The 57,671-nt window shown below is 55.4% G+C and carries 42 protein-coding genes and 16 pseudogenes (1 of these 58 running past the window's edge); 41 read left to right on the top strand and 17 right to left on the bottom strand.

The window, feature by feature from the left end:
• The 3 genes in view from JCM13996_RS11940 to JCM13996_RS11930 are tightly spaced (at most 7 nt apart) and all read right to left on the bottom strand, a layout consistent with a single transcriptional unit that may run on beyond the window.
• Positions 1–172 carry the 5' portion of an MFS transporter gene (locus tag JCM13996_RS11940; protein WP_263848901.1) on the bottom strand. 209 nt of this gene lie to the left of the window's left edge, so only the first 172 of its 381 coding nucleotides appear in the window; the start codon lies at positions 170–172; its stop codon lies off the left edge, out of view.
• Positions 173–179: 7 nt separating this feature from the next.
• The gene (locus tag JCM13996_RS11935) at positions 180–506 is read right to left on the bottom strand and encodes an MFS transporter (protein ID WP_225353549.1); all 327 of its coding nucleotides are present in this window, start codon (positions 504–506) and stop codon (positions 180–182) included.
• Positions 497–967: an MFS transporter gene (locus JCM13996_RS11930; RefSeq protein ID WP_225353548.1), complete on the bottom strand. Its 471-nt coding sequence runs from the start codon at positions 965–967 to the stop codon at positions 497–499. The genes JCM13996_RS11935 and JCM13996_RS11930 overlap by 10 nt, the downstream gene beginning before the upstream one ends.
• A 572-nt stretch (positions 968–1,539) precedes the next feature.
• On the opposite strand from JCM13996_RS11930, the gene JCM13996_RS08275 reads away from it, so the two are divergent.
• The 9 genes and pseudogenes from JCM13996_RS08275 (at position 1,540) to JCM13996_RS08235 (ending at position 10,512) form a co-directional block, all read left to right on the top strand.
• A complete protein-coding gene (locus JCM13996_RS08275) occupies positions 1,540–2,205 on the top strand; it encodes a hypothetical protein (protein WP_054750771.1) in 666 nt (221 codons plus the stop codon).
• Positions 2,198–3,256 (top strand): hypothetical protein, encoded by a 1,059-nt coding sequence (locus JCM13996_RS08270; protein ID WP_054750770.1) that lies wholly within the window; start codon positions 2,198–2,200, stop codon positions 3,254–3,256. The genes JCM13996_RS08275 and JCM13996_RS08270 overlap by 8 nt, the downstream gene beginning before the upstream one ends.
• A gap of 283 nt (positions 3,257–3,539) precedes the next feature.
• Positions 3,540–4,352: a bifunctional hydroxymethylpyrimidine kinase/phosphomethylpyrimidine kinase gene (gene thiD / locus JCM13996_RS08265; RefSeq protein WP_054750769.1), complete on the top strand. Its 813-nt coding sequence runs from the start codon at positions 3,540–3,542 to the stop codon at positions 4,350–4,352.
• Between the two features lie 209 nt (positions 4,353–4,561).
• Positions 4,562–4,702, top strand: a pseudogene (locus JCM13996_RS11925) (LacI family DNA-binding transcriptional regulator); the annotation flags it as partial.
• Between the two features lie 422 nt (positions 4,703–5,124).
• A complete protein-coding gene (locus tag JCM13996_RS11920) occupies positions 5,125–5,553 on the top strand; it encodes a substrate-binding domain-containing protein (protein ID WP_054750768.1) in 429 nt (142 codons plus the stop codon).
• A 27-nt stretch (positions 5,554–5,580) separates the two neighbouring features.
• Positions 5,581–6,752 (top strand): annotated as a pseudogene (locus tag JCM13996_RS08255) (galactokinase).
• Between the two features lie 87 nt (positions 6,753–6,839).
• Entirely contained in the window at positions 6,840–8,306 is a 1,467-nt protein-coding gene (locus JCM13996_RS08250; protein WP_054750767.1) for a UDP-glucose--hexose-1-phosphate uridylyltransferase, read from the top strand.
• A 1,338-nt stretch (positions 8,307–9,644) separates the two neighbouring features.
• Entirely contained in the window at positions 9,645–10,004 is a 360-nt protein-coding gene (locus tag JCM13996_RS08245; RefSeq protein WP_054750766.1) for an iron-sulfur cluster biosynthesis family protein, read from the top strand.
• A gap of 271 nt (positions 10,005–10,275) precedes the next feature.
• Positions 10,276–10,512, top strand: a complete 237-nt coding sequence (locus JCM13996_RS08235; RefSeq protein WP_162205203.1) for a hypothetical protein — start codon at positions 10,276–10,278, stop codon at positions 10,510–10,512.
• A 66-nt stretch (positions 10,513–10,578) separates the two neighbouring features.
• On the opposite strand, the pseudogene JCM13996_RS08230 reads toward JCM13996_RS08235, so the two are convergent.
• Positions 10,579–11,609, bottom strand: a pseudogene (locus JCM13996_RS08230) (zinc-binding alcohol dehydrogenase family protein).
• 300 nt (positions 11,610–11,909) lie between these two features.
• Here JCM13996_RS08230 and JCM13996_RS08225 point away from each other — a divergent pair.
• Positions 11,910–12,320, top strand: coding sequence for a hypothetical protein (locus JCM13996_RS08225; RefSeq protein ID WP_054750763.1), 411 nt, complete (start codon positions 11,910–11,912; stop codon positions 12,318–12,320).
• Positions 12,321–12,359: 39 nt separating this feature from the next.
• Here JCM13996_RS08225 and JCM13996_RS08220 read toward each other — a convergent pair whose 3' ends face one another.
• Positions 12,360–14,897, bottom strand: a complete 2,538-nt coding sequence (locus JCM13996_RS08220) for an excinuclease ABC subunit UvrA (protein ID WP_054750762.1) — start codon at positions 14,895–14,897, stop codon at positions 12,360–12,362.
• A gap of 38 nt (positions 14,898–14,935) precedes the next feature.
• On the opposite strand from JCM13996_RS08220, the gene JCM13996_RS10545 reads away from it, so the two are divergent.
• From JCM13996_RS10545 to JCM13996_RS08175, 10 genes and pseudogenes are all read left to right on the top strand, one after another.
• The gene (locus tag JCM13996_RS10545) at positions 14,936–15,835 is read left to right on the top strand and encodes a nitroreductase family protein (protein WP_082383897.1); all 900 of its coding nucleotides are present in this window, start codon (positions 14,936–14,938) and stop codon (positions 15,833–15,835) included.
• A gap of 18 nt (positions 15,836–15,853) precedes the next feature.
• Positions 15,854–16,543, top strand: coding sequence for a response regulator transcription factor (locus JCM13996_RS08210; protein WP_082383896.1), 690 nt, complete (start codon positions 15,854–15,856; stop codon positions 16,541–16,543).
• Entirely contained in the window at positions 16,540–17,940 is a 1,401-nt protein-coding gene (locus JCM13996_RS08205) for a sensor histidine kinase (RefSeq protein WP_054750760.1), read from the top strand. Before JCM13996_RS08210 ends, JCM13996_RS08205 begins: the two co-directional genes overlap by 4 nt.
• Before the next feature lie 331 nt (positions 17,941–18,271).
• Positions 18,272–18,343: a teichoic acid D-Ala incorporation-associated protein DltX gene (locus JCM13996_RS13220; protein WP_082383900.1), complete on the top strand. Its 72-nt coding sequence runs from the start codon at positions 18,272–18,274 to the stop codon at positions 18,341–18,343.
• A gap of 49 nt (positions 18,344–18,392) precedes the next feature.
• Positions 18,393–19,906, top strand: a pseudogene (gene dltA / locus JCM13996_RS08200) (D-alanine--poly(phosphoribitol) ligase subunit DltA).
• Positions 19,903–21,129, top strand: a pseudogene (gene dltB / locus JCM13996_RS08195) (D-alanyl-lipoteichoic acid biosynthesis protein DltB). The pseudogenes dltA and dltB overlap by 4 nt, the downstream one beginning before the upstream one ends.
• A 6-nt stretch (positions 21,130–21,135) precedes the next feature.
• Positions 21,136–21,372: a D-alanine--poly(phosphoribitol) ligase subunit DltC gene (dltC, locus tag JCM13996_RS08190; RefSeq protein ID WP_054750759.1), complete on the top strand. Its 237-nt coding sequence runs from the start codon at positions 21,136–21,138 to the stop codon at positions 21,370–21,372.
• Positions 21,369–22,648, top strand: a pseudogene (gene dltD, locus JCM13996_RS13215) (D-alanyl-lipoteichoic acid biosynthesis protein DltD). Before dltC ends, dltD begins: the two are co-directional and overlap by 4 nt.
• Entirely contained in the window at positions 22,635–23,033 is a 399-nt protein-coding gene (locus tag JCM13996_RS08180; protein WP_054750758.1) for a hypothetical protein, read from the top strand. The pseudogene dltD and the gene JCM13996_RS08180 overlap by 14 nt, the downstream one beginning before the upstream one ends.
• Positions 22,960–23,799 (top strand): serine hydrolase domain-containing protein, encoded by an 840-nt coding sequence (locus JCM13996_RS08175; RefSeq protein ID WP_162205201.1) that lies wholly within the window; start codon positions 22,960–22,962, stop codon positions 23,797–23,799. Before JCM13996_RS08180 ends, JCM13996_RS08175 begins: the two co-directional genes overlap by 74 nt.
• Before the next feature lie 126 nt (positions 23,800–23,925).
• Here the strand turns inward: JCM13996_RS08175 and JCM13996_RS08170 are convergent, their stop codons facing one another.
• The 5 genes and pseudogenes from JCM13996_RS08170 to lexA all read right to left on the bottom strand — a co-directional run bounded on the left by JCM13996_RS08170 (position 23,926) and on the right by lexA (position 29,046).
• Positions 23,926–24,735, bottom strand: a complete 810-nt coding sequence (locus tag JCM13996_RS08170) for an ABC transporter ATP-binding protein (protein ID WP_054750756.1) — start codon at positions 24,733–24,735, stop codon at positions 23,926–23,928.
• 1 nt (position 24,736) lies between these two features.
• Positions 24,737–25,641: pseudogene (locus JCM13996_RS08165) on the bottom strand (ABC transporter permease).
• A gap of 46 nt (positions 25,642–25,687) precedes the next feature.
• A pseudogene (locus JCM13996_RS08160) lies at positions 25,688–26,651 on the bottom strand (ABC transporter substrate binding protein).
• A gap of 381 nt (positions 26,652–27,032) precedes the next feature.
• Positions 27,033–28,001 carry an ABC transporter substrate-binding protein gene (locus JCM13996_RS08155; protein WP_054750755.1) on the bottom strand — a complete coding sequence of 323 codons (969 nt, stop codon included), beginning with the start codon at positions 27,999–28,001 and terminating at the stop codon, positions 27,033–27,035.
• A 418-nt stretch (positions 28,002–28,419) separates the two neighbouring features.
• Complete coding sequence (gene lexA, locus JCM13996_RS08150) at positions 28,420–29,046, bottom strand: transcriptional repressor LexA (protein WP_054750754.1); 627 nt, start codon at positions 29,044–29,046, stop codon at positions 28,420–28,422.
• 286 nt (positions 29,047–29,332) lie between these two features.
• Here lexA and JCM13996_RS08145 point away from each other — a divergent pair, with 286 nt between their 5' ends.
• On the top strand, positions 29,333–29,803 hold the full coding sequence (locus JCM13996_RS08145; RefSeq protein WP_054750753.1) for a hypothetical protein: 471 nt from the start codon (positions 29,333–29,335) through the stop codon (positions 29,801–29,803).
• Positions 29,804–29,857: 54 nt separating this feature from the next.
• On the opposite strand, the gene JCM13996_RS08140 is transcribed toward JCM13996_RS08145, so the two are convergent.
• The 5 genes from JCM13996_RS08140 to JCM13996_RS12965 form a co-directional block, all read right to left on the bottom strand.
• Positions 29,858–30,799, bottom strand: a complete 942-nt coding sequence (locus tag JCM13996_RS08140; protein WP_054750752.1) for an AEC family transporter — start codon at positions 30,797–30,799, stop codon at positions 29,858–29,860.
• Positions 30,800–30,817: 18 nt separating this feature from the next.
• Positions 30,818–31,372, bottom strand: a complete 555-nt coding sequence (locus JCM13996_RS08135; protein ID WP_082383895.1) for a 5-formyltetrahydrofolate cyclo-ligase — start codon at positions 31,370–31,372, stop codon at positions 30,818–30,820.
• Positions 31,369–31,737 (bottom strand): DUF488 domain-containing protein, encoded by a 369-nt coding sequence (locus tag JCM13996_RS08130; protein ID WP_054750751.1) that lies wholly within the window; start codon positions 31,735–31,737, stop codon positions 31,369–31,371. Before JCM13996_RS08130 ends, JCM13996_RS08135 begins: the two co-directional genes overlap by 4 nt.
• Positions 31,738–31,957: 220 nt before the next feature.
• Positions 31,958–32,476: a LysR substrate-binding domain-containing protein gene (locus JCM13996_RS08125; RefSeq protein WP_082383894.1), complete on the bottom strand. Its 519-nt coding sequence runs from the start codon at positions 32,474–32,476 to the stop codon at positions 31,958–31,960.
• On the bottom strand, positions 32,362–32,757 hold the full coding sequence (locus JCM13996_RS12965; protein ID WP_082383893.1) for a LysR family transcriptional regulator: 396 nt from the start codon (positions 32,755–32,757) through the stop codon (positions 32,362–32,364). Before JCM13996_RS12965 ends, JCM13996_RS08125 begins: the two co-directional genes overlap by 115 nt.
• 239 nt (positions 32,758–32,996) lie before the next feature.
• Here JCM13996_RS12965 and JCM13996_RS08120 point away from each other — a divergent pair.
• The 7 genes and pseudogenes from JCM13996_RS08120 to cbpA all read left to right on the top strand — a co-directional run bounded on the left by JCM13996_RS08120 (position 32,997) and on the right by cbpA (position 39,018).
• Positions 32,997–34,639: pseudogene (locus tag JCM13996_RS08120) on the top strand (malolactic enzyme).
• Positions 34,640–34,733: 94 nt separating this feature from the next.
• Positions 34,734–35,716 (top strand): annotated as a pseudogene (locus JCM13996_RS08115) (AEC family transporter).
• 156 nt (positions 35,717–35,872) lie between these two features.
• A pseudogene (gene acpS / locus JCM13996_RS08110) lies at positions 35,873–36,225 on the top strand (holo-ACP synthase).
• A pseudogene (gene alr / locus JCM13996_RS08105) lies at positions 36,225–37,349 on the top strand (alanine racemase). Before acpS ends, alr begins: the two co-directional pseudogenes overlap by 1 nt.
• A 203-nt stretch (positions 37,350–37,552) precedes the next feature.
• Positions 37,553–37,714, top strand: coding sequence for a hypothetical protein (locus tag JCM13996_RS08100; RefSeq protein ID WP_225353546.1), 162 nt, complete (start codon positions 37,553–37,555; stop codon positions 37,712–37,714).
• A gap of 15 nt (positions 37,715–37,729) precedes the next feature.
• Positions 37,730–38,137 carry a type II toxin-antitoxin system PemK/MazF family toxin gene (locus tag JCM13996_RS08095; protein WP_054750749.1) on the top strand — a complete coding sequence of 136 codons (408 nt, stop codon included), beginning with the start codon at positions 37,730–37,732 and terminating at the stop codon, positions 38,135–38,137.
• Positions 38,138–38,352: 215 nt separating this feature from the next.
• Positions 38,353–39,018, top strand: coding sequence for a cyclic di-AMP binding protein CbpA (gene cbpA / locus JCM13996_RS08090; protein ID WP_054750748.1), 666 nt, complete (start codon positions 38,353–38,355; stop codon positions 39,016–39,018).
• Positions 39,019–39,189: 171 nt separating this feature from the next.
• On the opposite strand, the gene JCM13996_RS08085 is transcribed toward cbpA, so the two are convergent.
• Positions 39,190–40,569 carry a L,D-transpeptidase family protein gene (locus tag JCM13996_RS08085; protein ID WP_054750747.1) on the bottom strand — a complete coding sequence of 460 codons (1,380 nt, stop codon included), beginning with the start codon at positions 40,567–40,569 and terminating at the stop codon, positions 39,190–39,192.
• 327 nt (positions 40,570–40,896) lie between these two features.
• Positions 40,897–41,870: pseudogene (locus tag JCM13996_RS08080) on the bottom strand (L-lactate dehydrogenase).
• 525 nt (positions 41,871–42,395) lie between these two features.
• Here JCM13996_RS08080 and pth point away from each other — a divergent pair.
• The 13 genes and pseudogenes from pth (at position 42,396) to lysS (ending at position 57,312) form a co-directional block, all read left to right on the top strand.
• A pseudogene (gene pth / locus JCM13996_RS08075) lies at positions 42,396–42,951 on the top strand (aminoacyl-tRNA hydrolase).
• 70 nt (positions 42,952–43,021) lie between these two features.
• Positions 43,022–46,550 (top strand): annotated as a pseudogene (gene mfd / locus JCM13996_RS08070) (transcription-repair coupling factor).
• Entirely contained in the window at positions 46,547–47,470 is a 924-nt protein-coding gene (locus tag JCM13996_RS08065; RefSeq protein WP_054750746.1) for an oligosaccharide flippase family protein, read from the top strand. The pseudogene mfd and the gene JCM13996_RS08065 overlap by 4 nt, the downstream one beginning before the upstream one ends.
• A 110-nt stretch (positions 47,471–47,580) precedes the next feature.
• Positions 47,581–48,141, top strand: coding sequence for an MATE family efflux transporter (locus JCM13996_RS08060; protein WP_054750745.1), 561 nt, complete (start codon positions 47,581–47,583; stop codon positions 48,139–48,141).
• 1 nt (position 48,142) lies between these two features.
• Positions 48,143–48,403, top strand: a complete 261-nt coding sequence (locus JCM13996_RS08055) for an RNA-binding S4 domain-containing protein (protein ID WP_054750744.1) — start codon at positions 48,143–48,145, stop codon at positions 48,401–48,403.
• Between the two features lie 93 nt (positions 48,404–48,496).
• Positions 48,497–48,892, top strand: coding sequence for an FtsB family cell division protein (locus JCM13996_RS08050; RefSeq protein WP_054750743.1), 396 nt, complete (start codon positions 48,497–48,499; stop codon positions 48,890–48,892).
• Positions 48,893–48,925: 33 nt separating this feature from the next.
• On the top strand, positions 48,926–49,459 hold the full coding sequence (locus JCM13996_RS08045; protein WP_054750742.1) for a S1 domain-containing RNA-binding protein: 534 nt from the start codon (positions 48,926–48,928) through the stop codon (positions 49,457–49,459).
• Positions 49,460–49,544: 85 nt separating this feature from the next.
• Complete coding sequence (tilS, locus tag JCM13996_RS08040) at positions 49,545–50,909, top strand: tRNA lysidine(34) synthetase TilS (RefSeq protein ID WP_056969752.1); 1,365 nt, start codon at positions 49,545–49,547, stop codon at positions 50,907–50,909.
• On the top strand, positions 50,899–51,435 hold the full coding sequence (gene hpt / locus JCM13996_RS08035; RefSeq protein ID WP_054750740.1) for a hypoxanthine phosphoribosyltransferase: 537 nt from the start codon (positions 50,899–50,901) through the stop codon (positions 51,433–51,435). The genes tilS and hpt overlap by 11 nt, the downstream gene beginning before the upstream one ends.
• 86 nt (positions 51,436–51,521) lie before the next feature.
• Positions 51,522–53,633 (top strand): ATP-dependent zinc metalloprotease FtsH, encoded by a 2,112-nt coding sequence (gene ftsH, locus JCM13996_RS08030; protein WP_054750739.1) that lies wholly within the window; start codon positions 51,522–51,524, stop codon positions 53,631–53,633.
• A gap of 127 nt (positions 53,634–53,760) precedes the next feature.
• Positions 53,761–54,636 carry an Hsp33 family molecular chaperone HslO gene (gene hslO / locus JCM13996_RS08025; RefSeq protein WP_054750738.1) on the top strand — a complete coding sequence of 292 codons (876 nt, stop codon included), beginning with the start codon at positions 53,761–53,763 and terminating at the stop codon, positions 54,634–54,636.
• A 132-nt stretch (positions 54,637–54,768) separates the two neighbouring features.
• Positions 54,769–55,708: pseudogene (dusB, locus tag JCM13996_RS08020) on the top strand (tRNA dihydrouridine synthase DusB).
• Positions 55,709–55,845: 137 nt separating this feature from the next.
• Positions 55,846–57,312, top strand: a complete 1,467-nt coding sequence (gene lysS, locus JCM13996_RS08015; protein ID WP_054750778.1) for a lysine--tRNA ligase — start codon at positions 55,846–55,848, stop codon at positions 57,310–57,312.
• Positions 57,313–57,671 lie beyond the last annotated feature (359 nt).

Below are 57,671 nucleotides of genomic sequence, written 5' to 3'. Positions count from 1 at the left end.
CAAAGCGGTCCACGTAGGTCGAGATGGCTGGTAGCGCCGTAATCTCCCCCAAAGTGAGGATGGTCATCGACGCGACGAACATGCCGTAGTGGTGCGCAACGATCAGCAGCGGGAAGCTGACCGCCAGTAGGGCGATGCCGCTGTAGATGCGACCGTTAAGGTGCCGTGACAACCAATCGTCAAAAAAAGGTGAGGACAGGCTGAAAGGTCACGATCAGGACGGCATTAATGGTCCACAGGAAGCTATAGTCACGCACCTTGAGGCCCATGCCCAACATGTACGCCGAGATGTTACTGTTCCACTGCTCGTAGAAGAGCCACACGATGACCAGCGTCGTCAGGACGGTGATCACTGGCAGGGCCAGGTGGACGCGCGCCTTGGCACTGGCGCCAGGAACGGCGTGCCGTGGCTGCGCGAGCCCACGATACTCGCTGAACCAAATGACGAACAGTAGCAGGTACATGGCGAATGCGAGGGCAAAAACGATGGTGATTCCTAGTGGCAATACGAAACCGACCGCAGGGTGCCAAACACCAGGCCCAGATTACTGGTGAAGTACAGAACGTTAAAGACGTAGCTGGACGTATGGTTTTGAATGCGGGTGGCAAAGCCGTTGATAGCCGTCATCACGATGCCACTGCCAAACCCACTGATGACGAGGAAAATCGGGTAGGCTGGCCAGGCGTGAAACGGGACGAGGAGCCCCGTAGCGGTGGTGACCAGAATTACCCCAATCAGCATGGTGCGGTCTTCCCGCCAGCGGTCGAACATGCGGCCACCGATGATGTTGCCCACCACTTGGGCCATGGAGTTAAAGAAGAGGACGATACCGGCAGTGGTGAGCGTTTCGCCTAAGTATTGGTGCATATAGATAGTAGTTAATGGCCAAATAAAGCTGGCCCCCGTGTTGGTGATCAAGTAACCCAGAAATAACCACTTTAGTTTAAGTTCGCGTTGAGTTGACACTACCGCCACTTCCCTTCTACATAACCATTCCGTAGGCTAGTATATATGTCCGTTTAGCGATTTGGCTACCCGGATGAGCAAATGATGGGCAACCCATGGGCAGTTTACTCATTTCGTCCTGCCGTTTAGGTGGGTGGCGGTTCTTGCTCCGTGTCCAGGCGGAATTAAATGACAACCCTCCTGGTGGTCGGTGACGTGACCGTGATTCAACATTGGGTGAGCGGGGGCAAGTCCGCGTCGTTACGGGCAGTTTGTGCTTGTCATCACGTGGAGTTGCGGTAAAATGGTGTTATTAGAACAATAAGAATAATGGGGTATAAAAACATGTCAGTAGAAACGAGCCTCAAATACCAACAAGATTTTTTTCGAGCACTTTGCCGCTGCGTGGGCGGACCAGTCCACGTACCGTATTTATCAGGGTATTGATAACACGGCCGCGAATCTGCGACTAGACCCACACGACGTTCCCGGATACATATTGGCGTACGACAAGCAGGCTGAGCAGGAGTTGATGACGTTCCTGCAACAACACCTAGTTAGCTGGTTACGGGACCACATCCCATTTTTTTGATGTGACCGACGACGGCCGCGTCTTCTTTGGTGACTGGTATCACCGGCGTCAATTTGGGCGGTTGGACGTCATTAACCGCACGATTTTGCACCAAACGGATGACCAGCGCGCCATCATGCCACAGTTGTACGACTTTGCTGACCACCAGGCGACCTACCTGGATGACCAGCTAGAAGATATGCGCCGTAACGTGTACCAGCAGGCCACGGATCTGCATAACCAGCTGGAAACACTGGAAGCCGATCAGGCCGGCGACAGTGAAGCCAGCACGGGCGGCCGGGTCGCCAGCAACGCCGCTAGCAGTAGTGCTAATAATGGTAGCGGGTTGCGAGGACTACTGCGCAACTTTATCGATCCCGATGAACCGGATGGGGATGCCCCGGAGGAACAACCGGTCCGTCCCGCGCGTCAGCCACAACGGCGCGGCAATGGGCTCGACATTAACCGTATCCGTCGGCAGTTTGACCAGGCCAAAGCGGCAGCGGACAAGGCGTTCGATTCCCAGAAGCGGCAGTTACAGGTGGCCGCGGCTGTGACCAACTATGAATACCAAGCAGTGACGAAGGAGTACGACACGGTGGCCGACTTTGCCAACGTCCTAACCAGCATGGCGGATGACTACATGCAGGCACTGAAAGCTGATGAAGGGGGCCAGCACAATGCTTAACCTGAACGATAAGGAAACCATTGAGATCATCACTACGCAGATGGAGGCAGCACAGGCTCGGACCCGAATCACTTTGAAGTACGAGGAACGCGTCAATGATTTCTCCAATAGCGACGTGTGGTCGGCCAACGTGACGGCGCAGACTAACCTGCTCCACGAGTTCACTGAGTTACTGGCAAACAAGCTGGTACAGTCGTTTAACGCAACGGAGGGACTCCACGAAACCGAGTTCATGGATCGGTTCTGGCTTAAAACTAGTGCCGACGATGCGGAACACTCAACTATCACCGCCTTTTTGGCGAACAAGGGCGACAACCACGAGTTGCTCAGCATCGTGAACCCGCTGAGTACGGACGGTTACCTCCAGGCGACGGATCTACCAACGTTGTTGCAGATCACAGCACAGGATGGCCCCAAAGTTGATTACACTGAGGCCGAACTGAAGGCGCTCAGTGCGTTGACGAAAGCCTTGTACGCCACGGGGTACCGGTTCCGTGGCGTGGATGAGACGGTTTTGCAGCCGGTGGCGGGCCTCACCTTTGGCACCAAGTTCGACAATGCCGCCCCGCTGACCAACAGCGCGACGATCACGGAGCCGGGCAACGTGCGGCTGTTTGTGGAAACCGATGACCCGGTTGCCAGTTTCCACGTGTACGACGACGAGGGCCATGACTGGATGGACCTGGGTGCGGCCTCTGAGCCAGGCAACGGCTTGGCCTGGGAATCCACGACGATTCCCGACGAGCTGGTGGGCAGTAACTTGACCCTGTCGGTTAACGTCCACAGTGATCAGAACGTGCCAGCACTGGACGAACTGTTCGTCACGGCCGCGAACAACGCGGTCTTGATGCGCGAAACCGACCGGGAAGGCCAGTACGTCTTAGCCCTTCCCGACCACAACGATTTGACGGTGACGGTCGATGCTGAGCAGGGCAACATCTCGCTGGGCTACCCGGACGCCACGGTGCAGGTGCTAGAGTTAGTACACAACTACCCGTTCTTGGGCACCTGGTTGCGGGGTGTGCTCCCCAAGCGGCCCGCGTTTAACTAAGCACGGTTGTTAACGCCAGGATGAGCGGATTTCATCCTGTTTCAGCAGAACATGACTATCTTTTCACGGCAGGGCGGCGTATTATCGACGTAAGTCCTGCCGTTTTTGTTTGAGGGGAAGCGGCCAGGTGAGCAGACCAAGCCGACATTGACGCAGCGTCTTACTCGTTTGGCACCCGCAATGTGGAGGACGCGACGGTCTACCCGCTGGACGTTGGCGGTAAGTAATAATCACCAACCAAGTAACGAGATATCTTGATTAATGTCTAGGAGGTTTGTGCACAATGGCAAATGAGTATCCTCAGGTAATGGTAATTGGTGGATCCGACAGTGATGGTTCCGCGGGAATCGAGGCGGACCTGCACAGTTTCTTCATGCGTGGCGTATACGGTACGGTGGTCTTGACCGCCGCGGTGGCTGGTAATTCGTACGGGATCCACGATAGTGTCACGATGCCACTTAAATTTATTAGTAACGAATTCAAGGATCTGGCGGATGATTTACACGTGCGCGCAGCTAAGACCGGGATGTTAGCAGATGCTGACTTGATCAACACCGTTGCGGATAACTGGGAAAAGTATGACTTTGGCAAGCTAGTGTTGGATCCGGTCATTGTGACCAAGCACGGCAACTTGCTGCTAGAAGCGGATGCCTTGGCGACGTTAAAGTCCCGGCTGATTCCGCTAGCTGACGTGATGACGCCGAACTTTTACGAGGCGGAGCACCTGGTCGGCCGTAAGCTGACGAGCAAAGCTGACATCGAACAGGCGGCGCATGAGCTGCAGCAAATGGGGGCCAAGAACATCTTGCTCAAGGGTGAACGTGTCGGTGGTGACCAAACTACGGTTGATGACTTTGTGCTGCTGGAAGACGGCAAGACCTTCTGGTTGCCCGCCCAGTTCTTCGATACGGATCGGCGTAACGGGACCGGCGATACGGTCAGTGCGGTGATTGCCGCGGAACTGGCTAAGGGTACGGACGTGGAGAGTGCGATTCGTATCGCCCGTGCGTTCGTGACGAACGCAATTGGCCACGAAATTGCGGTGGGTCATAAGTTTGGGCCCATCAACCACTGGGCGAACGATCCGGCCTTCTAGTTTCATTGCAATGGACACGATAGATAATAGTAGAAAGTCTGCGCCAGTGTTGGTGCAGGCTTTTTTTGGTCCCGTTATCTAGGTCCACAGTGCTGTTGAGGATGAACCAGTGGAAGGGGACGACACATGTAGTAAAAATTTACCATTTTTAGTAAAGAAAGGGTTTACATTTTACCTGTAACCAGTTACATTGAACTTGTCAGCAGGAGGTGAGGGTCATCGCAACGTTGAAGGATATTGCGACCCGGGCGGACGTGTCGGTTGCGACCGTGTCCCGGGTACTGAGTGGAGATACTACCCTGTCAGTGGGTGCGGACACCCGGCAGCGCATCTTTGCCGCCGCTGAAGCGCTGAACTACACCAAACACCAGCGGCACCAAGGTGTCCATCGCGGTACGGTGGCCGAAATGCTGTGGTATACGGAAGCCCAGGAGGATGGTGACTTGTACTACCGATCGATCCGTTGGGGCGTGGAGAGCCAGCTCGCCCAACTAGGGTACCAACTGTTACGGGTGTTTCCCGGTGACGCGCTGCCTCATGGGCGTGCCCTAGTGGGGATGGTGGCTGTCGGTAAGTATAGCGACGACCAGTTGACGACATTTCGGGCGCTGGGGCTACCGTTAGTGGTGGTTGATCAAGACGTGTTGACGCGGGAAATTGCTTGCGTGGTGCCCGACTTTGCGGGCCCCATTACCGCGCTGGCACAACGCTTGGTGGCGGTGGGGCACACACGTATCGGCATGCTTGCGGGTCAAGAATATACTACCGACATGTGGCCCTGCACGACCCGCGGCCGCAACTATTTACCAGCAACGTGGTGGCCGCCGGCGGCACCGAGCCGCTGGTCGCGGTCGGTGAGTTTACGACCGAAAGCGGGTACGCCACGATGCGGCAGTTGGTGCAGACCACCCCGCGCGCCCAGCTGCCCAGTGCTTTCTTTGTGGCTAACGACACCATGGCGATTGGGGCTATCAAAGCCTTACAGGAGGCGGGCCTCCGGGTTCCCCAAGACGTGACCATCGTGGGCTTTGACGATCTCGCCATTGGTCGTTACCTCACGCCGGCGTTGAGTACGGTGCACGTCGCCACGCAGGAGCTGGGACAGGTGGGTGTGCAGCAATTGCACGCGCTGATTACCGGGCAGGTGCGCACCCCCACGCGCACCACGTTGGCCAGTACGTTGGTTGAACGACAAAGTTGATGACGAACATTTATGGAGGATGACATCATGGATACAGCAACACTTACGAGTGGCTTCACACAGCAATTTGGTCATGCCGCGGACGCCATGTTCTTCGCGCCGGGCCGTATTAACCTAATTGGTGAATATACCGACTTCAATGGCGGGCACGTCTTTCCTTGTGCCATTAGTTTGGGTACGTACGCTGCGGTTGGTACTAACGACCAGCAGGCGCTGCGGTTATACTCCGCTAACTTTGCGGACCAGGGCGTACTGACGGTGCCACTAGCTCAGCTGGACACACCCAAAGACGGGCGGTGGACCGACTACGCCAAGGGTATGGCCCGCGAGCTGGTAGCCCACGGGGCCAAGTTTGACCACGGGTTGGATATTTACATATACGGTAACTTGCCAAACGCGGCGGGGTTGTCGTCATCCGCTTCGTTGGAGATGTTGATGGGGACGATTTTGCAGGATACCTTTGACTTGCACTTCTCCCGCGTCGAGCTGGTGAAGATGGGTCAGCTAGTGGAAAATAACTATATCGGCGTTAACTCGGGCATCATGGACCAGTTTGCCGTGGAAATGGGTGAGGCCAACCACGCGGTGTTCCTGGACACCAACACGTTACAATACGCGTCGGTGCCGTTGGACCTGCAGGATAACGTGATCTTGATCATGAACACCAACAAGCGGCGGGAGCTGACGGACTCCAAGTACAACGAGCGGCGCAGTGAGTGCGAGGAGGCTTGGCACGGTTGCAAAAGCAACTGGACATTAAGACGTTGGGCGACCTTGATGGTGACACCTTCGATGAATACAGTTACTTGATTTATGATGACACCCTGATTCGGCGGGCGCGCCACGCGGTGGTGGAAAACCAGCGGACTTTGCGTGCCACGAAGGCCCTACAGGCCGGAGATTTGGCTACGTTTAGTCGCTTGGTCTCCGCTTCCGGGGTCAGTCTGGCGTACGACTTTGAAGTGACCGGCCTCGAGCTGGATACCTTGGTCACTACCGCGCTCCAGCAACCTGGTGTGCTCGGTGCCCGGATGACGGGGGCCGGTTTTGGGGGTTGCGCTATTGCCATCGTGGCCAAAGATGCAGTGGCTGCCGTGCAGGCCGCGGTTGGGCAGCGTTACCGTGAGGTGGTCGGTTATGATGCCGACTTTTACGTCGCCGAAGTGGCTGACGGGGCCCACAAACTCGCGGATAAGTGAGCCAGAGTGCGTGACGAGTAAGAACGGACGCGGCGCATTGCCGGTGGCGACTTTGCGCGCCTGGAGCAATACGACGGGGAGGATACAATGACGACTGCAGTTGACCGACACATTGATTACGTTTTAGCAACGAACACGCAGTATACGCCCATGGACCGGGTATATTTGACCAACCGGATCCTGGCGTTGGTGGGTGATGCCGCGGCGGACGTAGCGGGGGCAGATGCCCCGCTCACCAACCTTGACCGGCTGGTGGCTGCGGGGGTCACCAATCAGGTAGTGACGGATACGCAGTCGGCCCGCGCCATCGTGGCAGCCCAATTAATGGACTTGGCTACGCCCACACCGAGTGCAACTAACGCGCGGTTTTGGGCGGAATACCAGCACTCACCCCAGGCGGCGACGGACTGGTTCTACCGGCTATCCCGTGCTAACAATTACATCCAGACCCGAGCGATTGCGCGCAACGTGGCCTTCAAAACTCCGACCGAGTTTGGCGACCTCGAAATTACCATTAACCTGTCGAAGCCGGAGAAGGATCCCAAGGACATCGCGGCGGCGGCGCACCAGCAACGTAATGGCTATCCGGCCTGCCAGTTATGCCTGGAAAACGAGGGTTACGCGGGTCGGGCTGATTTTCCGGCGCGGGCTAACCATCGGGTGGTTCGGTTCAACCTGGGTGGTCACACCTGGGGGTTCCAGTACTCGCCGTACGCATACTTTAACGAGCACGCTATTTTTCTGGATGCTGTGCACGAACCCATGCATATTGGCGCCCAAACATTTACCAACTTGTTGGACATCGTGACGTGGTTACCGCACTACTTTGCCGGGTCCAACGCCGACCTGCCCATTGTGGGGGGATCAATGCTGGCACACGAGCACTATCAGGGCGGCCGGCACACGATGCCGATGGCGGTCGCGACCACCGACCAACCGTTTACGCTAGGGGCTTTTCCGGACGTCCAGGCGGCGGTCGTTAAGTGGCCGATGAGTGTTATCCGGTTGACGTCCAGTGAGCGGACCCAGTTGGCGGCTGCGGCCGAGCATATCCGCGCGGCGTGGGCAGACTACACCGATGACGCGGTAGATGTACGGGCCGTCGGTGCAGACGGTACACGCCACCACACCGTGACGCCGATTGCACGGCGTGTCGGGGATGATTACCAGTTAGATATCGTGTTGCGGGATAACCAAACCTCAGCACAGTATCCGGATGGCATCTTTCACCCACATCAGGACGTTCAGCACATTAAGAAGGAAAACATCGGCCTCATTGAGGTGATGGGGCTGGCCATCCTGCCGGCACGGTTATTACCAGAACTGGCGGAAGTCCGTAAGTACCTGCTGGGCCAGCCTAACCAGATGGCCGCGATGCATAAGCCATGGGCTGATCAGTTGCGGACGCAGTTTACTTGGACTGCGGCCAACGCGCAGACGCAGTTACAGCAAGCTGTAGGTCACGTCTTTGCCCGGGTTCTGGCCGATGCCGGTGTATTCAAGCGTGATGCGGCGGGACACGCCGCGTTTGGGCGCTTTATTGCGACGCTGTGAAGTGAATGATGACGTGTTTGTCGCCGGTAGATTGAAAGACGGACTAGCAACCGTTGTTCCCTTTGGGGATGGTTGCTAGTCCGTCTTTTGGCTTTGATAGGGTCAGCAAAGGGGTCGTGGTCATGGGTGCTTGGATCGGCGGGTGCTGAGGCTGGGAGTGGCAGGGAGTGAGTGTTATAGCTGGCTAGTTATAATTGTTTCTATGTTCGTTCGACAATCGATATGTATCGGGTTACGGTCTCTCGGCTGAGCTGGCGCGCAGCCTCCGAGTGGCAGAGAGTAAGTGCTAAAGCAAGCTAGTTGTAATTTGTTAGTATGTTCGTTCTGACTGCGGACAGCTATCGGGCTGCAGTCTCTCGGCTGAGCTCCGCGCAGCCTCCGAGTGGCGACGAGTACGCCCTAAAGGGCTACTCGTTGCTCAAAAAAAATAAGCCCCGTCGCGAAGGCGGGGCCTCAAATGAGGGAGGTGTGGGATCTGGGAATCCCACAGTTATGAAGAAGAGGTAGTAGATGAGGTTCTGGGTTCCTCATCTCTACAAAAAAAATATAATAGTCGGTAAATGTGAAGATTTTGCGTTAGTTTCATTGCTAATTTGGGATAAAGGGCGTAGGGTGCAAAGAATGATGACGACACAGGAGGCTAGTGGAAGGCAGTTGCAATTCGTCATGTTGTGTTTTTACACGTGACTGACCCACTAACGATCTCGTTCTGGCTGCTAATCAGTATCGGACCACAGTCTCTCGGCTGAGCTGACGCGCAGCCTCCGAGTGGCAGCGAGTACGCCCTAAAGGGTAGTTAGTTTTGCACTGTTACGGTACTCGTTCTGACTGCCGATCGGTATCGGGCTACTGTCTCGTGGCTGAGCTGACGCGCAGCCTCCGAGTAGCAGCGAGTACACCCTAAAGAGTAGTTAGTTTTGCACTGTCACGGTACTCGTTCTGACTGCCGATTGGTATCGGGCCACAGTCTCTCGGCTGAGCTGGCGCGCAGCCTCCGAGTGGCAGGCTCTAAGCGCGGAGCGCTAAGAGCCTGCGCAAAAAAAAGACTGCCGGGGGTTGAGCCGACAGTCCATGGAGTAAGGGTCTGTTGGCCGGCGGGTAAACCGACCAACTATTTTACTTTGGAGGAGTAAAATGAAAAAAAAGTTGGGTTGGGTATCGGGATGGGTTTTGCCTCATCTCGATGTTTTTATACTAAAGTCTAATTGTGAAGAAATTGTGACCAAACTCTTACTTACAATTTAAAAGAAAGTAAAGACGCGCAACTTCTTCTGTGGGTTGACTATAAGTGTTGCTTTTGCAATCGCTTTCCGTTATTCTGTGCGTGAGGTGATAATGATGGACATGCGTTTTGATGAAGCAACGAGTAAGTTTATCCAGTCACGGTTGGGCGATAACCACTTGCTCCTCACCTTTGAGGATGGGGTCGGGCCGTATTCCCAGCACGCGATGATGCACATGCAGACCCAGTTTACCGTCAACATTGTGCCGCCTGACGCAGACCTGAGTGATTACGATACCACCGTGGACAGCAACCTCGGTCCTGTATTGGTGAAGGGGTATTCGACCGATTACCTTGACCCGCACCTGTCGCTACACAGTAATAGTAGCGACGGTAGCTGGTCCCTGCATGGAGACGTGGGTGTGCTCGACGATGATGTCCACTTTATCGACTTTGTGACCAATGAACGTAAATGATTTTTTTCTAATGAAAATATTAATTAGGGTGGACTTTGTGTGCTTGTGCGGTAGAATCATGACGACTAATAATTTCGGAGGCCGTTTTGATGGTTGAGTATATGTTTGAACGTGGGTTGAATATCCATGAAATTAAGGCACTTTATGGTGGCGCCGGCTGGCAAGCAGAGGCTGACAATGCGGCCAATCTTGCTGAGGGTCTGGCCAATTCCACGGTTATGACTGCGCGGGATGACGGCCGCCTGGTGGGATGGTGCGTGGCGTATCTGACATGCACACAGTGCTACTGTTGGACCAACTGGTAGTGCTACCCGAATACCAGGAAGACGGCGTTGACGCCCACTTACTGGAAGAAATGATTGATTACTTCCGCCAGGTTGAAAATATCGTGGCAGTAGGCCACGATGCCCACCTGAACCGGTTACTCAAAGAGCAGGGGTTCCATGCTGGCAGTGCGGACACCCCGTGCTTGATCCGGCCTAAGCAGTTGGTAGAAACTGAATTTTAAGGTCCATAAAAAAAGGAGCTGTTGGAATGCACGCGTGGTGCGTTTCAGCAGCTCCTTTTGTGTAGCCTAATTCTCGGGTGGAAAGCCACCACTGACCACGGCTTTGCCCGCCATGTGTCCGGTTTCGACCGCCGCGGTGGCTTGCCGCAAGTTGTCTACGGTAATGGGACTGAGGCTCAGCGCCACGTCACTGGTGATGTTGCCTGCTGCTAATAGCGCAACCAAACGCGACAAAATCGCTCCCTGCGTGGTGAGGGCAACCTGGTGGTCCGTTTTGGTAAACATGTACTCAAAGTCGAGGCTGGCCGCTTTGGGTTTGAGCAACGTTACGTCCAGTGGTGCGGTGGGGGTAACCAGGGCGCCCACGTGGCCGAGCGGTGCAACTAACTTGCTAGCAGCGACAATGTAGGGCTCGGTTTGGTGCAGGATTGCCACACCGTTGACCTGGGAGTAACCCGCCTGCTGTACGCTCGCGATGAGGTTATCGTGGTAGTCGATCGGTACGTCAACGTGGTGTTGTGCTAACCACTCAAAGTGGCTGGGACTCGCCGTCGCGATGACCGTTAGACCCGACCAGTGGGCCAGCTGGGACATAATGGAGCCCACGCCGCCGGCCCCGTTAATGATGAGCAAAGTTTGCCCGGCGTTGGCTCCAGCGGCTGGGGTAAAGCCCATCCGTTCAAAGAGGAGTTCCCAGGCCGTCAAACCCACGAGGGGCAAAGCGGCGAGCTCGGCGTCCGTTGGTCCCGCCGGTGCTGGGGCCACGATGCGACTATCTACAGCCTGGAGGTGTTGGTTGGCCCCGGGCCGAGTGGTGGTACCAGCGTACAGGACGCGGTCGCCCGGCTGAAAGTTGGTGACCTGACCACCCACGGCGGTAACGACCCCGGTGGCGTCATATCCTTGAATGGTGGGGGTGTCGGACTCAGAGACGGTGGGGCGTAATTTGGTGTCAATTGGGTTGACGCTAACCGCGTGCACTTCAACAATGAGGTCTTGCAGCCCCGGGGTCGGGGTCGGTAGGGACACTTGCTGCAGTGCGTCTGGGTCGCTCAGTGGTAGCCGGCGTAAAAGCCGATGCCGTAGTTGTTAGTCATGATGGAATCCTCCTTGAGATGAATTGGTGAGCTGCGCGGGCCATTAGGTCAAAGCACCTTATGCTAACGCTTTTACCCGCGAGGTTTCGCGCTGCTCGTCGAGCTACACAAGGCAAAAAGTTCCGCGTAGCCCACTTCGGCACCGAAGCCAAGCCTGGCCCGCACTGTCGAAGTAAGTTACGCTCCACTTTTTATGCGCCTGGCTCCGCCCCAAAATTATTTAGAACATGTTACAACTCCCGTCTGACTAGTGCGGCGGGGGGCAATCTTTGGTACACTTTGCCTTAGCGAGGTGAAATTATGAGTAAACACGCAGCACATGTAGCCAAAAGTCGGAAAAAGAGTGGGTGGGGCATCGTCATCGCCATGGTGATTGTTGCCGCCATCGTTATCGTTGGTTGCTGGTACGCCACCACCCCCACGTCGTTCATGGAACGGTGGAGCACCATCAGCTTTGGGATTGTCTTCACCTTTAGCATCATGATTCTCACCGTTTTGGATGGTCGCGCCCGTACCCGTGGTGTTCGCTTCTTTGTTGATTGGATCGGCGGCACTGTCCTCCTCGTGTTGGCTCATGTTTACATGATCGGTATCACCTGGGAATGGAAGTTCCTGGGCTACGGCACGTTGGTCATTGCTATCTTGGCTTTGTTCGCCGCCTGGAGCCTCAAGCCGGTTGCAACTAAGAGTGAATTTGAAGAAATTAAGTAAATGCTTTTCCTAACTGGGGCGTCCTGTACGGGACGCCTTTTATTGTACGCCGAAATGCTGGCGGTGGGCGGCCAGGTAGTGGCTGGTATGGCCTTTGTGACTCGCGGCTACTTGGGCAGGCGTCCCGCTAGCGACGATGTGTCCGCCCTCGCTGCCGCCACCTGGCCCTAAGTCGAGGATGTAGTCCGCGTTGGCCAGGACGTCGAGGTCGTGTTCGATGGCCAGCACGGTGCCACCCTGGTCGAGTAGCCGTTGGAAGACGCCCAGCAGGACCTGGACGTCCAGTGGGTGGAGGCCGACTGACGGTTCATCAAAGACGAAGAGGGTACCCTTTTGGCTCCGGCCCATATGTGCGGTCAGTTTGAGCCGCTGGGCTTCACCACCAGACAGGGTTGGGGTACTTTCACCAAGGTGGAGGTAGCCCAGGCCCATATCGTGCAGTGTTTGGAGCGTCTTGGCAATCGCGGGAATGTCAGCCAGCGTCGTCATGGCGTCGTCCACGGACAAGTCGAGCAGGTCGGCAATCGTGTTGCCCTGCCACCGAACCGTGAGCACATCCGGGTTGAACCGCCGGCCGCCACAGGTCGGGCAAGTCTGTTGCATGTCTGGCAGGTACTGGATATCAAGGCTGATGACCCCCGTCCCGCCACAGGTCGGGCAAGCACCAGCTTTGACGTTATATGAAAAGTTGCTGGCGGTGTACCCGCGACGTTGCGCCTCAGGCTGGGAAGCAAAGAGCGCGCGCAGGTTATCGAGAACGTTGGTGTAGGTAGCAACCGTGGAGCGAATGTTTTTGCCCACGGGCGTAGCGTCAATGGCCACCACCCGCCGGAGACCACCGCGTTGCAGGTCCCGCACGAAGCTGGGAGCTGGGTGGTGCTTCGTGGCCGTCAAGGCGGGCACGAGGGCGTCAAACACCAGCGTGGATTTGCCGGCGCCCGAAAAGCCGCTGACGACCGAGAATTGGTTGACCGGGAAATCTGCGTGGACGTTGTGGAGGTTGAACCGGTCCGTCACCGTGAGGCCGAACCGCTTGGTCGCCGGCTGGGTGGTAGCGGTCGCTGTGGGCCGAACCACCAGCTGGGCGGTGCCGTTCAAAAACGGTCCGATCAGTGAGGATGATGCCGCCGCGACGGTTGCTGGCGTGCCCTGGTTGATCAGGTGACCACCACTAGCACCGGCCCCGGGACCAATTTCGAGGACGGTATCGGCAGCTTCGATAATTGCCGTGTCGTGGTCAACAACAACCACCGAGTTGCCCTGCGTAACCAGACTGCGCATGACGTCAATCAGGCCTTGGACGTTCGCAGGATGCAACCCAATGGACGGTTCATCCAGGACGTAGAGGACACCGGTGGTCTTGGTACGTAACGTGCGTGATAACTGAATGCGTTGCAGCTCACCCGTCGATAGGGAGGCGCCGGCACGGGCCAACGTCAGGTAGCCCAGCCCGAGTTCGTCGAGCGACCGCATGATTTGGTCGAGTTCACTAATGATGTCGTGGGCCAGATCCTGCATGTCCGCGGGCAACCAAGTGTAGACCTGGGGGATAAAGTCGTGGAGTTCGGTGAGCGTCAGGTCACTAACTTCCGCGATGTTTTTACCGGCAAGTTGCTGGGTTAACAGTGCCGGCTTAAACCGCGTGCCGTGGCAGGTAGGGCAGGTGCCAAATTCATAGAAGCGGTTCAGGCGGGCAATGGCGCGTTCGTTGGTCGTGGTAGCCATGCTGTCCTCCACGGCGTTAAACGCGTTTTCAAACTGCGCGTTATCCATGTGAAAAATTTTACCCGTCTTGCTGGGGATGTTGATGGCGTACTTTTTCCGTGGCCCGTGCCACACCATGTTCTGTTGTTCTGGGGGCAGGTCCTGGAACGGCGTGTCAATATTGATGCCAATTTGCTCGGCCACGATGTGCATGAAGTTCCGGCCTGGTAACCGCCAGGAAGCCACGGCGCCTTCACGAATGGTTTTAGTGGGGTCCGGAATGAGGCGGTTGGTCGCCAACGTTTTTGCTTGGCCGGTCCCGCCACAGGTTGGGCACGCGCCCGCGGAGTTAAAGGCAAAGTCTTCCGCGGAGTAGGCCTGGAAGTGCACACCACATTCTGGACAAATGATCTCGCCCATGTGGCTTTCACCATCATTGGGCCGGTCCATACTGTGCGCAATGTCGAGCGTCGGCGGGATTTGGTGACCATTGGGGCAGCGTGGTGAGCCTAAGCGGGAGAACATCAACCGAATGACGTTCAGCGCTTCGGTGGTGGTGCCGACGGTCGAGCGGATGCCGGGCACTACGGGTCGCTGTCGCAACGCAATGGCACTGGGAATATGTTCAATAGTATCTACTGCGGCCCGGCTGGTTTGGCCCAACCGGCGCCGGGTATAAGTGGAGAGGGCGCTCACGTACCGACGCATCCCCTCCGCATAAAGTACCCCCATCGCCAACGACGACTTGCCGGAGCCACTGCGACCAGTAACGGCTACCAGTTGGTGGAGGGGAATATCAACGTCGATGTGCTTGAGGTTATTCACGTGCGCCCCCCGCACCATAATGTTTTGTGGAATCGTGTTATGATGCATACATAAACCTTCTTCTATAGAAAGAGAGTGAGTTAATCATGCTAAAAATCGATGATGCCGCTTTGCAACACCGCTCCATTCGGCAGTTTGCGGACGTGGCCCTGACTGAGGAGCAATTGCAGACTCTGGAGGCGGTGGCCCAAGCCACGGCGACCAGCAAGTTCATGCAACAATTCAGCTTGATCCGGGTGACCGACCCGCAACTGCAGCACGCAATCGCGCAGGTCACAACCTACCAGTACGTGGAGGGCCCGGGCCAACTCTACATCTTTGTGTTGGACCAAGCCCGGAACGTGCGCTTGGTGCAAAGCGCCCATGGGGATCTGCACCAGCTGACCAACTGGGATGCCTTGCTTGGTGGCGTGTTTGACGCGACCCTGGCCGCCCAGAACGTGGTCGCTGCGGCTGAGCGTAGCGGTTTGGGGACCGTCTACCTGGGGAGCGTCCTGAACGATCCCCAGCGAATGATCGACCTGTTACACCTGCTGCGCTACACCTTCCCGTTACTGGGACTAAAAGTCGGGGTGCCAGCCGCAACGCCCGGGCTCAAACCCCGGTGGCCACGGACAGCCGTGGTGGGCATTAATGCTACCCGCAGGCGGATACGAGCGTGTTACGTGACTATGATAACACTATCAAAAAGTACTACGCCGCCCGGGCGACTAACGCGAAGGACAACACGTACACCCAGTACATGCAGCATCACTTGGTCGACAGTCTGCACCATCGCGACGAGATTGGCACCATTTTACGGGCCCAGGGCTTTGAGTTGCCGCAGTAGGTTGCCCAAGCTAATAGTTACGGTGCTTAGCTATGCATTGCCCCCAGCAAAACTAAAATTTAGGTTGAGAATACCTGGTTCCACCTCCGGGATGATGAGTTTGGCCGTTGAAATCGTTATGATGAAACATGAAACAAAATACGGGCTAAATTGGTAGCTATCTGGGGGCACTAACTTGAAGAAGATTTTATTGGTGGATGATGAGGACAGCATGATCACCTTTTTGCGGCCTGAATTACAGTTTGAGGGGTACCAGGTGGTCGTTGCCACGGATGGCCTGGGTGCCTGGGACACCTTCAACGCGGATCGGTGCGGCATTGACCTGATTATTTTGGACTGGATGTTACCGGGGCTCGACGGCTTGGAGGTCATGCGCCGAATTCGCAAAGTTAGTGACGTGCCCATCATCATGATGACCGCCCGTGATTACGTGGGTGACCGCGTGGCCGGACTCGACAACGGTGCGGATGACTACATCACTAAGCCCTTTGAAATTGAGGAGTTACTGGCCCGCGTGCGGGTTATTTTGCGCCGGGAAGACCGCCAGGGGGTCAAGCAACAACTCCAGGTGGGTGCGCTCATGCTGGACGTGAAGTCACGCCAAGCCACGGTGGGTGCCGACACCGTGCAGTTGACCCAGCGTGAAGCCGCGTTACTGGCTGAGTTGATGCGCAAAGTAGGCGAGACCCTCACGCGTGACGAGTTATTGGATGAAGTGTGGGGACCCGAGTTTACCGGTCAGGTGAACATCGTGGACGTGTACATTCGTTACCTGCGCACCAAGTTAAAGGAGTTTGCGGGCATCCCCCGCATCCAGACGATTCGCGGTGTGGGTTACACGTTGCCCAGTGAGGTGACCCGATGAGGTTACATGCGCGGCCCACGACCAGTTCCGGTCGGATGGCGCGCGCCTACGCGACCTTACTAGTGTTGCTAATGGTTATTGTCGGGGTGGCGACAATCTCAATCGTGGGTCTGAACATTGTGCGCAGTCGCTACGAGAACACCGCCAACACCATGACGGCGTTGAAGCGCTCCTTTGCCGCCGACGATAAGCCGGACTGGGACTACTGGACGCGCACCAGTTCACTCAATACCAGCATGACTTTTGTGCGGGTGCGCGCGTACCGTGGCAATAAACATGTACGGACGTTCTATTCCCGCCACGCCCGGCGCTTTTTGCGGGATGACTGGCGTAGTGCGCGCTTACTGAAGAACATTAATATTCGGTACCAAAGCAAAGTGGGGGTCTACTACCGGGCGTCATCGTGGAGCCATCGGGACAAGGAGCACGTCCACTACGAAATCTGGGTGAGCCTGAACAACGTGTTGCGACTGTTTCGGACCATCTTTTTGACCATTGTGGGAATCACCATTTTGGGCTTGGTTCTGGGAATTCCCGTCATTTACATTTTGGCGCGGCGCCTCAACCAACCGCTACTGGATTTGACCACGGCGGCTCAGAATATCGTCAACACTGACCAACCGAATTATCAGGAAACGCTGCCGGTGCCGGACGCCCCTGATGAAGTGCATAACCTGAGCCTGGAGTTCAACCGCCTGTTACGGTCACTCAACCAACAAGTATTGCGGAACCGGCAGTTTGTCTCGGACGCTTCGCACGAATTACGGACGCCCATCGCGGGTATTCGCGGACACGTGGCGCTGATTCGGCGCCATGGGCGGGACCACCCGGAGATCATTCCCGATTCACTCGTCGCCATTGACGATGAGTCGTTGAAGATGCAACACTTAATTGTGAGCTTGTTGCAACTGTCGCGGATGGACCAGGCGGAATTGGCACGCACGGCGGTTGATTTGTGTCCGTTGGTGCAGAAGGTGGTGGCGCAACTACAAGCCCAGGTTAGTCAGACTATTAATGTGCAGTTGCCCCTGCGTGCCGTGGCGTGTGCGAATGCCGATAGCGTGGAACAGATATTGTCCGCATTGGTGATGAACGCGCAGAAATATTCCCCGGAGCGTAGCACCATTACGGTTGGTTTGGCCGTAGTGGCTGCCAGAGTCATGCTCACGGTGAGCGACCACGGCATCGGCATTCCGGCTAACGAAAAGCCCAAGGTGTTTGACCGCTTCTACCGGGTGGATTCCTCGCGCTCCAAGCAAGTGGCGGGCACCGGACTGGGGTTGGCCATTGTGCAGCGGTTGGTGGAACTGAATGGTGGTCAGGTGACCATTGCAGATAATTTGCCGCGTGGAACGCGCTTTGTGGTGACGTTACCGGGCGCACAGGCATCAAATTAACCAAATAAATGGGGCCGGTCATGGCCAGCATTATTGCTGATCATGATCGGCCCCTTTTGCGTGGTTGCGTAAGGTGTGGGAGTGTTTGGGGCTCGCCACTCACGGTGGTTACCGTAACCGCTATCTGAGAATTTCTCAGCTTAATTTCAGGGTTTGTTGATAGCAGGCATTCCGCTTCACCCTACACTGGGAGCTAAGTTGGGTGCCTGCTTGCTTGTAGAACGCACATGGCAGGCACCAAAAGGAGGGTGACGACAACGCAACGTATTCGGCAGTGGTTGGCCCGACCAACCGTGGCTTCATTGCCCGCACGGTGCTGTACTTTATCATCATGCTGTTGCTAGTGTACTTGTACAGCTACCGCGGGGTGAACAATAGCCACTTCATTTATAACGAGTTTTAGCCTGCTGACGGGGATGCAGCGTCAGGAGGAGAATGCAAAGGAGCTTTTTATGACTAACATTGTTGCAACTATCGACCAAGTGGCCACGCAGTACCCACACCGGATTGCCTATGACAATCTGGGCCAAATTAATACCTACGGCGAATTGAAACAATATAGCGACGCCCTGGCGGACTACATCATGGCCCGCCAGTTGCCGGCTCACGCACCGATTATGGTGTATTGCGACCAGAGTTTTCTCAGCATCGCGACCTTCCTGGGGTGTGTTAAAGCGGGGCACGCCTACATCCCCGTGGACACCCATTCGCCTAACGACCGGTTAACCATGATCAACACGATTGCACAGCCCGCATTGGTGCTAGCGGTCGCGGACCTCCCCATCACCCTGCCGACGCCGACCGTGAGTGCGGTGGCCCTCAAACTAATTCTGAACACGCGGGCAGCGTCGATTACGCCCCAGTACGTGACGGGGGATGACACTTTCTACATCATCTTTACGTCGGGTACGACCGGTCAGCCCAAAGGGGTGCAGATTAGCCACGACAACCTACGTAGTTTTACCGACTGGATGGCCGGTTTTGGTCTGCCGGACACGCCCATCAGCTTGGCGCAGGCTCCATATTCGTTCGACCTATCCGTGATGGACCTGTACCCGACCTTGCTGGCTGGAGGTACCGTGCGGGTGTTACCACGGGAAACAACAGAAAACCTCAAGGATTTGTTCACGGCACTGCCGCAGGTGCCCGTCAACGTCTGGGTCTCCACACCGTCCTTCATGGAAATTTGCCTGATGGACCTAGCTTTGACGCGGCACATTACCCGGACCTCACCCACGTGTTCTTCTGCGGTGAGGAGTTGACCCACCAAACGGCGGCCAAACTGTTGGACCGCTTTCCGGACGTGCACCTCTTTAACACCTACGGCCCGACGGAGGCTACGGTGGCGGTGTCAGCCATCGAGATTACGCCGGCGGTCCTGGCACGGTACGAGCGACTGCCCATTGGTTACGCCAAGGCCGACACCGAGATCAGCTTGGTACCAGGCACGGAACACGAAGTAAACGGTGAAACTGAAGGCGAACTACTGATTACCGGCCCCAGTGTGGCCCGAGGGTACATTAATCGGCCGGATAAAACCGCGGCCGTCTTTGCTCCACATCACGGCCAGCAGTCGTACCGGACGGGGGACCTTGGTTCAATCGATGCGGACGGTTTAGTCTTCTACCGGGGCCGCACCGACTTCCAGATCAAGCTGAACGGCTACCGCATCGAATTGGAAGAAGTGAACCACTACCTCAACCAGGTGCCATGGATTGAACACGGAGTGGCGGTGCCGCAGTACGACCGGAACCACAAAGTGCGCCAGTTGCTGGCCTACGTTGTGGTGAACGACCAGCAATTTGATAGCCATATTAGCGCCACTAAGGCCAGCAAGGAATACTTGGGAGCTCGCATGATGAGCTATATGTTGCCGCAGCGGTTCGTTTACCGGGATGCGTTGCCCATGACCACCAACGGGAAGGTGGCCATCAAACAACTGATTAGCGAGGCGAACGCCTCATGATCAACATCCAACCCTACGCTAACCCGATGTACTTTGTGTGGCTGGTCGTGGCCCTATTACCACTAATGGTGGGCTTGTACTACGGACGACGCCTGCAAATTTACGAAGCTATCATGAGCGCGGCGGTGTTGGTACTGGTCTTTGGTGGCAGTAAGTGGCATCAAGGCGTGGCGTTGGTGGTCTACCTGCTCTGGCAAGTGCTACTGGTGCGCGTGTATGGGGCCTACCGGCAGCGCAACAATGCCACCTGGGTGTTTGTCGGGACCGTACTGCTCAGCATCATCCCGTTGGTGCTGGTCAAACTCACGCCGGCCATTAGCGGTGGCCATAACTCCTGGTGGGGGTTCTTAGGGGTCAGTTACCTGTCGTTCAAAGCCGTGCAGGTGATCATGGAATTACGGGATGGCACCATCAAGGTGATGCCCACCTGGGATTTTGTACGGTTTCTGCTGTTCTTTCCGACGGTGTCGTCGGGACCGATTGACCGGTTTCGCCGGTTTCAACACGATTACACGCAAGCCCCTAGTCGGATGATTACCTGACGCTGGTGGGCCAGGGTGTTCACCGACTGTTCCTAGGGTTGTTATACAAGTTTGTGTTGGGCTACCTGTGTGGCACGGTGCTGCTGCCCATCGTCGCCCATGCCGCGTTATTACACCGGGGGATGGTCTGGGGCCTCGGCCTGTCCTGGCCCCTAGTGGGGTATATGTACGTGTACAGCATGTACTTATTCTTTGACTTTGCCGGCTACAGTTTGTTTGCGGTGGGGGTCAGCAACTTGATGGGGATCAACACCCCCATGAACTTCAACCAGCCGTTCCGGGCGCTCAACATTAAGGACTTCTGGAATCGCTGGCACATGACGCTGTCCTTTTGGTTCCGCGACTTTATTTTTATGCGCACGACGTTTTTCATCATGAAGCACAAGTTGGTCCGGCAACGGGTCCACGTCTCGCAGGTGGCCTACTTGGTCAACTTCTTGATCATGGGGTTCTGGCACGGCGTGACCTGGTACTACATTGTGTACGGGCTCTTCCACGCCGGCGCCATTATCATCAACGATATCTGGTTGCGATTTAAGAAACGGCACCGGCAGCAGGTGCCGCATAATCGGTGGACGCGCGCGCTGGCCGTGGTGGTGATGTTCCACGTCGTTTGTTTAAGCTTTTTAATTTTTTTCGGGATTTCTAAATACATTGTGGTTTACACACGAAATGAGGTAATGATTGATGGATGTAAAAGCAACGGTTTTGGCAATATTACAAGATTTAACGGGTGAAGACGTGAGCGGGGACATGAACGTCAATTTATTCGCGACCGCGTTGATGGATTCAATGGATACGGTGCAGTTGGTGCTGGAACTGACCAACCAGTTGGGGGTCAACATCCCCGTGTCGGAGTTTGACCGGTCGCAGTGGGACACGCCCCAGAAAATTGTTGACCAGGTCGAGGCCAAGTTACAATGAGTACCCGGCGACGCTTGTGGCAAATACTCGGCCCGGTCCTGATTGCCGGGATTCTCCTCGCCGGTGGGTTAATGGTGCCGTGGCATTATGCCGTCTCAGTGACAGCACGGTCGACCGCGCGGCCGTGTCCATGTCGCCCGATGTGTTCCTGGGCGCACGGATCAAGCAGCAGGCGGTCCGCAGTGGGTACGTGCCTTTATGGGTTCCTCGGAGTTATCGCGGATGGATCCATTACATCCATCCGTACTGGCGACAAAGTACCACCGTTCCTACCGCCCGCTGTTGATGGGCGCCCCGGGGACGCAGTCACTAACACAATTTTTGAGTAGCCAGACGCTGTTAAGCAGCCGCGCCCCACGCAAAGTGGTCTTCATCATCTCCCCCCAGTGGTTTACGCCTAAGGGGCAAACGGCGGCCGCCTTTGATTTCTATTATTCACCGTTGGACACCATTGTGTGGTTACAGCATGCCCACAACACGGTGGCTAACCGGTATGCGGCGCGTCGGCTACTGAGTATGCCGTCCGGTCGTAGCGGTGGGGTGGTTACGGGGGCGTTGCTACACATCGCGACCGGTCAAAAATTGACGACTAAGCAACGACGACTATTAGCTCTGCGGCGTGCGATTCTGACGAACGAGGATGCCCTTTTTTTCCCGTTTCCAATTGCGGGACAACCTGCCGCGCATTACGCGGGCGGCCCGCCAGTTACCGGCGCGTGACCAAGCGACTGTGTTGGCGCGGCGGGCGGATGCCCTTGGGCGCAAAGGTACCCGGGGCAACGCGTTGGGCATCGACCAGCATTTCTTCCGGCAACGGCTTGGTCACGGCGAGTTAGCCAAGTTGCGTGGTAGTCAGCGCGACTTTGATTACCGGCAATCACCCGAATACAGTGACCTCCAGCTCGTCCTGCAACAATTTGCGCAGCACCACACGCAGGTTCTCTTCATTATTCCGCCAGTCAACGGCCGTTGGGCACAGTACACCGGGTTATCGGCGGCGATGATGCAACAGACGGTCGGCAAGATCAAGTACCAGCTGGGGACCCAGGGGTTCACGCACATCCTCGATCTTAGTCGGGATGGCCACCAGCGCTACTTTATGCAGGACACAATCCACTTGGGGTGGCGGGGTTGGCTCCGGGTCGATGGGGCGGTGAAACCATTTCTGACGAAACATCAGGCACCAGACCAGTACCACTTGGATAACCGCTTCTACACGCGGACCTGGCAGCAGACGCTTCACCCAATGGAGGCAGGTAAACATGGGCAACGATAAACGGTGGTTTGTGGTGCCGTGGGGCGTCATTGTGGTGCTACTACTGGTAGACGGCACGTTACTGTTGCGGCCACAACTGCACCACACGCCGGCAACGCGCGTGACGCGGACCTCAGCAACGGGTACTGATCACCTTTACGATGAGGAGCAATCGGCGGCGGTCAACCGCCTCCTGGCCGCCAAATTGGCGCCGGTGCCGTTTTCGGGCACGGCCATCGTGGTGCAAGATCACCACGTGGTGGGACAGTACAGTCACGGGATGGCCGACGCAGCCCACGGGTTGAAGAATAGCCCCAACGTGAGTTACGAAATTGATTCGGTGCAAAAAAAGCCTCACCGCAGCGCTGGTCATGCGCGCCATCCAGACAGGGCGGCTGAGTTTTAACAGCCACCTGAGCGACTTTTATCCCCAGGTGCCGGGAAGCCAACAGGTGACCATTCGCGAAATGATGGACATGACGTCCGGCCTGGTTGGTCCCGCCATGCCCGCCGCGACGGCCAAACCGTTGAGTGACGCCGCCGTAATCCAGCGCGCGATTCAATCCATCCAGTTTAAGCCCGCGCAACACGGTCGGTGGTCGTATCAGCAAGTGAACTTCACGTTACTAGCAGGTATCGTGGCTCGGGTCATGCACCAAAGTTACGCGAACGTCCTGCTCCAAACGCTGGCCCGGCCGTTACGACTGCATGGGACCCACATGGCTTACGCGACCGCCACCGGGCAAAAGAGTGCCCAGGGCTACGTGGCCAGTACGCCTGAACGTTACCAGCACCCGTTTGTGGTGTCCGCCGCGGCGGCCCACAACGAGCTCGGTACCGGCCAGGTATTTATGACCCCGGGTGACTTGTACCGTGTGGAAAGTAGCTTGTTGGATGGACGGTTGCTCAATGCCGCTGAGGCGAACGCCCTGTACGGGCCGCGGGACACCGTGCAGTATAGTGGTGGCTATTACCACGCGGGGATGGATTTGCTGTATGCAAACGGCTGGGGTTACGGCTACGAAACTTTTGTCCGTATCACGCCAGACGGCAAGAACGCGGTCATCGTGATGAGCAACACCCTGGTTCCATATAACCGCCTTAAGGGGGCTATTGACGGGGTGGTGCAGTGGTGGCTAGTCCAGCACCACGATTTGGATACGATTCGCTAACCGTTGACGCCGGTGCACTATCTTTGTGTATACGCGTTACGGATATGCAAAACGGGCGTGCTCCAATCACCCGTACATTGACGGTGATTGGGGGCACGCCCGTTGATGTTGGTATAGTGTTGGTAACTAGCTCAACAGCACGGCGTCATCCGTGAGTTCGGTACCACTTTGCTGTTTGAACAGTTCGAGCAGGTCGGGCACGGTGAGCCCGGCCTTTTCGTCGCCCTGAATGTCCACCACGATCCGTCCGTGGTCCAACATGACTAACCGGTTGCCGTACTTAAGGGCGTCGGCCATGTTGTGGGTGATCATCAGGGTGGTGAGGTGCTGTTCCTGCACAATTTTATCGGTCAGTTCCATGACGGTTGCGCTCGTCTGGGGGTCCAGCGCGGCGGTATGTTCGTCCAGCAACAGGAGTGATGGCTGCAGGATGGTGGCCATCAGGAGGGTCACCGCTTGGCGTTGCCCGCCAGACAGCAACCCAATCTCGGCGCTGAGGCGGTCTTCCAATCCCAGGCCGAGGCTAGCAAGCTTGTCGCGGAACATTTGGCGCTCGTTGTGCTTTACGCCGCGGCTCCAAAAGTTGCGCCAGCTACCGCGCTTCAGGGCGAGGGAGAGGTTTTCCTCGACCGTCAGGAGGGTAGCGGTACCCTGTTTAGGATCCTGGAACACCCGGCTGATCAGTTTGGCGCGCTTGTTGACGCTCTGGTAGGTGACGTCCTGGCCGTCGATCTTCACCTGCCCGTGGTTCACGGGTAGGGAGCCAGCCACGCTGTTGAGGAGCGTGGACTTACCCGCCCCGTTGCCCCCGATGATGGCCACAAAGTCGCCCTGGTTGAGCGTAAGGTTGATGTCCTTGAGTGCGTGGTTTTCGTTGGGCGTGCCCTTCTCAAAGTACTGGTGTAGGTGCTTGACCTCTAACACTGGTTTGCTCATGTTAGTCATCCTCCTTCATGGACTTGGTATTCTTCCGGCGCTGCTGCACCTGGCCGACTTTCTTCTGAATCAGTGGCAGGGACAGGAACAACGTTAACATCAGCGCGTAGAATAAGCGCAGAGCGTTGGCATCCACCCCAAGTTCCAGCACGATGGCAATGATGAGCCGGTAGATAATGGCTCCCACGATGATGGTGAGCAGGCGTTGGCCAAAGCTGATGTTGTGCAGCAGGATCTCCGCGATGATGATCCCAGCCAACGCGATGACGATGGTCCCAATCCCCATGGAGACGTCGGCGTACCCGTTGGTCTGCGCCATCAGTGACCCGGATAGGGCGATGAGGCCGTTGCTGATCATGTAGACGATGATCTTCATCGCATCGGCGTTGATTCCGTTAGCGGCGGACATGTCCTCGTTGTTCCCAACGGCGCGGGCCGCTAAGCCCATTTCGGTGTTAAAGAATGCCACCAGGACGATGATGACGATGGCGATGATGACGCCACCCACCACGATGGTGGTGGTGGTGCTGTCACCAATGCTGATTATATTAAAGACGGTCTTCATGGTCCCGGTCAGCGGTACGTTCGCCATGCCCATAACGAACAGGTTCACAGAGTACAAACCGGTCATGGTCAGGATCCCAGATAGTAGGTCGGGGATGTGTAACTTGGTGGTCATGATACCCGAAACCCAGCCGGCGAGTGCGCCGCCAGCTGCGCCCATCAACGTGGCCGCGATGGGGCCAGTGCCTGAGTGATGGCGTGGGCGGTGATGGCAGCGCCTAACGGGAAGCTACCTTCGGCCGTCATGTCGGCGATGTCGAGGATGCGGAAGGTGAGGTAGACCCCAATTGCCATGATAGCCCACAGGAACCCTTGGGCCACACTTGATGTCAGAATATCGATGTCCATAATTGTTAACCTCTCTAGTGGTGCGCGTGGTAGGAATGGTTTACTTCAACGTTGATGCTTTGACTTTGAATAGACGCATACGCTTGGCGTCGGTGACGAGTTGGGTGTGCGCTGGGTTCTCCACGGCGAGTTGCTTGACCGACTTGCCCTTGATGATCTTGATGGCCATCTTAGCGGTTTGGCGTCCGAGCTGTTTGTAGCTGATCCCGCGGGTCGCCACACCGGCCTTCTTGATCATCGTGCGTCGGCGGTAACCACGGGCACCTTAGCGGCCTCCGTGACCTTGCCAATCGTGGTCATGGCCGCAGCACAGACGTTGTCCGTCGGAATGTAGATGGCGTCAGCTGCTTGGCCAACGCGCCGGCAGTTTGCTGCACGTCGTTGGTGGTGGCAACGGTCTTTTCAACCGGGGTCAGACCCAGTGACTTGATGACCCGCTTAGCCGTCTTGATTTGGACGACTGAGTTTTCCTCGGCCGCGTTGTAGAGCAAGCCGATTTTCTTGGCCTTGGGGAACATCTTGTGGAGTAGCTCAATTTGAGCTTTGGTGTTGACCTTGTCGGTGACCCCAGTAGCGTTGGTGTCGGGATGCTTGAGGTTGGTGACCAAGCCCGCGGACTTAGGGTCGGTCACGGCCGTGAAGAGCATGGGCGTCTTATTGTCCTGCTTTTGTAAAGCCTGTGCGGCGGGGGTGGCAATGGCCAGATTCAAATCATTTTTGTCTTTTTGCAGTTGCTGACTCATGGTCTTTAAGTTACTTTGGTCGCCCTGCGCGTTCACGTAGTCGAGTTTCAGGTTCTTACCACTCTTGTAGCCTTCTTTGGCGAGCTCCTGTTCAAAACCTTTGCGGGCGTCATCGAGGGCGCTTTGGCTGACTAATTGCAGGACCCCAATTTTGACGGTCTTACTACTACTGGTGCTGCTACTACTCTTGCCGCAGGCGGCTAGTAAGGTGACGGCGGTTAAAGTGGCGGCGATGGCGATAATCTGTTTAAACTTCTTCATGTTGATTTCCTCCCGGGAAAATAAAATGACCGGTCACGTGGGGGCAATACGTCCACGTGGCCGGCCTGTTATCTCTTCCGGAAGATAGAAAAACGCCACGTGTTCGAATTGCTTCGATCCATGTTGCGGTTGTAGGCATTATTAATTGCTACGGCCATCATGGATACAAACCAGCTGGTTTGCATCCATGATGCAAACCGCTATCTGTAATAGCCGTAGTAATACGCGTTGTTCAAGTTGTTACGTCGAATGTTAGACATAAGCGACACTCCTTGATAGCAGTTTTTATTACAGGGCTAAGAATATCCTCATTGTATTTTAAAGTCAACCGGTTTGGATAAATTTTTGTGGGTACCGGCCATCCCGGGGGAACGTCAGCCCTTATTTGATACGGCTGACAGGAATATTCAACTTTTTCATCATGTTGCGGTTAACGACCACGCTCACCTTAGCGGGAGCTTCAACTGCCAGTTGCTTTGGCTGCTGGCCCTTGATGGTCTTGAGGGCCATCCGGGCTGTTTGCCGACCCAGCTCCTTGTAGCTGATTCCGTTGGTGGCAGTACCGCCCGCCTGGACCATGGTGCTAGCGGCGGGAACGACGGGCGTCTTCGTGGCGGCAGAGACCTTACCCACGGTGGCCATGGCCGCGGCGACCGTGTTGTCGGCGGGTACGTAGATAGCGTCGACGTGCTTTGCGAGTACCTGGGTCGTTTGGGCGACGTCGTTGGTGGAAGCGACGGTCTTGGTGACTACGTGCATGCCCTGGGCCTTCAGTGCGGCCCGGGCCAGCTTAATCTGCATGACTGAGTTGGCCTCTGCAGCGTTATACAGTAGCCCCACCGTTTTGGCTTTGGGTACTAACCGCCGTAACAACTTGATCTGGCCGGCCACGTTCACCATGTCGGTGACGCCGGTTGCGTTTTTGTCCGGCTGCTTGAGATTAGTGGTTAAACCGGCCGACTTAGGATCGGTAATGGCGGTGAACAGTAAGGGTGTCTTGGTGTCGGCCTGTTGTAATGATTGTGCGGCCGAGGTCGCAATGGCCAGGTTCAACGTATTATCGTCTTTAGCTAGTCGCTGAGACATGGTTTTCAGGTTGCTTTGGTCACCTTGAGCGTTGAGGTAATCCAGCTTCAGGTTTTTACCTTGCTTGTACCCGTGTTTCGCCAACTCGGCGATAAAGCCTTTACGGGCGTCGTCGAGGGCGGTTTGGTTGATCTGTTGCAAGATGCCGATCTTCACGGTTTTAGTGGTGGTGTCGGCCTGCGCGGTCTTTTTACCGCACGCGGCCAGTAGGGTGATGGCTGCGACAGCGACGGTGGTGGTCATAATTTTAGCTAACTTCTTCATTGTTCATTCCTCCAGAAATTGTGTAGTGATAGGTGTCAAAAAAAGCCAGCCACAGGATGAACTCTATCCGTGTGGCTGGCCATTAGTTTTCCGGAAAACAAAATCGCCACATGGATGAAAGATAATCCATGTGGCGAGTCAATGACGTGCTTAAGAACTTCGGCCTCATGGATGTGAACCAGGCGCGGTTCACATCCAACGTGTGAACCGCTATCCGAAAAAGCCGAAGAAAAAGTTATTCAGTTGTGTCTGCGCGCAGTGTTGCATAAGATGACCTCCTGAATGGGTAGCGGGAAAAAAATTTGTTGCTCATAGAATATAACGTTCTACACAGCGTGTCAACATCTTTTTTTTAATATTCACCTGGATATTTGCTCACAAAAAAAAGCGGACCTGTCAGTCCGCCCGCGCGTAATCCTTATTCAAATTCGTCACGATAAAGTCCCACGACCAGGCCCAAAATGGTGATCGTGTCAAAATACATGTCACTCATGGTGTCGTTTTCGGGGTGCAAACGAATCCGCCCATCTTCGCGGTAGAAGCGCTTGACGGTAGCTTCGTCGTCTTCAGTCATCGCTACGACGACCTGACCGTTTTCGGCTTCACTTTGCTTGCGGACGATCAGTTTATCACCGTTCAAGATGCCCATTTTGATCATTGATTCACCTTGCACCCGCAACATGAAGAGTTCGTCCTCGTCATAGCTGAGTCCGGTAGGAACGGGGAAGTATTCTTCAATGTTCTGGGTAGCCGTGATGGGAACCCCAGCGGCAACTGTCCCGACAAGGGGAATGCCTTTTTCCGGAGCTACGCCAATATACTCGTACCCCGCGGGGGTCAATTCGAGGGTACGGGGTTTCGAGGGGTCCTTGGCAATTAACTGCGCTACCAGTAACTTTTGCAAGTAGGCGGCCACGGTGGACGAAGAACTGAGTCCAACAGCCTCACCAATTTCGCGGACGGTCGGCGGATAGCCACGGTTTGTAATCGAGTCGTTAATACTAGTGAGTATCTGTACCCACCGCTTCTTGGTCTGCTCAGCCATGATGATGTTTCCCCCTGTATGTTTCTTGTCTCCAAGATAGCATGACGAACACGTGTTTGCAAGCGGTATATCAACATTTTCGCCCAATTCCGGGTTTTATTTCCTAGGCGACTCAGTAAACCATTGGTTGGTGGTTCAAATCCGCAGCTGGTGGACGTGCAATTCCCAAGGAAACCGCATCTACAAGCAACGCAGTGACGTGCAGGGGGAAGTTTCGCCCTGGGTCGTCGAATCTGTTATCATAGTGGTAGGTAGTAACAGGTATTAGTAAAGGTGGTGTCGAAGTATGGAAATATTATTAACAGTTTTGGACGTGGTGCTCCTCGCCTGCGTGGGTTACAACGTTTACTGGCAATCACAGATCGAGGTGCACGCTAACTACGCTTACATGCAGATGTTCTGGGGCGTAGTGTTCGCCCTGCTGATTGCTTCTACGTACACCGCCAGCTGGGCATACGTCGTGTTCCTTGCTCTGTTCGTCCTCTTGAACGTCTCTGCGGGATACGGCGGTATCGCCAGCGACCGCGTTGTGGGTTACGGTATGTTCCAACGTGTGCTGCGGCTTTCCACATTAGCCGGTGTGACCATTTTGCCCGTGCAAACGGTGCGTGGTCGTCAACTTGTGATTGTGGTCTTTGCCTTCAATCCGCGTCGTTACGTACGGATGACCTTCCGGCAGCCGCTCGAAGCCCTCACCGTGAAGATCCGGCAGATGGTCCCCGATAACGTGCCCGTCGAAATTCAACAAGTTCAGTAACGGTTAACTAATAATGGCGTTCATCCGTGGAGGGTGAACGCCATTTTTGTCTGGTTAGTGAATGAGGGTCATGACGATGGGAATAGCCACCATCGCCAGCACCGTGGAACCAGCTACGCCCACCGCCGCAAACTCGCTGTCCGCGTCATAGAGCCGTGCCACCACGGGCGCATTGGTCATGACGGGCATGCATGACTGGATGATGAAGACGGTCTTCATTAACGCCGGCATGTCCGCCCCCGCCAGCAGAATCGACATAATCAGGGGCGCAAAGATGAAGCGTCCCAGCAGCACGCCCAGAAAGTCTTTGTCGAGGCGCAGCGCGTTACGAATACCAGACTGCTGGATGGTGATCCCGATGAAGAACATTGATCCCGGGACGGTCAGGTCCCCAACGTACTCCAAGTCGGCGGACAGAAAGTTGGGTAGCTGGATGTGGAGCATCACGATGATGATTCCGACGATAAAGCCCAGCAATGGTGGTGAGAAAATTTTACCCAACGCCCGTTTGAAGTCAAACTCCGCGTCGCCGGGTCCGTCGCGCTGGATCAAGTAGACGCCCACTGTCCAGAACACGGTGGTGTTAGCCATGTAGTAAACCAGGACGTACGGCACACTCCGGGCACCAAATAGCGCCATGTTTAACGGTAAGCCGATAAAGACCGTGTTGGAGTTCAGGAACATTGAACAAAACAGCCCGATGCGGCTACGGTCGACCCGCAGGAACAAAGCCACTATTGCGGACAGTACACCCAGAATTGCCATGGAAATTAGCGGGTAGCGCAGGTCCGGGAGTAACCGGATCAGTTCGCTGGCGGTGAATTTTTCGCTCACGGTGACCACCATGTACGCGGGCAGGGCGACTTGCGTAATGATTTTGGCAATAATTTTGCCACTTTGCGCACTCAGCCAGTGGCGGGCGGACAGCCAGTAGCCAACCGCGATTAAAATAATAATTTCAGCAACGCCAAAAACGCTTGAGAGAAATGCTTGCAATAATCTAGACCCCTTCGGTTAATGTTTTGTGGTGATAATGTGTTGCAATGGCACGTCGAAGGTGTCGCGTGGCCAGTCGTCTTCTGGTCGTATCTGTACGGACAGCGCCAGCGCCACCGTGGTTCCCACAAAGTGGGTCAGGAAGCGGTCATAATAGCCACCGCCAAACCCCAGGCGGGACCGTGACTGCTGGGTATAGGCCAATCCCGGAACAATCATCAGGTCGGGCTGGTTGTTCACCAGTGCCGGGTCGTAGGGGGGCTCGAGGATGCCAAATTTGCTGCGGACCAGCGCGTTCATCGTGGTGAACGGGAGGAAGGCTAACTGGCGGTGCGGCAACGTCCTGGGTACCAAGACGGATTTACCGGCCTGCTGCGCTGCGGCAATAACACCGCTAGTGTCAACTTCAAAGTCCCCACTAATGGTAGTCGCGATGGTGCGCGCACTACGCCACACTGGTAGCGTGGTGAGTTGCTGCCATAATGTCTTGGTTTCAGCTATCCGTTGCGCAAGGGGCATGACTCGCAGCGTCGCGATTTGTCGCTGGCGGGCGTCGCGTTTGGTGTAAGTCATGCGTGTACCCCGTGTGCCACAAGCCACTCGTTGAGCACCACGGCCTGGTTATTGGCCGTATCCTTGGCCCCAAACAGGAGAATCACGGGTGTGCCAGTAGCAAGTTGCTCATTAAGAGTATTAATGAACCCGTCTGTGGCTGGATTGGTGTCCAATTCGGCCATGTAACGGGTTGTGAATTCGGCAAACTTGGCCGGTTCGTGGTTGAACCACTTACGCAAGTCGTTGGTGGGCGCGATGTCCTTGGCCCAGAGGTCGAGGTGGGCGTCCACTTTTTTGATGCCCCGCGGCCACAGACGGTCAGTGAGGATGCGGAAGCCCGGTGTGCCCGGTCGTGTATAAATACGTTCCAGTTTAATTGTCATTTTAATCACCCGTTAATTACCCTACCGCCCGGTGTGGTAGAAGTAAAGCAAGCCCCTGATGGCATTGGCATTAGAATACCATAATAATATTGTTAGTGCACGCGCTAACGGTGGCCGCAAGCCATCACCAGTCGGCGGTATGTGCGAGTCGGAGAGGCGGCTTGCCGGTGTTGTTGAGGCAGGAGCTGTCGTCAAGGCCACCATCACGCGCCCACACCGGTTATTGTTGCTGAATCAGGGTGCTGATCACCTGGCGTTGCACCGGGGTGGTCAGTTGGTTTTGCCGGCGGACCAACGACACGGTGAACAGTGGTTGGTCGACATCGGTGAGGTGGATCAGCTGGAGGTTGTCTTCCGGGGTGATTGCGAGATCGGTCAGGAGGGCGATACCCACATCCTGGCGGACCATGTTTTTGATTAGGTTCACGTCGTCGCTCCGAAATACGATTCGTTGCCGTACGCCAGCGCTGTGGTTGAGCACGCGGAAGGCTTGTGCGTGTACGTACTGTTCGCCGAGTGCGACGAACGGTTCCCCGACCAGGTTGGCAAAAGTGGTACGCCCATCGCGGCCAATGTGGCGTTGGGGCGCGGCAATAATGGTAAACGGGCGGGCAAAGAGCTGCTCTACCTGCAGGTCTTTGGCTGCCAGGGGGCCGACGCTGCCGAGTAGGGCCATGTCCAGCTCACCCTCGCGCAGACGCTTGAGCAGGTTGCCCGATCCCCCCTCAACGGTGCGCAAGTGTCCATGGTGCCCGTTTGGACCAGCGTGGGAATGAACTGCGGAAAGTAATAATTACCAATGATGGGTGGTAACCCCAAACGGACGGTGGTCTCTTGGAGGGCCTCGAGATCCTTTTGGGTTTGGGTCAGCTCGCTTAAAATGCTAAGCGCGTGTGTGGCTAGTTGCGCCCCGGCTTTGGTCACGGACAGCGTGTTGTGACTACGATCACGGTGGATCAGCTCGACCCCGTACTCCTCCTCGAGGCGTTTTAATGAGAGGGAAACGGTCGGTTGGCTCACATGAAAAAAATTTGGCCACTGCGGAAAAATTTTTTAATTTCACTAGTTGTACAAAATATTCGAAGTCGCGTGTGTTCATTCAAAAGGCCGTCCTTTCAGGGGTTATCGCCGCTCATATAAAAACATTTTATCACGGCTGGATGGTTTGACTATAATTTTTTTTGCGTGCCGTATGCTGTTCCTCGTTAACAAATGACAACAAGCGTTCCATTAACCAACTAAACGAGGAGGAACCATTTATGACACTCACTGCACAGCAAATTATCAACAACCCCTTCCTGAACAAGGGTACGGCCTTTACTAAGGCAGAACGTGATCGTTACGGTTTGAACGGGGTGTTACCACCAGCCGTTCAGACGTTGGACCAGCAGGTAGCGCAGGCATACGCCCAGTATTCACAGAAGCCTTCCGCACTTGAAAAGCGGATCTTCCTGATGGATATCTTCAACCACAACCACGTATTGTTCTACGCGTTGTTTGGTCAGCACGTGGCCGAATTCATGCCAATCGTCTACGACCCAACGATTGCGGATACGATTGAAAACTATAGCGCCCTGTTCATTGACCCTCAGAACGCCACGTACTTGTCCATTGAGGACCAGGACCACATTGAGGACGCATTGAAGGCCAGTGCAGACGGCCGCGACATTCGCCTGATCGTGGTAACCGACGCTGAAGGAATTCTGGGTATTGGTGACTGGGGTACGCAGGGTGTCGACATCGCCGTTGGTAAGTTGATGGTGTACACCGCCGCGGCTGGGATTGACCCAAGCCAAGTACTGCCAGTTGTTCTTGACGCTGGTACGAACAACGAATCGTTGCTGAACGATGACCTCTACCTGGGTCTGCGGAAGCAGCGGGTGTACGGCGATGAGTACCACGCCTTCGTTGACAAGTTCGTGGACACGGCCCGGACGCTTTTCCCCAAGTTGTACCTGCACTTTGAAGACTTTGGCCGGAGCAACGCCGCTGACATTCTGGACCAGTACAAGGACCAGTTAACGACGTTTAACGATGATATCCAGGGTACTGGCATCATCGTGCTGGCTGGTATTCTCGGCGCCCTCAACATCTCAAAGCAAAAGATGACCGACCAGGTCTACATGAGCTTTGGTGCTGGGACGGCCGGTGCGGGTATTACGCAGCGAATCTACGAAGAATTCCTCCAGCAGGGAATGTCTGAGGACGAAGCCCGCAAGCACTTCTACCTGGTCGACAAGCAGGGGTTGCTTTTTGACGACATGGCTGACCTGACGCCACAGCAGCGGCCATTTGCACGTAGCCGCAGCGAATTTGCTAATGCCGATGAGCTGACTAGTCTGGCCGCCGCCGTCAAGGCCGTGCACCCGACGATTCTGGTTGGTACGAGTACCGTTCCGGGTACGTTTACTGAAGAAGTGGTGACGGAAATGGCCGCACACACTGACCGCCCAATCATCTTCCCGTTGAGCAACCCGACTAAGTTGCGGAAGCCAAGGCGGAAGACTTGATCAAGTGGACTGATGGCCGTGCCCTAGTTGCCACCGGGATTCCGGCGGCTGACGTTGAGTACAAGGGTGTCACTTACGCTATTGGCCAGGCCAACAACGCGTTGGTTTACCCAGGTTTGGGTTTGGGCACCATTGCTGCGACCAGCAAGCTGCTGACTGACGGTATGATCTCGGCCGCCGCGCACAGTCTGGGTGGCATTGTCGACCCAGATCAGGCCGGTGCCGCTGTATTGCCACCAGTTAAGCAGCTAGCTAAGTTTAGCCAGACGGTGGCTAACGCCGTTGCCCAGGAAGCCCTGGATGAAGGCCTCAACGAGGACCCAATTACGGATGCTAAGCAAGCCGTTGCGGATGCCAAGTGGGAACCTGAATACAAGGAACTGAACATCTAACTACCGTTCAGGCCCCCGCTTTGCCGGAGGCCGCAGTAGGGTTACATTATCGTTAATAAGTCACGGCCACGCGCCGTGATTGAGGGAGGATTACATGACTGCATTAGCAACATCAATCCAAAGCGTCCTCACCATCCTGTTGATTATTGCCCTGGGCTACATGCTCCAGCGCAAGGGGTGGTTCCCGGATTCATTTGGTGGTACCGTATCAAACTTACTGATGAAGGTGGCACTGCCCGCCTCAATCTTCATTTCCGTTTTGGAACGACTGACGCTCGACAAACTAATTAGTTTGGCTAGTGGCCTGGTTTACGGCTTTATCGCCGTGGCTATTGGTTACTTGATTGCGTTTGCCCTGGTGAAGATTCTGCACGTGCGTGCGGGTCGGCGGGGGATGTTCATTAACATGTTCGTCAACGCCAACACGATCTTTATCGGTTTGCCCCTGAACTTGGCCCTCTTCGGGAACAAGTCCATGGCTTACTTCCTGATTTACTACGTGGTCAACACCGTGTCCACGTGGACGCTGGGTGCCTTCCTGATGGCTCAGGACGACCCAACTCGCGTCAAGGGGAGTGCCGAAAAGGGTAACTTCAACTGGAAGAAATTGCTGCCAGCACCGTTAGTCGGTTTCCTGGTTGCCCTCGTCTTCTTGTTGTTGCGGATCGACGTGCCGAACATCGGCTGGTTGAGCTTTGCAACCAACACGTTGGACTACGTTGGTAACTTGGTCACGCCACTGTCCCTGATTTACATTGGGATCGTGTTGGCCAAAGCCGGTTTGGGTAGCATTCACTTTGACCGTGACAGCATTTTTGCCTTGCTTGGTCGCTTTATCTTGGCCCCAGCCGTGATGTTTGCCATCATCATGATTGGTGGCGGCATGGTTGGCGGCATGCCAAGCATGGAGCACAGACTTTGATCGTACAGGCTGCTGCACCTGGTCTGGCCGTACTCCCAATTTTAGCTGAGCAGGCCCACGGTGACGTTAAGTACGCCACAAACGTGGTTACGACCTCGACCGTTCTGTTTGTCATTGTCATTCCTATCCTGATGGTTCTCATTCAGGGTATCTAGAGAACAGTTAAATATAATTATTGATCCCACCCGCCACGCACGGGTGGGATTTTTGGTTTGCACACGCTACATTGAATTGTTTTCACGCTGGTGGGCGGTAAAAACTGGTAAAATGGGACGTAAAGTTGTTGCAATAACGTCAACGGAGGGACCGGCATGATTCACGGATTAGGTGTGGACATCACGGATATCGCGCGCGTCGTGCAAGCACAGACGCGTAACGACCACTTTGCGGTCAAGGTGCTAACACCTGCTGAACTGGCGCAGTTCCAGGCGTATGCCGGTCAACGCGCCTGGGAGTACCTGGCGGGCCGGTTTTCGGCCAAAGAGGCGTACAGTAAGGCGTACGGGACTGGCATCGGTACCGTGGCTGGCAGGATATTGAGATTATTGATAACGACCACGGGCGGCCCCGCGTGACGGGGCCCTTCCCGGGGCGTGCACACGTATCGATCAGTCACACGCACGATTTGGTGATGACTGAAGTGATTTTGGAGGAAGACAAGTAATGGCAGTGATTGGAACGCATCGGCCCACCAAGGCTTGATCGATGAAGGGGCTATCGCCCACAACGTCCGTGGGGAGGTCCAACGTTTGGACGACCACACCGAGTTGTTTGCGGTCATCAAAGCGGATGCGTATGGTCACGGACTCTTGCGCGTGGCGCGTGTGGCGGCTGCAGCTGGTGCCCGGGGTTTTTGTGTAGCCATTCTCGACGAAGCGCTAGCCCTGCGCGCGGCGGGCTTTACCCAGCCCATTTTGGTACTGGGCGTCGTATCACCGGAGTATGCCGCACTGGCGGCCACCAACCACGTCGCGGTTCCACTCGTGGATGCGGACTGGTTGACGGCAGCCCAACCCTACCTGGACGCACAGCACCCCTTGGCGGTCCACGTCGCGCTGGATACGGGGATGGGGCGTATTGGTTTTCGTGAGGTCACCACTCTACAACGGGTACTGGCCACCGTTGAGCAGACCGCCGGCATTCAGGTGAATGGGGTGTTTACCCACTTTGCTACAGCTGATGACCCGGATACCAGCTACTTCCAGCAGCAGGTTGTTCGCTTCCAAGAGCTCATGCAGGCCTTTCGCGTGCGGCCACGCTACGTCCATGTGTCTAACACCGCGACGAGCCTGTGGCACGCGCCTGCAACGGCAACATGGTCCGCTTTGGCGTGGGTATCTACGGCCTGAACCTTCAGGACGGGCAATTGACACCACGCCGTACCCATTACAACCAGCAATGAGCGTGGTGTCTGCACTGGTCCAGTGCAAGCAAATTCATGCGGGTGACGCTATTTCCTACGGTGCCACCTACCGGGCCGCGGGCGACGAGTGGATCGGTACGGTACCAATGGGTTATGCCGACGGGTGGCCGCGGCGGATGCAGGGCTTCCACGTACTGGTCGATGGGCAGGAATGTCCTATCGTCGGACGGGTCTGCATGGACCAGTTCATGGTCCGCTTGCCGCGTGCCTATGCCGCGGGTACCAAAGTCACGCTGGTCGGGCGGGACGGGGAAGCCGTCATTACGTTACAGGACGTGGCGGATTATGCCGGCACGATTCATTACGAGATTGCGTGTGGTATTGGTGCCCGCGTGCCCCGAATCACGGTCAACGCGGTCAATTAGAAAATTTTGTACTTGCCGGACACACTATTTTTAACGGTGCATTACTGCATTTTTTTTGTAAAATGTGCTACCGTTATGGGTACGAGGAAAATGCGACTGGGGGAGTTACACCATGAGTGATTATCAGGATCAGCTTTCTGTTAGCATGGATGCCGCGATGGAAGAAAAAAATCGAGTCTTACTGCGAGCTTAATGACGTTGATATGCAAACGGCAGTTCATGAAGCTTTGAATGAATTCATCAACATGCACGGTGAAGAAATTGCGCAACTAATTGCGGGCTACCGGGCAATGGGTAACTTGAACGAGGAGATTTGTGACGAGTTTACCGCTTGTGAAGCGGAGGCCTATTCACACTTCTGTTAAATGTTGGGGTGAGGTATGGCAGAAAAAGTAAAGCGCGGCGATGTGTTCTTCGCTGATCTGTCACCCGTTGTGGGGTCAGAACAGGGTGGAATGCGGCCAGTATTAGTGATTCAGAATAATGTGGGGAACCACTATAGCCCGACGGTAATTGTGGCGGCGATCACGAGCCGCATCTCGAAGCCCAAGATGCCGACCCACGTGGGTTTGGTTGGTGGTAAGGACGGCATTGAGCGTGATTCCGTAGTGTTGCTAGAGCAAATTCGGACAATCGATAAGCAGCGGTTGCGGGACCGGATCGCCACGTTACCAGACGACAAGATGAAGCAGGTGGACGAAGCGCTGGGCGTATCGGTCGCGTTAAGACCGATGCACCCCGCCGGCAAGCGGCGTAATAATCATAGCGTTAAGGTCCAGCGCCATTAAGAGTGTGGTTTTACATATTACATAAGGCTCAGGCCACAAAGGCCGGTGACAATGGTCGCCGGCTATTTGTTACCCGTCAGCGTGGTGTGCTGATAACTTTGGCCGAAATTGCTCATGGTAGGTAGTGCCCGCGATTGTGTATGTATGGTATGATAGAAACCGATTAGATTTCGCTTAGAAAAAAAGGGGCCGCAAGTGATCCCGGGAGGTTCGTTATGCTCATTAAGTCATTGGTGAAGAAAAAGGAATTTTTGACGACCGTTAAGGAAACCGTCACCCTGGAGGAGGCCCTGAAGGTCCTGGAAGACTCCGGTTTTCGGTGTGTGCCGATTCTCGATGAAACGGGGACCATTTTCCGCGGTAACATTTACAAAATGCACATTTACCGCCACAAGAGTCAGGGGGGTGACATGTCGTTACCAGTCACGCACCTGCTCAAGAACGCGACCAAGACCATTCCAGTCAACGCGCCGTTTTTCAAGGTCTTCTTTAACATCAAGGACTTGCCGTACATTGCCGTCCTTGACGAATCGGCTAACTTTTACGGTATTCTGACCCACACGGCTTTACTGAACATGCTGTCCGACGCTTGGAACATTAGCGTGGGTTCATACGTACTGACGGTGGCTAGTTCCGACGAGCGGGGCGACCTGGCCGTGATGAGCAAGATCATCTCGAAGTACGTGTCTATTGCTGGGTGCTTGACCCTGGACGCTAAGCGCGGTGAGTACGTGCGGCGGACGCTGTTCACGCTACCTGCCGGGACGGACGAAACGACGGTCAATGAGATCGTGCAGCGGCTCGAGCGGAAGCACTTTAAGGTCGTTGAGATCGACAACCTCCAGAGCGGCCAGTTGATGCGGGTCGACGAAGGTGAATAAGCATTATTGATAGTGTGTAGCTACAACGCAGGCGTTGGTCACTTCGGTGGCCGGCGCCTTTTGTTGTGATCAGCGGGGGGCGGAAGGCATCCATGCTAGTGGGCCGAGGTTGGCAGACCAAACAAAAACTCCGCGTCGGGAGACACGGAGTTGGGTGCTGCTATTAGTTGATTAGAAGACGATGACCGGAGTACCCACCGCGACAGCCGCGTAGAGCTTCGGCATGAATGATGGCGGGTTATTGATACACCCGTTGCTACCGTGGGACAGGTACCAATCCCCACCGAACTTCGGCTGCCACGGGGCGTCATGTAGGCCGACCCCAGTGTAGTCAATTGGCATCCAGTATTTAACCGGCGTGGCGTAGTTCTCACCGCTTTGACCCACCCCACGGAGGGTTGCGTTAGTCTGCTTGGACCAAACAAAATCGACGCCGACTGGTGACGCGTCGCCGGCACTAGGCTTACCCGAAACGATGTCGGAATCCAGTGCTAGCTTACCATCCTTGTAGTAGTACTCGTGCTGGTTTTGGAGGTCGACTTCGACGTAGGTGTTGCCAATATCAGTGCCGTCAGCGTGGTAGCCAGAACCGCTGGTAATAGCCTTCACCGTGAAGTCCTTACCCGCCTTGATGTGCTTAACGACTTCGTCGGCGGTCCGGGTTTGCTGAATCGACCAGCCATACGTCCCCCCGGGAACCTTGACCGTGCCACGCTTTGTGGAGTTAAAGGTGCGTTCCTTACCGTACGTATCGTACTTAGCACCCATCGACTTCACAAAGTTTTTCACGCCGTTCGCGTCGACCGTGATTGCACCGTGGTTGTAACCTAACCACTGGTAAAGGTCATCTTTGGTAATCGTCTCACTGTGGTTTTCAACGGTGACCCGCCCAGTTTCCTGCGCGAGCTTTGCCAGTTGGGTCTTCGCCTTGGTAAACTGAGCTGACCGGGTGGTCACGGCTGGTTTGATGTAGGTTTGGTTCAGTTGCACCGTCTGTTTGTCAGCGCGAATTGCGCGGACAATGGTGCTGTCCAATTTGTTCACGTCAAACTGGTTACCGTAAACTTCCTTGCTGACCTGCAGGCCCGACTTGTTGAACGACATGTTGGCGTCTTTGGACGCACGCCGGTGGCCGTTCTCTTTGGTTGCCAAAGCTTTGGTGTAGGCGTGTAGCTGCTTGGTGTTGATGACGGGGTCGACTTTGGCACTGGTGCCACCTAGCCCCAGCGCGTGACCTAACCAAGCCCACTGGTTCTGTTGCTGATCCAGGGAGGATAACGTCTTAGTAAAGGAACGGCGGATGCCGAGGTCGGTACCACTGGCCGTAGCAACGGTCTTCTTGCCGTCGTTTAGTTTATATTTCAGTGCGCTAAACCGCTTAGTTAAGGTACGGTTGGCTTCAGCTTCCGTCTGTCCGCTGATTTTGACGCCCAGAACGTTGGTATGGGGGAGGTAACGGTGACTATAGTGCACGGCCACGCCACCATAAATGCCGGCCAGAATAACGACTGCTGCCGCAATACCAACGGTTAACTTCTTCTTTGAATTCACCGGTGAAACTCCTTCCACGTGGGCTTAGCAACGAGCGGGTCCACGCATGTGTACTCGAAACGATTGGATAAGGATAACAGAAACGGTCGTCTAAATCCATTGTTACAAAAATATTACATTCCCCAGTATACTGTTTTACACAGTTTTTTTCAACATGTTGGGGCTATTTTAATAACTTGGGCAGCGGAAAGTACTGGGTTACGGGAGCACGGCGAGGGGCGCAGTCAGCGTACTGTTCGTCCTGCTTTCTCACCGTGCGGCTCCACTCTCTAAAAAAAAGGCCCCGAGCATCCGCTCGGGGCCTTTGATCCATTAGTAATAATGAAATTACTGACGGAACTTAATGTCGGACTTGGAGAAGGCGCCATCGATGATCTTCTTCAACTGGTCGGAAGAAGCCTTCATGGACTTTTCTTCATCGTCGGACAGTGGGAGTTCAATGATCTGTTCAAGACCGTTGCGGCCGATAACGGCTGGCGTCCCGATGTAGACATCGTTGATACCGTACTGGCCGTCCATGTAAACAGACAGTGGCAGTACAGCACTCTCGTCGTTCAAGATAGCCTTCGTGATACGGGTTGCGGCAGTGCCGACACCGTAGTACGTAGCACCCTTCAAGTTGATGATGGTGTAAGCAGCATCACGAACGTTTTCGAACAGCTTGTTCAGCTTGTCCTGAGTCAATTCTGGGTGGGCCTTAGTGTATTCGGCAACGGTCAGACCACCGATAGTGGTGTGGCTCCATGCAGCGAATTCAGTGTCACCGTGTTCACCCAAGATAAAGCCGTGGACGTTGCGTGCGTCAACCTTAGCTTCATCAGCCAAAGCCTGACGGAAACGAGCAGTGTCCAAGGAAGTACCGGAACCGATAACCTTTTCCTTAGGGAAGCCGGAAATCTTCCAGGTAGCGTAAGTCAAAATGTCAACTGGGTTGGCAACGACTACGAAGATACCCTTGAAACCAGATTCAACAACTGGTTCGACAACGGCGTTGATGATGCCCAGGTTCTTGTTAACCAAGTCAAGACGGGTCTCGCCTGGCTTCTGAGGGGCACCGGAAGTGATTACAACGATGTCTGCATCTTTGCAGTCGCTGTAGTCAGCGGAGTAAATCTTCTTCGGTGCCGTGTATGGGAGGCGTCGGAGAGGTCAATTGCGTCACCCTTCGTCTTGTCCTTCACAATATCAATAATCCCAAGTTCTTGTGCAACGCCCTGCTGGACCATTGCGAATGCGTAACTGGAACCAACGGCCCCGTCACCAATCAGAATAACCTTCTGGTGCTTAGCAGCTTCTGCCACGGTAGTATCATCCTTTCTGAAATAACCTTATACAATACAGCACTGATTATAGCATATCTAGTATTCTCCGTGCACAAAGATTCGCTGTGGAAGTAAGCGTTCTGCATAGATATACCATGACTATTGGTGTGATTGACGGTGTAGGGGCATGACTAATATTTGGTTTACTGCCACCAAGCCGGTACGGAGACAGGTCATACAAGCAAGCTGTGCTGAAACTGAGCGTTACCCTATGCCATGGTGCATGGCTATTTCACGGTGGTGACGGCCACAACGCGGTGGGTGTACTAAGTTACAGCGACAACGGTCATCGTGGCGTGGTTCACCAAGCCGTCGCAGCGCGGACATCCACCACCCACCTTTGTAGATAAGTACTGGTGTGGTCGTCGCATGAAGCGTGGCCGCCGATGTGGTACAATTGGCGTACGATTACGGGGAGGCTCTATCTGCCCGTTTTTTTGCGTGTGGTGCTAAATGGTTTGGCACCACGATGATGACTAAATGTCGATTGATGCGGGGGATAAAATGAAGATGGTTATTGGCCTGGGCAATCCAGGCAAAAAGTATGCGGGTACCAAGCACAACGTGGGTTTCATGGTGGTCGATGAGTTAGCAAGGCACCTAAACCTGCACCTGAATAAGTTGGAACACGACGCGGTGACGGCCAGTACCCGTATTGGCGGTGAGCGCGTATTGCTCGCGGAGCCCCAGACCTTCATGAACGAGTCCGGCCGGGCCGTCAAGCAGCTCATGCACTTCTACAAGTTGGTACCTGAAGACATTATCGTGGTGCAGGATGACCTGGACATGCCGGTCGGCAAGTTACGGCTGCGGGCCAAAGGCTCTGCCGGCGGGCACAACGGATTAAGGATATTATCAGCAACATTGGCACTAGCGACTTTGCCCGTGTCAAGATCGGCATCGCCACCCGACCCAGACAACGGTAGTGGACTGGGTATTGACCCCATTCACCGGTGATAATGCTGCCGTAGTGGGTCAAGCACAAGACCTCGCCGTGTCCTTACTGTACGACTGGTTGCGGGGTGAGGAACTGCCAGAGTTGATGAATAAGTATAACTGAGTGTCTGCGGACAACAGTTATCAGTATTAACGCCACACCGTCATGGTGCGCGCAAGGATGAGTTCTAATTATGGATAAAACAAGTTTAACCGCGTTATTCGCGGATGCACCCGAGTTGCAGCAGTGGTGGCCCCAGTTAGTGAAGGGTCGGCACCTGCTGACTGGGCTCACAGGCTCAGCTAAGACCCTGCTAATTGAGGCCGCCGTCACCCGGGTGGGCCACCCGTTATTGGTGGTGGCAAATGACCGTAATCACGCCGAGGAGTTGGTAGCCGATTTAGGCAACCGACTCGCGGCGTCTTTGTTGTACCAATTTGCAGTTGATGACGTCCTTAGCTTGGAGGCCGCTAATACTTCCTTGGATGAACGGAACGACCGGATCGCCGCACTTAACTTCCTGGTCAGTGACCAACCCGGCGTGGTGGTCACCACGTTGGCTGGGTTACGGCGCCTATTGCCACCGGTCGCGGACTGGCAACAGGCCGGTGTGACGATCAAACCCGATAGTGAAGTGGATCCCGCCGCTTTGGCGACGCAACTAGTGCTAGTGGCTACCGGCGTGACACCTTGGTCAGCGCTCCCGGGCAGTTTGCCGTGCGTGGTGGCATTATCGACGTGTACCCCCTGGACCGGGATAACCCGGTCCGCATTGAGTTGTTTGACACTGAAGTAGACTCCATGCGGGAGTTTGATGCTGACACTCAGCGCAGTTTGGATAACGTGGACCAGGTAACGTTACCGCCAGCTAACGATATGCTAGCCGACCAGGAGCGTTTGAACAATACGGCCGACCGGATGCAGCGGGCGGTCGACCTCACGGATACCGCGCGTAGTGCTAGCCCCAAAGCCAGCAACGACGGGGACGCTCCGGACGCCAACGCGGCGTTTGTGCAACGGGCGGGGCACCTCATTGCCGACCTGCGTGAGGGCATTGTCGATGGTAACCTCGCTAATTATGCGGCGGCATTGTACCCGGAACAGACGACCATCCTGAATTATTTACCGGCGCGGTCGGTCATGTTCTTTGACGATTACCCGCGGCTACTGGATACCGACGCCACGATGGTGGATGGTTACAGTCAGGACGTCCCCGGCGGTGAATTAATGCCGGCGATGCGCCCCTTACCCGAACTGGAAAAGGCGGACAAGCACACGCACGTGCTGCTGTCACTGTTTCAAAAGGGTATGGGTAACTTGCGGCTGTCGAGCATGACCAACATCGCGACCCGTAACGTTCAGCAGTTCTTCAGCCAAATGCCACTCTTCAAGACAGAGGCGGACCGCTGGGCCAAACAGGGACAGACCGTGGTGGTACTGGTAAACGATCAACGCCGGGCCGAGAAGACTGCCGAGACGATGCACGACTTTGAGATTGACGCTAGCATTGCTAGCCCCAAGCGGCTCTTGCTCGGCCGGTTACAAATTATCGTCGGCAACTTGGAGGCCGGCTTTGAGCTGCCGAGTCAGCACCTCGTCGTGATCAGCGAGCACGACCTGTTTAACGCCAAGCGGGTGCGCAAGGCGCGGCACCAAACGCTGGCCAACGCCGAACGACTCAAGAGCTACAACGAACTGCATCCTGGCGATTACGTGGTGCACGTCAACCACGGGATTGGCCAGTACCAAGGCCTCCAGACGTTGACGGTCGATGGGGTGCACCGGGACTATCTGACCATTAATTACCGGGATAACGGGCAACTGTTTATCCCGGTGGACCAGTTGAACCTGGTACAAAAGTACGTGTCGGCCGAGGGCAAAACCCCACACGTCAACAAACTAGGCGGGACCGAATGGGCTAAAACCAAGCGGCGGGTGGCAGCCAAGATCGAGGATATCGCTAACGACCTGATTGACCTGTACGCCGCCCGCCAGGCGGAGCGCGGCTTTGCCTTCCCACCGGATGACGATTTGCAAAGTGACTTTGAGGCTGAGTTTCCGTATCCAGAAACTCCGGACCAAATTCGGAGTGTCAAAGAAATTAAGCGGGACATGGAACGTGACCGCCCGATGGACCGGCTACTGGTCGGGGACGTGGGCTTCGGGAAGACCGAAGTGGCGTTGCGGGCCGCCTTCAAAGCCGTGGAAGCAGGTAAGCAAGTAGCATTGCTGGTACCGACGACCATTTTGGCCCAGCAGCACTTTGATACGATGACCGACCGCTTTAGTGATTTTCCGGTCAGTATCGGCATGCTATCGCGATTCCGGACGGCGGCCCAGAACCGGGCCACCATTGCCGGTCTGGAAGATGGTACGATCGACATCGTGGTCGGCACGCACCGGTTGCTCAGTAAGGACGTGCACTACAAGGACCTCGGTCTGCTAATTGTGGATGAAGAGCAGCGGTTTGGGGTCAAGCACAAGGAGCGCATCAAGCAGCTACGTTCCAACATTGACGTCTTGACCCTGACGGCCACGCCAATTCCGCGCACGCTGAACATGTCGATGCTCGGGGTGCGTGACCTGTCCGTCATCGAAACGCCCCCAACTAACCGGTACCCCATCCAAACCTTCGTGATGGAGCAGGACGCGGGGGCGGTGCGTAGCGCAATTACGCGTGAACTGGATCGTGGCGGGCAGGTCTTCTACCTGCACAACCGGGTGGAAGATATTGAACGGACGGTCTCCGAACTGGAAGTTTTGGTACCCGAGGCGCGGATTGTTTATGCTCATGGCCAGATGAGTGAGTCGCAACTGGAGTCGGTCATTTACGATTTCATGCGCGGCGAAGGTGACATTTTGGTCACGACCACCATCATTGAAACGGGGGTCGACATGCCCAACGTTAACACCCTCATTATTGAAGACGCCGACCATTACGGGCTGGCGCAACTGTACCAACTGCGCGGCCGGGTCGGCCGGTCCAGCCGGGTGGCGTACGCCTACTTCATGTACCGGCGGAACAAAGTACTGACTGAGGTCGCCGAGAAGCGGTTGTCGGCCATCCGTGACTTTACGGAGTTAGGGAGCGGGTTCAAAATTGCGATGCGTGACCTGTCCATTCGTGGGGCCGGCAACTTGCTGGGTGCGCAGCAACACGGTTCATTGACTCCGTGGGGTATGATTTGTACACCCAGATGCTCAAGGAAGCCGTGGCACGTAAGCGGGGTCAAGCTCCTGCTGACCGGCGTACCAACGCGGAGGTCTCGTTGACCGTGGAAGCTTACTTGCCCGGTGATTATATCGAAGATAACCGACAGAAAGTCGAACTCTACAAACGCGTCCGTGAAACCGCAAACGAGGAGCAGGAGCGCGAATTAGAGGATGACCTGATCGACCGCTTCGGTGACTACCCGCAGCCGGTCACTAACTTGATTCGCATTGCGCGACTCAAGCGACTGGCTGATGCGGCGCTGGTGGATAAAATCCACCAGCAGGAACAGAAACTCTTTGTAACGATGAGTAAGGTGGCCACCACCCAATTGGCTGGTGAACCCATCTTTGCGGCGCTGGGGGCCACTAAACTCCGGGCAACCGTCGCGGAAACGGAGGGCCGGCTGGTCGTCACCCTCACGATCCCGCGGGGCATGAAGACGGACGAGTGGTTGACTGAACTTGAACATTTCGTGACCAAGCTAGGTGCCATGAGGACGGGCAAATGAATCGGGCGCACAGCAAGCGCCTGATGCATGGCGCCTGGATTCTGAGTGTGGCCGGGCTCATTGCTAAAGTGTTGAGCGCGGTCTACCGGGTGCCGTACCAGAACCTGGTCGGCAACACCGGCTTCTACGTGTACCAGCAAATCTACCCGCTGTACGGAATCATCATGACCATGGCGTTGACTGCGGGCCCGGTGTTTGTGGCCAAGGTAGCCATTACCAGTCCGGATTTGACCACGCGGCACCAGACGTTGCGGCGTCTCACTGGCGTGCTGGCTGGGTTTGGGCTGGTGATCTTTCTGGGCAACTTTGCCGGCGCCACCACGATTGCGCGGTGGATGGGGGATGCCCAACTGGCCCCGCTCATCCGCGTGGTCGGGTGCATGGGTCTGACCCTGCCGTTGCTGGCAGTCGGGCGGGGCTATTTTCAGGCTAACTACAGTATGGTGGAAACGGCCTGGAGCCAAGTAGTTGAGCAGGTCGTGCGGGTGGCCGTTATCATTCTGGTGGCCGTTGTGGCTGTCCGTGCTTCGTGGTCGCACTACCGCACAGGGACCTGGGCCATGACCGGCGGTGTGTTCGGCGCGGTGGCGGCAACCATCATTATCGGTGGTAGTTGGCTGCGACAGCGGCATACGCCTAGCACGGGAATTAACCGCGTGCTTGGTCACGACGCGGGTCCATCCTGGCGTCACTTGGTATGGCAGACACTAACTGAGGGTGGAGCGCTGGTCCTTTACGCCGCTATCCTGTTGATTCTACAGTTGGTGGATAGTTTTACCGTGGCCAAGGCTTTGGTGCGGTCCGGAGTGCCAGTGGCCCTCGCTGAGAACCTGAAGGGCATCTACGATCGCGGCCAGCCCATGGTGCAGTTAGGACTGGTCATCGCCACTGCGTTGACGCAAAGCCTGTTGCCACCCTGAGTGGGGCGCACCAGCGGCATGCGGAGCACACCTTTGTCCGTACTGGTACGGTCCTCGTTCACCTCAGCGTGGCGGTGTCGCTGCTGGCGACGGTGGGGTTGTGCGTAGAGATGCCGTTGATCAACCGGGGCCTGTTCGGCGATACCGATGGAACGCTGGTGTTGCAGGTGTACATGTTGATCATTGCCGTGACCGCGGCGATTAATGCCTGCGCCAGTATCCTGCAAAGTCAGGACATGGTGCGGGTGCCGACCATTGCTATTCTGGCAGGCGTGGTGGTCAAAGTTGCACTTAACGGTGCGGCGGTGCGGCGCTGGCACACGGTGGGTGCATCTTGGACCACGGTGATCAGCCTCGGCGTCACGCTGCTAGTCATTTACCTGACGCTCGATCCACTCATTCGCCGGCGCATCTGGGCCCACGGTTTCGGCTGGCGGCTATTGGTTGTGGCTGCGGGTATGGGCGTGATTGTGGGCATGGGCGTCCATGTGGTACCCGTCACGGGCCGGGCGGTGGCGATACTCCTAGCGGTCTTGTGGGCCGGTATCGGTGTGCTGGTCGCGGGGGCGCTGGCCGTTTGGACCGGGCTGTTTAGTCACCGGGAAGTTTTGGCGTTGCCCGTTGGCGCTCACATTTTACGAATTACTAAATATTTTCACAAAGGAGAATAAAATGCGCTTAGATAAATTTTTGAAGGTGTCCCGCATTATTAAGCGGCGCACGGTTGCAAAGGAAATTGCCGATAAGGGCCGCATCCAGGTGAACGACCGCGTGGCAAAGTCGAGCACCGATGTATCCGTTGGCGATACGCTGACGATTGGCTTTGGGAACAAAACCTTGGTGGTTCGCGTTGATGAGCTCGTTGATACGACCAAGAAGAACGATGCGGAGAGTATGTACACGATTTTGGACCAGCGGACGCCTGCAAAGTAGCGGTGCGTTTGGTGGGTAGATTTGTTATACTCAAGTCATTGAAACCCGAAAATTGACCAGTAGTACCACGAAATTGAGGAGAGGAACAGCACGATGGCGAAAGCTCAGATCAGCCATTTGGATAACGCGTACACGCGTGCCCAGCAGGTCGAACGCGACCAGCAGGCGGCGCGTGATCGGCGGCGCCGAATTCACCGGCGGCGACGCGTTATTTTAGTGGCATTGCTGGTGCTAGTGCTGGTTGGTGGTGGCGTGCAACTATGGCGCGTACACCAGCAACAGGTCCGCGTTGAACAACGTGTCGCCACGGCCAAGCGCCAGTTGCACCGCGTCACGACCAAGCAGAAGAATTTGCGGATCCAGGTCAACGAACTGAACAACGCTGATTACCTCGAAAAGCTGATTCGTGCTAAGTACTACATGTCAAAGTCGGGTGAAACCATTTTTAATATTCCGGATAGTGATGACAGCATTCCGGGTGATAAGTAAAGCGGGTATTCCGAGGAGGAAATCATTTTTTTTATGTCAGTTGCAGTAGGTGCACAATTAAGCGGTAAGGTCACTGGTATTACCAAGTTTGGGGCGTTTGTGGATCTCGGCGATGGCCAAACCGGTCTGGTGCACATTTCTGAGGTTGCGGACACGTTCGTGCAGGACGTCCACGACTTTGTGAGTGTTGGCGATACGGTCAACGTGAAGGTACTTTCGGTGGATGGCAACAAGATCGGTTTGTCGATCCGGAAGGCCAGCGGCAACGAAGCGCTGGCGACCGAACACGCCGCGACCATCAAGCAGGAAGCTGAACGTCACCATGAACATGAACGCGCACACGGTGATGGTGGTCGGCCACACGTTGGTCACGGAGCACCGCATAATGGTGGCGGTCGGAACGTGGCTGGCCGCGGTGGTCGCCCAGCGGGACATCACGAACATGGTGGCAAGGAAGGGTTTGACGACCTGTTGTCTGACTTCCTCAAGGAAAGTGAGCAGCGGCTCTCGACCATCCGGCGCAACACAGAAGGTAAACGCGGCGGTCGCGGTGGCCGGCGCAGTTAAGTTCTGGTAATTAAAGGCCCGATTGGCGCAACCTTGGATGTGGTTGGCACAATCGGGCCTTTATTTGGCGAAGGGGGAATTGGTGGTGCAACTCAATACGGCGGGGATGATGCGAATGCTAGCCCCCTTTGGTTTACCGCGGGGCACGCGCGTACTCGTGGCGGTCTCCGGTGGTGCCGACTCGATGGCCTTGTTAACGTTATTGGCGCAGAGTGCGGACACGAGTGGCCTACAGGTCGGCGTGGTCCACATCAATCACCAATTGCGCCCGAGCGCTGGGCGCGAGGCAGCTTTGGTTCAAGCCTATGCCCAGCAGCTTGACGTGCCCTGTACCGTGGTGGCATGGCCAGTCGCCGCGCATCCCGCCAACGGGGTGGAGGCAGCCGCCCGGGCGTTTCGGTACACCACGTTTGCTCGGGTCGCCCAGAATGAGCGGTATCCGTTGTTGATGACGGCTCACAACCTTGATGACCAGGCCGAGACCGTGTTGTTTCGGCTGGCCCGTTCGGGGAGTGTGCGGGGCGTAAGTGGCATTCCCGCTGATACGGTTCAGTACGGGCTGCGTGTGGTACGGCCACTATTGTCGGTGCACAAAGCAGCGTTACAGGCTTACTGTGAGCAACAAGGAATCACTTTTGTTCATGACGAAAGCAACGACGACACGCGGTACTCGCGCAACTATTTGCGTCACACCGTGCTCCCACTTTTGCGTGACCGGTGGCCCGACACGGACCGCCACTTTGCCCGCCTGGCGACGGAGTTGACGGGGTTGCGGACCTTAGCTGATGTGACACTGCGTCATTTGTCAGGAAAAGTCAGACTAAAGTCGGATGAGTTTACCTGGCAAAATGTCCAGAATGAATCCACAACAGTTCAAAAACTGCTACTGCAGCACCTGCTAACACGGTGGTACCCCCCCATCAGTGAACGCCAAGTCCTAGCAGTACTGAATGCGTTGACTAGTCCTGATGGCCGGCAACGGATCGTTACGCTTAGTCCTCAGCTGGCCCTGGTCGTGCAGCACGGGCAGGTGCGGCGCCAACCGCGCGGCGCGGATGTGCAGGCTGCGGACGTGGTGCTGACGGCCCTTGACCGTTGGGTTTCCGGTGTGGGCGGTGCGTGGGCACTACTGACGCAGCGGCCGGTCGCGGGGGACCACGTGCTGGCGACCGCCACTGGTTGGCCACTACCAGTCACCGTGCGTCACCGTCAACCGGGTGACTGGGTGCGCTTAGCCCGCGGACAACACCAAAAACTCGGGCGCCTGTTAACAAATAACCACGTACCTGTGGTTGTGCGCGATCACTTGTGGGTCGCCGCCCGGGGACACGAGGTGCTATGGGTCGAAAATACGCGCCCAGGGCAATTGTTTCATGCCGGGCAAACTGCTAAAATCAAGGCACAGTTAGTTTTCCGACCGGACGACGGGGGTAGCAGGGATGAATTCTGATATATTAAAAGTTTTGTATTCAGCACAGGACATCAAGGCCACGGTGCAACGACTCGCGACCACCGTGCATAAGGACTATGCTGACGTTAAGCCACTGTGCGTCTGTGTACTGAAGGGTGCGGTTATCTTCATGACGGATTTCATCCGTGCCTATGATGACTACTTAGAAATTGATTTTATGGACGTATCCAGCTATTACGGTGGCACAACTTCAAGTGGCGACGTACGGATCGACAAGGACCTCGACACCAGCGTTAAGGGTCGTGACGTCATCATCGTTGAGGACATTGTGGATACCGGAACGACGCTTAAAGCCTTGAAGGAGTTGTTGGCACACCGTGGGGCGAAGTCAGTAAAAATTGTGGCTTTGCTCGACAAGCCAACGGGCCGGACGGTCGACGTTAAGGCGGATTACGTGGGTCAAACGGTGCCGGGTGAGTTTTTGGTTGGCTACGGCCTGGATTACAACGGTCTGTACCGCAATTTACCGTACATTGGTGTATTAAAACCAGAAGTGTATAAGTAGTCATGGGCAGTACCAGGCATTGTGTGGTATTCTCGTATATAGTTTGAAATTTAGCTTTCTAATGAAGTATTTGCTGGAGGTTGTGCATGAATAACAAAAAGACCGGCCTGTTCAGCAGCACGCTCACGTACATTGTGTTGTTCCTGCTGCTGGTTGGAGGGTTCGGATACTATATGCGTGGCGACAGCGGTGGTACCACAAAGTCACTGACTACCAGTCAGTTTGTGACCGCGCTGCAAAAGAACAAGGTGAAGGAATTCTCCATTCAGCCAAGCGGCGGGGTATACAAGGTCTCGGGTTCGTACCGTAAGTCGAAGACCACCAAGCAGAAGAGTACTGGTCTGCTGGGTGAATCGAAGACGGAGTCGGTCACAGGCTTTACGACGCGTATCCCGGACAACGACAGTACAATCAAAAAGATTGACGCGTTGGCCGCCAAGCATAACATTAAAAATTCAACCGATGAGGAGTCCCAGACGAGTGCGTGGGTCAGCTTGCTGATTACCGTCGTGCCACTGGTACTGATGATGGTCATCTTCTACATGATGATGAACCAAGGTGCACAGGGCGGTGGCAACCGCATGATGAGCTTTGGTAAGTCACGGGCTAAGCAGTCGGATAAGAGTGCCAACAAGGTGCGGTTCTCCGACGTTGCCGGTGCTGAAGAAGAAAAGCAGGAACTGGTCGAAGTCGTCGAGTTCCTGAAGGATCCGAAGAAGTTCCTTAAGTTAGGTGCCCGTATTCCGTCGGGTGTGCTACTTGAGGGCCCGCCTGGTACTGGTAAAACGTTACTGGCCAAAGCCGTAGCTGGTGAAGCGGGTGTGCCGTTCTTCTCCATTTCTGGTTCTGACTTTGTTGAAATGTTTGTCGGTGTTGGTGCTTCGCGTGTTCGTGACCTGTTTGATGAGGCCAAGAAGAAGGCGCCAGCGATCATCTTCATTGATGAAATTGATGCCGTTGGGCGCCAACGTGGTGCCGGCATGGGCGGCGGTCATGATGAACGTGAACAAACCCTGAACCAGTTGCTGGTTGAAATGGACGGGTTTACTGGTAATGAAGGTGTCATCGTCATGGCGGCGACCAACCGTGCTGATGTGTTGGACCCGGCTTTGCTCCGCCCTGGCCGTTTTGACCGGAAGATTCTGGTCGGCCAGCCGGACGTTAAGGGTCGTGAAGCGATCCTGAAGGTCCACGCCAAGAACAAGCCGTTTGCTGACGACGTTGATCTGAAGACCATCGCTAAGCAGACGCCTGGGTTTGTGGGTGCCGACTTGGAAAACCTGCTGAACGAAGGGGCACTGGTTGCTGCTCGTCGCGGGAAGACCAAGATTGACGCTAGCGACTTGGATGAAGCCGAAGACCGGGTTATTGCCGGGCCGGCCAAGCGTGACCGGGTCATTCAGCCAAAGGAACGGACCCAGGTTGCGTACCACGAAGCCGGGCATGCGATTATCGGCTTGGTACTATCCGATTCGCGGACGGTGCGGAAGGTAACCATCATTCCACGTGGGCAAGCTGGTGGTTATGCCATCATGTTGCCCAAGGATGACCAATTCTTACTAAGCAAGAAGGACCTCAACGAACAGATCGTTGGTTTGATGGGTGGCCGGACTGCTGAAGAAATCATCTTTAACACCGAGAGTACGGGTGCATCCAATGACTTTGAACAAGCCACGCAGATTGCCCGGGCGATGGTTACGAAGTACGGGATGTCTGACAAGTTGGGCACGGTTGCTCTGGAGAAGGAAAGTCAGCAGGCCATGTATGGCGCTGGCGCCGGTTATTCTGGGCAGACGGCTAACGAAATCGACGCTGAGGTGCGGCGGATCATTGATGAAGCGCACCAGCAGGCACATGACATCATTGAAGCACACCGTGAGCAGCATAAGGTGATTGCGGAAGCCTTGCTGAAGTACGAGACGTTGAATGAAGAGCAGATCCTGAGCCTCTTCAAGACGGGCAAGATGCCGGAGACCAAGTCTGAATTTCCAAGTGAAAAGGCGGCTACCTATGAGGAAGCCAAGAAGGCCTTGGAGCAGAAGGAAGCTTCACGTCAGGAGTCAGAGGAGTCAGCGCACAGTAGCGCGGCGGCCACAACCCCGGATGTGGCGGATAACACGAGTGCTAGTTCCACGAGTGCTACGTCAATGGCGGACAGTGAGTCGTCGAATGATGACCACCAGCCGCCAACGGCATAGTGATATGAGTGAAGGTCGGATCCTTACGGGTTCGACCTTTTTTTGGTGGCTTGGGTGCGGTCGACTACGGCTACCGCAGAGTTGTGTTATGCTGTTAGGCAGATAAATTGACAAGGAGTAAACAACCATGAGTGACTATTTAGTACGGGCAGTAACCGCCGACGGGATGTTCCGTCTCTTTGCGGTCGACGCGACCGCCACGGTCGGTGAAGCGCAACGGCGTCACGACACGTGGAGCGCCTCCTCAGCAGCTTTGGGTCGGGCCCTCATCGGTACCGGTCTGCTGTCTGCGGCTGAACTCAAAAACGACCACGACCTGATGACGGTACGGATCAAGGGTGATGGCCCCGCTGGTAGTATCGTCGTTGATGGTACCAGCCACGGTACGGTGCGGGGTTACATCCAAGAACCGCACGTGCACCTGCCGTTGAATGTGGTGGGCAAAATTGACGTGGCTCGCGCGGTCGGCAAGCGCGGGGTGCTAGCCGTGACGAAGTACCTCGATGGCGGTGCCCCGTTTACCGGGCAGGTGCCATTAACTTCCGGTGAACTGGGGAGCGACTTCACGTATTATCTGGCCAAGTCGGAACAGATTCCTGCCTCTGTGGGGGTATCCGTCTTTGTTAACGCTGATAACTCAATTGAGGTTGCTGGCGGCTTCCTCGTTGAGGCACTGCCGGGCGCGACTGATCAGGCGTTAGCTGATCTGGAAACGAACATCAAAACGTTGCCGTTAGTCTCGGAGATGCTGAAGTCCGGGCTGACGCCAGAAGAAATTCTGGACCGCATCGTCAACGGACGGAAGTTGATGGTGCTGGGCCAAGATGACTTTGCCTTCAAATGCAATTGCAGTAAGGAGCGCTTCGGCAAAGCGTTGCGCACGCTCAAGCCCACCGAGTTGCAGGCCATGATTGACGAAAACGATGGTGCGGAGACCGTCTGCAAGTTCTGTGGCGAGCGTTACCAGTTTAGCGCGGACGAGTTGCGCGCCATGTTGCCATAAGTTGTGGTGTTATTCGTGACCGTGGTACACTAGGCGACAGACAAAAAGTTAGTGAAATATTTGAGGTGAAAAATATTGAGTAGTTGGTTTATTGGGGACGTTGAGATCCCTAACCAGGTAGTGGTGGCCCCAATGGCCGGAATCACGAATGCGGCCTTCCGGGTGACGGCCAAGGAGTTTGGTGCTGGTCTGGTGGTCTGCGAAATGATCAGTGACCGGGGCATCCAGTACAAGAACAAGAAGACCCTGAGCATGATGTTTGTTGATCCGCACGAGCATCCCGTCTCCATTCAGGTGTTTGGAGGGACCAAAGACACGTTGGTCAACGCCGCTAAGTTCATTGACGAGAATACGAGTGCGGACATCATTGACATCAACATGGGTTGCCCGGTGCCCAAGGTGACCAAGACGGATGCAGGGGCTCACTGGCTGCTGGATCCCGACAAGGTCTACGAGATGCTCGACGCGGTCGTGCATAACGTGCACAAGCCGGTGACGGTCAAGATGCGCACTGGCTGGGATAAGGACCACGTGTACGCGGTGGAGAACGCCAAGGCTGCACAGGCTGCTGGTGTGTCCGCGCTCGCCATGCACGGTCGGACCCGCAAGCAATTGTATTCCGGGCACGCTGACTGGGATATTTTGGCCAAGGTTGCTAGCGTGCTGGACATTCCGTTCATGGGTAACGGCGATGTGCGGACTCCGCAAGATGCTAAGCGCATGATTGATGAAGTCGGTGCGGATGCGGTGATGATTGGCCGCGCGGCTTTGGGTAATCCATGGTTGCTGGGTCAGGTACGGACTTACCTGGACACGGGAGAGTTACTGCCAGAACCAACGCCGGCTGAAAAAAATCAGTATTGCCGAGAAGGAATTGCACCGGTTGGTCGAGTTGAAGACGGAAAAAGTCGCGGTACCAGAATTCCGGAAGCAGGCGGCTTACTTCCTAAAGGGGATTCCGCGGTCATCGCGGACGAAGGCCGCCGTCATGTCAGTGAACACGGAGGCTGAAGTCGATTCGATTTTGGACGAGTTCGTGGCTGGCTTAGCAGCACGTCCGGTATTGCGGTAGATGAGAATGAGGCAACTTGGCCGTGGTCGGGTTGCTTTTTTTACTGCAAAATTGGCAAGATACAAGGGTATGTGAATTGAACGGAGGAAATAGTGTTGGCAGATAAGCAGAAAAAGCAACCGCAACAGCAGCCATCGATGAATGACCAGATGCGTGTACGCCGGGAAAAGATGCAGGCGCTGCGCGATGCAGGTATTGATCCCTTTGGTCACCGGTTTGACCGGACGCACACTGCTGGGCAGTTACACGACCAGTTTGGTGAGCTCGACAAGGACGAACTTAACGACCGCCACATTGACGTGGTGATTGCCGGACGCATGATGTCGAAGCGGGGCAAGGGTAAGGTCGGCTTTGCGGACATCCACGACCGGACAGGCAAGATCCAGATTTATGTGCGGAAGGATATGGTCGGCGACGAGAACTACCAAATCTTCAAGAAGTCGGATTTGGGCGATATCTTGGGGGTTGCTGGTGATGTAATCAAGACGGATATGGGGGAACTCACGGTCCGCGCCAGTCACGTGACTTTCCTGACTAAGGCTTTGCGGCCGATGCCTGACAAGTACCATGGGTTGACCGATGTTGAGGCTAAGTACCGGCAACGGTACCTGGACTTGATTGCCAACCGCGACAGCTTTGACCGGTTCGTCAAACGCACCAAGATTGTTAGTGCTGTGCGCGAGTACTTGGATCAGAACGGTTTCTTGGAAGTAGAAACGCCAGTGCTGCATAACCAAGCTGGTGGTGCCAACGCCCGTCCGTTTATCACGCACCACAATGCTTTGGATATTGACCTGTACATGCGGATTGCTTTGGAATTGCACCTGAAGCGGCTGATTGTGGGCGGCATGGAACGCGTCTACGAAATTGGTCGGGTGTTCCGGAACGAAGGGGTCGACACGAAGCACAACCCTGAATTTACGGAACTAGAAACTTATGCCGCTTTCTGGGATCTCGGTGACGTGATGGACGAAACTGAGGGTATTTTCCGGTACGTAGCGCAAAAGGTATTGGGTTCTGGCAAGATCACCTATCAGGGTCAGGATATTGATTTGGACGCACCGTTCCAGCGGGTACACATGGTCGATGCGATTAAGGCTAAGACGGGGATTGATTTCTGGCAGCCGATGACGCAGGAGCAAGCGCAACAGTTAGCCCAGGAGCACCACGTGAAGGTTGAACCGTACTGGAAGGTGGGGCACATCATTAATGCGTTCTTTGAAGAGTTTGTTGAGGATACGTTGGTACAGCCAACCTTCATTTATGGCCATCCAATTGAAATTTCGCCATTGGCCAAGAAGGACGAAAAGGATCCGCGGTTTACGCAACGGTTTGAATTATTCATTGATGGCAATGAGTATGGTAATGCGTTTACCGAGTTGAACGATCCAATTGACCAACGGCAACGTTTCGAAGCGCAGGCCGCCGAGAAGTCCGCTGGTAATGATGAAGCACAGCCGATTGATGAAGACTTTATTGAAGCACTCGAGTATGGCATGCCGCCTACTGGTGGTCTTGGCATTGGGATTGACCGGTTAGTGATGCTGCTAACGGATGCGGCGTCTATCCGTGACGTCTTGCTCTTTCCAACGTTGCGTCCATAAGGACTGCCATTACATTTAAAAAAAATCGCAAAAACGCCACAAGTTTTTCTGTAGCGTTTTTTTTGTGGCCAAATCCAGCTCAAGAGGGACATGACACCGAATTTTTTTTGTTTGAAAGACGAACTCAATAACAGTAAATTGCGAGAAAAGTTCGTGAAAATGTGAGCGCAATTGTGTAGCTAGCGGCACGGCGCACGATTTTGTCTTGACGGTTTTGTGACGAGTTGGTACACTATTTAAGTCGTCAGGTGATACGGCGTTCGCCAAGAGCGGCGCGGGTTACATCAACAAGTGATTATAAAAAGTTGTTGACAGCGACTTTGCCTGATGATAAGATATTGAAGTTGCGTTGAGCAACT

The organism is Lacticaseibacillus thailandensis DSM 22698 = JCM 13996 (assembly GCF_001312865.1).
Lineage (GTDB): Bacteria > Bacillota > Bacilli > Lactobacillales > Lactobacillaceae > Lacticaseibacillus > Lacticaseibacillus thailandensis.
The sequence above is the reverse complement of the archived record's forward strand: the minus strand, read 5'-3'. Positions and strand labels throughout refer to the sequence as shown.

What these genes read in the sequence shown, in the direction of transcription:
- JCM13996_RS08270 (WP_054750770.1), top strand. Translation starts at nt 2,198, where the DNA reads ATGCTTAACCTGAACGATAAGGAAACCATTGAGATCATCACTACGCAG.
- thiD (WP_054750769.1), top strand. Translation starts at nt 3,540, where the DNA reads ATGGCAAATGAGTATCCTCAGGTAATGGTAATTGGTGGATCCGACAGT.
- JCM13996_RS08250 (WP_054750767.1), top strand. Translation starts at nt 6,840, where the DNA reads ATGACGACTGCAGTTGACCGACACATTGATTACGTTTTAGCAACGAAC.
- JCM13996_RS08245 (WP_054750766.1), top strand. Translation starts at nt 9,645, where the DNA reads ATGGACATGCGTTTTGATGAAGCAACGAGTAAGTTTATCCAGTCACGG.
- JCM13996_RS08235 (WP_162205203.1), top strand. Translation starts at nt 10,276, where the DNA reads ATGCACACAGTGCTACTGTTGGACCAACTGGTAGTGCTACCCGAATAC.
- JCM13996_RS08225 (WP_054750763.1), top strand. Translation starts at nt 11,910, where the DNA reads ATGAGTAAACACGCAGCACATGTAGCCAAAAGTCGGAAAAAGAGTGGG.
- JCM13996_RS08220 (WP_054750762.1), bottom strand. Translation starts at nt 14,897, where the DNA reads ATGCATCATAACACGATTCCACAAAACATTATGGTGCGGGGGGCGCAC.
- JCM13996_RS10545 (WP_082383897.1), top strand. Translation starts at nt 14,936, where the DNA reads ATGCTAAAAATCGATGATGCCGCTTTGCAACACCGCTCCATTCGGCAG.
- JCM13996_RS08205 (WP_054750760.1), top strand. Translation starts at nt 16,540, where the DNA reads ATGAGGTTACATGCGCGGCCCACGACCAGTTCCGGTCGGATGGCGCGC.
- dltC (WP_054750759.1), top strand. Translation starts at nt 21,136, where the DNA reads ATGGATGTAAAAGCAACGGTTTTGGCAATATTACAAGATTTAACGGGT.
- JCM13996_RS08180 (WP_054750758.1), top strand. Translation starts at nt 22,635, where the DNA reads ATGGGCAACGATAAACGGTGGTTTGTGGTGCCGTGGGGCGTCATTGTG.
- JCM13996_RS08170 (WP_054750756.1), bottom strand. Translation starts at nt 24,735, where the DNA reads ATGAGCAAACCAGTGTTAGAGGTCAAGCACCTACACCAGTACTTTGAG.
- JCM13996_RS08155 (WP_054750755.1), bottom strand. Translation starts at nt 28,001, where the DNA reads ATGAAGAAGTTAGCTAAAATTATGACCACCACCGTCGCTGTCGCAGCC.
- lexA (WP_054750754.1), bottom strand. Translation starts at nt 29,046, where the DNA reads ATGGCTGAGCAGACCAAGAAGCGGTGGGTACAGATACTCACTAGTATT.
- JCM13996_RS08145 (WP_054750753.1), top strand. Translation starts at nt 29,333, where the DNA reads ATGGAAATATTATTAACAGTTTTGGACGTGGTGCTCCTCGCCTGCGTG.
- JCM13996_RS08135 (WP_082383895.1), bottom strand. Translation starts at nt 31,372, where the DNA reads ATGACTTACACCAAACGCGACGCCCGCCAGCGACAAATCGCGACGCTG.
- JCM13996_RS08130 (WP_054750751.1), bottom strand. Translation starts at nt 31,737, where the DNA reads ATGACAATTAAACTGGAACGTATTTATACACGACCGGGCACACCGGGC.
- JCM13996_RS08100 (WP_225353546.1), top strand. Translation starts at nt 37,553, where the DNA reads ATGCAAACGGCAGTTCATGAAGCTTTGAATGAATTCATCAACATGCAC.
- JCM13996_RS08095 (WP_054750749.1), top strand. Translation starts at nt 37,730, where the DNA reads ATGGCAGAAAAAGTAAAGCGCGGCGATGTGTTCTTCGCTGATCTGTCA.
- cbpA (WP_054750748.1), top strand. Translation starts at nt 38,353, where the DNA reads ATGCTCATTAAGTCATTGGTGAAGAAAAAGGAATTTTTGACGACCGTT.
- JCM13996_RS08065 (WP_054750746.1), top strand. Translation starts at nt 46,547, where the DNA reads ATGAATCGGGCGCACAGCAAGCGCCTGATGCATGGCGCCTGGATTCTG.
- JCM13996_RS08060 (WP_054750745.1), top strand. Translation starts at nt 47,581, where the DNA reads ATGCCGTTGATCAACCGGGGCCTGTTCGGCGATACCGATGGAACGCTG.
- JCM13996_RS08055 (WP_054750744.1), top strand. Translation starts at nt 48,143, where the DNA reads ATGCGCTTAGATAAATTTTTGAAGGTGTCCCGCATTATTAAGCGGCGC.
- JCM13996_RS08050 (WP_054750743.1), top strand. Translation starts at nt 48,497, where the DNA reads ATGGCGAAAGCTCAGATCAGCCATTTGGATAACGCGTACACGCGTGCC.
- JCM13996_RS08045 (WP_054750742.1), top strand. Translation starts at nt 48,926, where the DNA reads ATGTCAGTTGCAGTAGGTGCACAATTAAGCGGTAAGGTCACTGGTATT.
- hpt (WP_054750740.1), top strand. Translation starts at nt 50,899, where the DNA reads ATGAATTCTGATATATTAAAAGTTTTGTATTCAGCACAGGACATCAAG.
- ftsH (WP_054750739.1), top strand. Translation starts at nt 51,522, where the DNA reads ATGAATAACAAAAAGACCGGCCTGTTCAGCAGCACGCTCACGTACATT.
- hslO (WP_054750738.1), top strand. Translation starts at nt 53,761, where the DNA reads ATGAGTGACTATTTAGTACGGGCAGTAACCGCCGACGGGATGTTCCGT.
- lysS (WP_054750778.1), top strand. Translation starts at nt 55,846, where the DNA reads ATGAATGACCAGATGCGTGTACGCCGGGAAAAGATGCAGGCGCTGCGC.